This window comes from Nostoc sp., assembly GCF_036916735.1.
GTDB lineage: Bacteria > Cyanobacteriota > Cyanobacteriia > Cyanobacteriales > Nostocaceae > Nostoc.
In genome coordinates this window covers 115343-172847 of the sequence record NZ_JBALFV010000101.1, presented here as the reverse complement: position 1 = coordinate 172847, position 57505 = coordinate 115343, and the positions used below count along the sequence as shown (strand labels likewise).

The 57505-nt window shown below is 41.5% G+C and carries 53 protein-coding genes, 19 tRNA genes and 3 pseudogenes (1 of these 75 only partly in view); 56 read left to right on the top strand and 19 right to left on the bottom strand.

What is annotated here, in order from left to right; all coding sequences use genetic code 11:
- A protein-coding gene (locus tag V7L20_RS24360) for an MFS transporter (RefSeq protein ID WP_334746534.1) crosses the window boundary here: on the bottom strand, positions 1-640 show its beginning. 788 nt of this gene lie to the left of the window's left edge; only the first 640 of its 1428 coding nucleotides appear in the window; its start codon is at positions 638-640; the stop codon falls past the left edge of the window.
- Between the two features lie 438 nt (positions 641-1078).
- Between V7L20_RS24360 and V7L20_RS24355 the strand changes: the two genes are divergently transcribed.
- From V7L20_RS24355 to petJ, 5 genes are all read left to right on the top strand, one after another.
- A complete protein-coding gene (locus V7L20_RS24355) occupies positions 1079-1294 on the top strand; it encodes a hypothetical protein (protein ID WP_334746533.1) in 216 nt (71 codons plus the stop codon).
- 85 nt (positions 1295-1379) lie between these two features.
- Entirely contained in the window at positions 1380-1595 is a 216-nt protein-coding gene (locus tag V7L20_RS24350) for a hypothetical protein (protein ID WP_334746532.1), read from the top strand.
- A 132-nt stretch (positions 1596-1727) separates the two neighbouring features.
- On the top strand, positions 1728-2219 hold the full coding sequence (gene psbV / locus V7L20_RS24345; protein WP_334746531.1) for a photosystem II cytochrome c-550: 492 nt from the start codon (positions 1728-1730) through the stop codon (positions 2217-2219).
- A 376-nt stretch (positions 2220-2595) separates the two neighbouring features.
- Positions 2596-3015, top strand: coding sequence for a plastocyanin (gene petE / locus V7L20_RS24340; RefSeq protein WP_334746530.1), 420 nt, complete (start codon positions 2596-2598; stop codon positions 3013-3015).
- A 254-nt stretch (positions 3016-3269) separates the two neighbouring features.
- Positions 3270-3614 carry a cytochrome c6 PetJ gene (gene petJ, locus V7L20_RS24335; protein WP_334746529.1) on the top strand — a complete coding sequence of 115 codons (345 nt, stop codon included), beginning with the start codon at positions 3270-3272 and terminating at the stop codon, positions 3612-3614.
- Positions 3615-3818: 204 nt separating this feature from the next.
- Here the strand turns inward: petJ and V7L20_RS24330 are convergent, their stop codons facing one another.
- Positions 3819-5504 (bottom strand): hypothetical protein, encoded by a 1686-nt coding sequence (locus V7L20_RS24330; protein WP_334746528.1) that lies wholly within the window; start codon positions 5502-5504, stop codon positions 3819-3821.
- Between the two features lie 749 nt (positions 5505-6253).
- On the opposite strand from V7L20_RS24330, the gene V7L20_RS24325 reads away from it, so the two are divergent.
- Both V7L20_RS24325 and V7L20_RS24320 read left to right on the top strand, forming a co-directional pair.
- The gene (locus V7L20_RS24325) at positions 6254-6949 is read left to right on the top strand and encodes an esterase/lipase family protein (protein ID WP_334746527.1); all 696 of its coding nucleotides are present in this window, start codon (positions 6254-6256) and stop codon (positions 6947-6949) included.
- A 100-nt stretch (positions 6950-7049) separates the two neighbouring features.
- A complete protein-coding gene (locus V7L20_RS24320) occupies positions 7050-7709 on the top strand; it encodes a cytochrome b N-terminal domain-containing protein (protein ID WP_334746526.1) in 660 nt (219 codons plus the stop codon).
- Between the two features lie 114 nt (positions 7710-7823).
- On the opposite strand, the gene V7L20_RS24315 is transcribed toward V7L20_RS24320, so the two are convergent.
- On the bottom strand, positions 7824-9734 hold the full coding sequence (locus tag V7L20_RS24315; protein ID WP_334746525.1) for a cation:proton antiporter: 1911 nt from the start codon (positions 9732-9734) through the stop codon (positions 7824-7826).
- 323 nt (positions 9735-10057) lie between these two features.
- Here V7L20_RS24315 and V7L20_RS24310 point away from each other — a divergent pair.
- Positions 10058-10130: transfer RNA gene (locus V7L20_RS24310), tRNA-Glu, on the top strand.
- 89 nt (positions 10131-10219) lie between these two features.
- Here the strand turns inward: V7L20_RS24310 and V7L20_RS24305 are convergent.
- From V7L20_RS24305 to V7L20_RS24295, 3 genes are all read right to left on the bottom strand, one after another.
- Positions 10220-10825: an SRPBCC family protein gene (locus V7L20_RS24305; protein WP_334746524.1), complete on the bottom strand. Its 606-nt coding sequence runs from the start codon at positions 10823-10825 to the stop codon at positions 10220-10222.
- An 8-nt stretch (positions 10826-10833) separates the two neighbouring features.
- On the bottom strand, positions 10834-12855 hold the full coding sequence (locus tag V7L20_RS24300; protein WP_334746523.1) for a sensor histidine kinase: 2022 nt from the start codon (positions 12853-12855) through the stop codon (positions 10834-10836).
- A gap of 524 nt (positions 12856-13379) precedes the next feature.
- Entirely contained in the window at positions 13380-13715 is a 336-nt protein-coding gene (locus tag V7L20_RS24295; RefSeq protein WP_334746522.1) for a hypothetical protein, read from the bottom strand.
- Positions 13716-13798: 83 nt separating this feature from the next.
- On the opposite strand from V7L20_RS24295, the gene V7L20_RS24290 reads away from it, so the two are divergent.
- The 3 genes from V7L20_RS24290 (at position 13799) to V7L20_RS24280 (ending at position 15065) form a co-directional block, all read left to right on the top strand.
- Complete coding sequence (locus tag V7L20_RS24290) at positions 13799-14038, top strand: hypothetical protein (protein WP_442943621.1); 240 nt, start codon at positions 13799-13801, stop codon at positions 14036-14038.
- A 114-nt stretch (positions 14039-14152) separates the two neighbouring features.
- On the top strand, positions 14153-14659 hold the full coding sequence (locus V7L20_RS24285; protein WP_334746659.1) for an HNH endonuclease: 507 nt from the start codon (positions 14153-14155) through the stop codon (positions 14657-14659).
- A 16-nt stretch (positions 14660-14675) separates the two neighbouring features.
- Positions 14676-15065 carry an alr0857 family protein gene (locus tag V7L20_RS24280; RefSeq protein WP_334746520.1) on the top strand — a complete coding sequence of 130 codons (390 nt, stop codon included), beginning with the start codon at positions 14676-14678 and terminating at the stop codon, positions 15063-15065.
- 97 nt (positions 15066-15162) lie between these two features.
- Here the strand turns inward: V7L20_RS24280 and V7L20_RS24275 are convergent, their stop codons facing one another.
- Positions 15163-16002, bottom strand: a complete 840-nt coding sequence (locus V7L20_RS24275) for a polysaccharide deacetylase family protein (protein WP_334746519.1) — start codon at positions 16000-16002, stop codon at positions 15163-15165.
- A gap of 203 nt (positions 16003-16205) precedes the next feature.
- Between V7L20_RS24275 and V7L20_RS24270 the strand changes: the two genes are divergently transcribed.
- From V7L20_RS24270 to V7L20_RS24180, 19 genes and pseudogenes are all read left to right on the top strand, one after another.
- On the top strand, positions 16206-16400 hold the full coding sequence (locus tag V7L20_RS24270; RefSeq protein ID WP_334746518.1) for a hypothetical protein: 195 nt from the start codon (positions 16206-16208) through the stop codon (positions 16398-16400).
- 116 nt (positions 16401-16516) lie between these two features.
- Positions 16517-16590: pseudogene (locus V7L20_RS24265) on the top strand.
- A gap of 74 nt (positions 16591-16664) precedes the next feature.
- Positions 16665-16736 (top strand) — tRNA-Cys (locus V7L20_RS24260).
- A gap of 10 nt (positions 16737-16746) precedes the next feature.
- Positions 16747-16822, top strand: a tRNA-Met gene (locus V7L20_RS24255).
- A gap of 3 nt (positions 16823-16825) precedes the next feature.
- Positions 16826-16897, top strand: a tRNA-Trp gene (locus tag V7L20_RS24250).
- Between the two features lie 70 nt (positions 16898-16967).
- Positions 16968-17038 (top strand) — tRNA-Glu (locus V7L20_RS24245).
- 7 nt (positions 17039-17045) lie between these two features.
- Positions 17046-17168: transfer RNA gene (locus V7L20_RS24240), tRNA-Tyr, on the top strand.
- Between the two features lie 4 nt (positions 17169-17172).
- Positions 17173-17260 (top strand) — tRNA-Ser (locus V7L20_RS24235).
- A gap of 4 nt (positions 17261-17264) precedes the next feature.
- A tRNA-Arg gene (locus V7L20_RS24230) sits at positions 17265-17339 on the top strand.
- Positions 17340-17360: 21 nt separating this feature from the next.
- A tRNA-Phe gene (locus tag V7L20_RS24225) sits at positions 17361-17435 on the top strand.
- A gap of 6 nt (positions 17436-17441) precedes the next feature.
- Positions 17442-17513, top strand: a tRNA-Asn gene (locus tag V7L20_RS24220).
- Between the two features lie 152 nt (positions 17514-17665).
- Positions 17666-17738: transfer RNA gene (locus V7L20_RS24215), tRNA-Gln, on the top strand.
- A 3-nt stretch (positions 17739-17741) separates the two neighbouring features.
- Positions 17742-17814, top strand: a tRNA-Gln gene (locus tag V7L20_RS24210).
- A gap of 9 nt (positions 17815-17823) precedes the next feature.
- Positions 17824-17900: transfer RNA gene (locus V7L20_RS24205), tRNA-Leu, on the top strand.
- A 6-nt stretch (positions 17901-17906) separates the two neighbouring features.
- Positions 17907-17984 (top strand) — tRNA-Leu (locus V7L20_RS24200).
- A 175-nt stretch (positions 17985-18159) separates the two neighbouring features.
- Positions 18160-18232, top strand: a tRNA-Pro gene (locus tag V7L20_RS24195).
- 4 nt (positions 18233-18236) lie between these two features.
- Positions 18237-18309, top strand: a tRNA-Leu gene (locus tag V7L20_RS24190).
- A gap of 95 nt (positions 18310-18404) precedes the next feature.
- A tRNA-Thr gene (locus V7L20_RS24185) sits at positions 18405-18477 on the top strand.
- A gap of 272 nt (positions 18478-18749) precedes the next feature.
- A tRNA-Lys gene (locus V7L20_RS24180) sits at positions 18750-18820 on the top strand.
- Here V7L20_RS24180 and nagZ read toward each other — a convergent pair.
- The gene (gene nagZ / locus V7L20_RS24175) at positions 18821-19909 is read right to left on the bottom strand and encodes a beta-N-acetylhexosaminidase (protein ID WP_334746517.1); all 1089 of its coding nucleotides are present in this window, start codon (positions 19907-19909) and stop codon (positions 18821-18823) included. It abuts the tRNA gene before it with no gap.
- Between the two features lie 383 nt (positions 19910-20292).
- On the opposite strand from nagZ, the gene V7L20_RS24170 reads away from it, so the two are divergent.
- From V7L20_RS24170 to V7L20_RS24150, 5 genes are all read left to right on the top strand, one after another.
- Positions 20293-21249, top strand: coding sequence for a phytanoyl-CoA dioxygenase family protein (locus tag V7L20_RS24170; protein WP_334746516.1), 957 nt, complete (start codon positions 20293-20295; stop codon positions 21247-21249).
- A gap of 661 nt (positions 21250-21910) precedes the next feature.
- Positions 21911-23350, top strand: a complete 1440-nt coding sequence (pds, locus tag V7L20_RS24165; protein WP_334746515.1) for a 15-cis-phytoene desaturase — start codon at positions 21911-21913, stop codon at positions 23348-23350.
- Entirely contained in the window at positions 23334-24266 is a 933-nt protein-coding gene (crtB, locus tag V7L20_RS24160; protein WP_334746514.1) for a 15-cis-phytoene synthase CrtB, read from the top strand. Before pds ends, crtB begins: the two co-directional genes overlap by 17 nt.
- 127 nt (positions 24267-24393) lie before the next feature.
- Positions 24394-24485 (top strand) — tRNA-Ser (locus tag V7L20_RS24155).
- Positions 24486-24676: 191 nt separating this feature from the next.
- Positions 24677-25996, top strand: a complete 1320-nt coding sequence (locus tag V7L20_RS24150; protein ID WP_334746513.1) for an ABC transporter substrate-binding protein — start codon at positions 24677-24679, stop codon at positions 25994-25996.
- Positions 25997-26101: 105 nt separating this feature from the next.
- Here the strand turns inward: V7L20_RS24150 and V7L20_RS24145 are convergent, their stop codons facing one another.
- Positions 26102-26956 carry a hypothetical protein gene (locus V7L20_RS24145; protein WP_334746512.1) on the bottom strand — a complete coding sequence of 285 codons (855 nt, stop codon included), beginning with the start codon at positions 26954-26956 and terminating at the stop codon, positions 26102-26104.
- A 549-nt stretch (positions 26957-27505) separates the two neighbouring features.
- Between V7L20_RS24145 and V7L20_RS24140 the strand changes: the two genes are divergently transcribed.
- Both V7L20_RS24140 and V7L20_RS24135 read left to right on the top strand, forming a co-directional pair.
- Positions 27506-27823, top strand: a complete 318-nt coding sequence (locus V7L20_RS24140) for a hypothetical protein (protein ID WP_334746511.1) — start codon at positions 27506-27508, stop codon at positions 27821-27823.
- 255 nt (positions 27824-28078) lie between these two features.
- The gene (locus V7L20_RS24135; protein ID WP_334746510.1) at positions 28079-29806 is read left to right on the top strand and encodes a succinate dehydrogenase/fumarate reductase flavoprotein subunit; all 1728 of its coding nucleotides are present in this window, start codon (positions 28079-28081) and stop codon (positions 29804-29806) included.
- A gap of 217 nt (positions 29807-30023) precedes the next feature.
- Here V7L20_RS24135 and V7L20_RS24130 read toward each other — a convergent pair whose 3' ends face one another.
- Positions 30024-30605, bottom strand: a complete 582-nt coding sequence (locus tag V7L20_RS24130; protein ID WP_334746509.1) for a T4SS efffector SepA family protein — start codon at positions 30603-30605, stop codon at positions 30024-30026.
- Between the two features lie 127 nt (positions 30606-30732).
- Between V7L20_RS24130 and V7L20_RS24125 the strand changes: the two genes are divergently transcribed.
- From V7L20_RS24125 to V7L20_RS24100, 6 genes are all read left to right on the top strand, one after another.
- Positions 30733-30924: a DUF6888 family protein gene (locus V7L20_RS24125; RefSeq protein ID WP_334746508.1), complete on the top strand. Its 192-nt coding sequence runs from the start codon at positions 30733-30735 to the stop codon at positions 30922-30924.
- Entirely contained in the window at positions 30911-31120 is a 210-nt protein-coding gene (locus tag V7L20_RS24120) for a DUF6887 family protein (protein ID WP_334746507.1), read from the top strand. Before V7L20_RS24125 ends, V7L20_RS24120 begins: the two co-directional genes overlap by 14 nt.
- Positions 31121-31395: 275 nt before the next feature.
- A complete protein-coding gene (locus V7L20_RS24115) occupies positions 31396-32358 on the top strand; it encodes a protochlorophyllide reductase (RefSeq protein ID WP_334746506.1) in 963 nt (320 codons plus the stop codon).
- A gap of 61 nt (positions 32359-32419) precedes the next feature.
- Positions 32420-32611, top strand: coding sequence for a hypothetical protein (locus V7L20_RS24110; RefSeq protein WP_334746505.1), 192 nt, complete (start codon positions 32420-32422; stop codon positions 32609-32611).
- Between the two features lie 92 nt (positions 32612-32703).
- Positions 32704-33153, top strand: coding sequence for a DUF29 domain-containing protein (locus V7L20_RS24105; RefSeq protein WP_334746504.1), 450 nt, complete (start codon positions 32704-32706; stop codon positions 33151-33153).
- A 298-nt stretch (positions 33154-33451) separates the two neighbouring features.
- On the top strand, positions 33452-34072 hold the full coding sequence (locus V7L20_RS24100) for a TMEM165/GDT1 family protein (protein ID WP_334746503.1): 621 nt from the start codon (positions 33452-33454) through the stop codon (positions 34070-34072).
- 111 nt (positions 34073-34183) lie between these two features.
- Here V7L20_RS24100 and V7L20_RS24095 read toward each other — a convergent pair whose 3' ends face one another.
- Positions 34184-35077, bottom strand: a complete 894-nt coding sequence (locus V7L20_RS24095) for a tetratricopeptide repeat protein (protein ID WP_334746502.1) — start codon at positions 35075-35077, stop codon at positions 34184-34186.
- Between the two features lie 378 nt (positions 35078-35455).
- Here V7L20_RS24095 and V7L20_RS24090 point away from each other — a divergent pair, with 378 nt between their 5' ends.
- Positions 35456-36478 (top strand): hypothetical protein, encoded by a 1023-nt coding sequence (locus V7L20_RS24090; protein ID WP_334746501.1) that lies wholly within the window; start codon positions 35456-35458, stop codon positions 36476-36478.
- 113 nt (positions 36479-36591) lie between these two features.
- On the opposite strand, the gene V7L20_RS24085 is transcribed toward V7L20_RS24090, so the two are convergent.
- Positions 36592-37761 (bottom strand): homocysteine biosynthesis protein, encoded by a 1170-nt coding sequence (locus V7L20_RS24085; RefSeq protein ID WP_334746500.1) that lies wholly within the window; start codon positions 37759-37761, stop codon positions 36592-36594.
- Positions 37762-38173: 412 nt separating this feature from the next.
- Between V7L20_RS24085 and V7L20_RS24080 the strand changes: the two genes are divergently transcribed.
- Both V7L20_RS24080 and V7L20_RS24075 read left to right on the top strand, forming a co-directional pair.
- Positions 38174-39064 carry a DUF4231 domain-containing protein gene (locus tag V7L20_RS24080; protein WP_334746499.1) on the top strand — a complete coding sequence of 297 codons (891 nt, stop codon included), beginning with the start codon at positions 38174-38176 and terminating at the stop codon, positions 39062-39064.
- A 120-nt stretch (positions 39065-39184) separates the two neighbouring features.
- On the top strand, positions 39185-39517 hold the full coding sequence (locus tag V7L20_RS24075) for a hypothetical protein (RefSeq protein ID WP_334746498.1): 333 nt from the start codon (positions 39185-39187) through the stop codon (positions 39515-39517).
- 249 nt (positions 39518-39766) lie between these two features.
- On the opposite strand, the gene V7L20_RS24070 is transcribed toward V7L20_RS24075, so the two are convergent.
- From V7L20_RS24070 to V7L20_RS24060, 3 genes are all read right to left on the bottom strand, one after another.
- Positions 39767-40312 carry an RNA 2'-phosphotransferase gene (locus tag V7L20_RS24070; RefSeq protein ID WP_334746497.1) on the bottom strand — a complete coding sequence of 182 codons (546 nt, stop codon included), beginning with the start codon at positions 40310-40312 and terminating at the stop codon, positions 39767-39769.
- A gap of 164 nt (positions 40313-40476) precedes the next feature.
- Positions 40477-41751: a methionine adenosyltransferase gene (gene metK / locus V7L20_RS24065; RefSeq protein WP_334746496.1), complete on the bottom strand. Its 1275-nt coding sequence runs from the start codon at positions 41749-41751 to the stop codon at positions 40477-40479.
- Between the two features lie 398 nt (positions 41752-42149).
- Entirely contained in the window at positions 42150-43154 is a 1005-nt protein-coding gene (locus tag V7L20_RS24060; RefSeq protein WP_334746495.1) for a phosphoribulokinase, read from the bottom strand.
- 415 nt (positions 43155-43569) lie between these two features.
- Between V7L20_RS24060 and V7L20_RS32830 the strand changes: the two genes are divergently transcribed.
- The 4 genes and pseudogenes from V7L20_RS32830 to V7L20_RS24045 all read left to right on the top strand — a co-directional run.
- Entirely contained in the window at positions 43570-43698 is a 129-nt protein-coding gene (locus V7L20_RS32830) for a helix-turn-helix domain-containing protein (RefSeq protein WP_442943620.1), read from the top strand.
- 643 nt (positions 43699-44341) lie between these two features.
- The gene (gene petH / locus V7L20_RS24055; RefSeq protein WP_334746658.1) at positions 44342-45655 is read left to right on the top strand and encodes a ferredoxin--NADP reductase; all 1314 of its coding nucleotides are present in this window, start codon (positions 44342-44344) and stop codon (positions 45653-45655) included.
- A gap of 121 nt (positions 45656-45776) precedes the next feature.
- Positions 45777-47063, top strand: a complete 1287-nt coding sequence (locus tag V7L20_RS24050; RefSeq protein WP_334746494.1) for a homoserine dehydrogenase — start codon at positions 45777-45779, stop codon at positions 47061-47063.
- Positions 47064-47084: 21 nt separating this feature from the next.
- A pseudogene (locus V7L20_RS24045) lies at positions 47085-47229 on the top strand (Uma2 family endonuclease); the annotation flags it as partial.
- 191 nt (positions 47230-47420) lie between these two features.
- Here V7L20_RS24045 and V7L20_RS24040 read toward each other — a convergent pair.
- Positions 47421-48112, bottom strand: a protein-coding gene (locus tag V7L20_RS24040; RefSeq protein WP_334746493.1) for an IS1 family transposase whose coding sequence is annotated in 2 segments (ribosomal slippage) — positions 47421-47774 and positions 47777-48112 — 690 coding nt in all. Because the reading frame shifts where the segments join, the coding sequence is not laid out codon by codon here.
- Positions 48113-48368: 256 nt separating this feature from the next.
- On the opposite strand from V7L20_RS24040, the gene V7L20_RS24035 reads away from it, so the two are divergent.
- From V7L20_RS24035 to V7L20_RS24010, 6 genes and pseudogenes are all read left to right on the top strand, one after another.
- Positions 48369-48668, top strand: coding sequence for a hypothetical protein (locus tag V7L20_RS24035; protein ID WP_334746492.1), 300 nt, complete (start codon positions 48369-48371; stop codon positions 48666-48668).
- Positions 48669-48683: 15 nt separating this feature from the next.
- A pseudogene (locus V7L20_RS24030) lies at positions 48684-48932 on the top strand (DUF262 domain-containing protein); the annotation flags it as partial.
- A gap of 39 nt (positions 48933-48971) precedes the next feature.
- Positions 48972-49301, top strand: a complete 330-nt coding sequence (locus V7L20_RS24025; RefSeq protein WP_334746491.1) for a hypothetical protein — start codon at positions 48972-48974, stop codon at positions 49299-49301.
- Between the two features lie 194 nt (positions 49302-49495).
- Positions 49496-50617, top strand: coding sequence for an AAA family ATPase (locus tag V7L20_RS24020; protein ID WP_334746490.1), 1122 nt, complete (start codon positions 49496-49498; stop codon positions 50615-50617).
- A gap of 2 nt (positions 50618-50619) precedes the next feature.
- Positions 50620-51585, top strand: coding sequence for a hypothetical protein (locus tag V7L20_RS24015; protein ID WP_334746489.1), 966 nt, complete (start codon positions 50620-50622; stop codon positions 51583-51585).
- Between the two features lie 99 nt (positions 51586-51684).
- On the top strand, positions 51685-52410 hold the full coding sequence (locus V7L20_RS24010) for a Uma2 family endonuclease (protein WP_334746488.1): 726 nt from the start codon (positions 51685-51687) through the stop codon (positions 52408-52410).
- A gap of 17 nt (positions 52411-52427) precedes the next feature.
- Here the strand turns inward: V7L20_RS24010 and V7L20_RS24005 are convergent, their stop codons facing one another.
- From V7L20_RS24005 to V7L20_RS23995, 3 genes are all read right to left on the bottom strand, one after another.
- Positions 52428-53558 carry a CO2 hydration protein gene (locus V7L20_RS24005; protein WP_334746487.1) on the bottom strand — a complete coding sequence of 377 codons (1131 nt, stop codon included), beginning with the start codon at positions 53556-53558 and terminating at the stop codon, positions 52428-52430.
- A 140-nt stretch (positions 53559-53698) separates the two neighbouring features.
- Positions 53699-55201 carry an NADH-quinone oxidoreductase subunit M gene (locus tag V7L20_RS24000; protein WP_334746486.1) on the bottom strand — a complete coding sequence of 501 codons (1503 nt, stop codon included), beginning with the start codon at positions 55199-55201 and terminating at the stop codon, positions 53699-53701.
- Between the two features lie 100 nt (positions 55202-55301).
- Positions 55302-57158 carry an NAD(P)H-quinone oxidoreductase subunit F gene (locus V7L20_RS23995; protein ID WP_334746485.1) on the bottom strand — a complete coding sequence of 619 codons (1857 nt, stop codon included), beginning with the start codon at positions 57156-57158 and terminating at the stop codon, positions 55302-55304.
- Positions 57159-57505: the final 347 nt, after the last annotated feature.

Here is a 57505-nt window from a genome sequence, read left to right as displayed (position 1 = left end):
CCACCCCATAGCCTTGAATACTTCCACCATACCAATGTGATACAACTAGACCGGCTATTGGTACGCAAATCAAATTGGTGAGGCTAGCAGCACTATTGCGTATCCCAAAATACCTGCCTCGCAATTGTCGGGGAACTATCATTGCTACCCAACTTAGCCACGATGCCGCTCCTAATCCTCCCAAAAGACTGCTGAATAGAACAATCAAGAGTGTCAAGATCACTAACGGGTGAGTATTAATCACACCCAAGTTAACGCCAACAATACCGATTACTAAAACCAGCCATAGCAGCCGACCAATTCCATGTGTCCGAAGAGAATATTGAAAGCGGCTAGTGCTACGTTCAGACAAGTAAGCACCCAACGGCTGAATAAGATTGACCAGCATGGGGATAGAACACAGCATCCCAAATACCACTGGACTAGCACCCAATTCCACCAAAAAATTGCTAAGTAAAATCCCGCCAGTTCCAAGGGAGTAAACTGCTGCTAAGACAGAATCTGTAGTCGAGGCTTTTAAACTAGTGCGAATCGCATCCTTGGGAATTCGAGAGGTTGGAGAAAGTGCTGTCGATGGTGAGGCAATCTGGAAAACTTCCAGAGTCCGTGGCGCAGTTGTTTCAACCTGAACAAAATCCATAATATACGTTTATGAGTAAAACATCCTGACATAAATGCGGTTGTCGAGGAAATCAGTATGCTTTCATCAGCATTCTTGATAAGTTTTCGTTATTTTAGCTTGCAATTCTCAACTAAAATTTTAAAAAGTAAAATGTCACCTACTATTTCCGCTTTCTAGATAAGCAAATATACTTAAAGTATATCATTAATAACTTTGATAATCAGTTTGTCAATATTTTGTTGAGGCAACAACTATTAAGGACTTCTAAATAAAAAAATATCCCATTGCTTTTAAGCAGGGGAGCAGGGAGTTCCAAATTCAGAAGCTCAAGTTCCAATTTCTAGGCACAGAGTACGAGAAATAATCATGCACGACCCATCACTACAGCCGGGTTAGTGCATGATTAAGCAAAGCTTCAGTACTGTTTGAAATCAGCAGGCGGCACAAAAACGCCAGGTGGAATATCACAGAGAGTTCATCAGTTTTGAGAACTTTACGCGATTAGGTGAAGATGGACGAGTTTGGATTACTTTGAGAAACACGGCAGAAGATGAGGCAGGGGCATGGGGCATTGGTTATTCCCCTTGTCTCTCTCATCCCCCTCATTCCCATCATTTCCTCATTCCCCATCCCCAATATCTCATGCCCCATTCTCAATGCCCCATTCCCTAAACAGTATTTTGGGCAACAAATTGCACTCTGAACGTGATATTGGTATTACAGAGACTCAATCTCTATCTATCAGTTAAAAAGCATTATGGGTTTTGCAGACCTATCAATCGCAGAGATAGCAGCCGACTACAGCATTCCTGTAGAAAAAGTGTTTTCTCTGTGCAACCAACAGGAAATTGCTTACAAACACCAAAAGACTCATTTGGCGTTAGAAGATGCAAAGGCAATTATTTCCCAAATATCGTCTGAAATACGCCTAAAAGGTACTAGCGACTCAATGGGCGATCGTGAGGTCACCTGAAGGGTTATCTTGGGCTTTGGCTAATCACTGATAGCTAATGATAAAAAACAATGAGTCATTAACAATTAGCAGCTTGGAGATTGAGAATCGCTTTCTTAGCTGTGTCGAGCGTTAAAATTTTTAAGGGGAAACATGTTTAGAAGACTAATTGGCGTTGTTGTGGTTACTGTTTTACTCTCGTTTCAGTTGCTTGTCGGAAGCGCCACAGCAGTGGAACTCGACAAAGCTACCCGAACAGTGCCATTAAATACTCAAGGTGAGACTGCCGTACTCAGCCTTAAACAAGTCAAAGAAGGCAAACGCTTATTTAATTACGCTTGCGCCCAATGTCATGCTGGGGGAGTTACCAAGGTAAACCAGAACATTGGACTCACTCCAGAAGACCTGGCACTGGCAACACCAAACCGTAATAACATTGAGGGCTTAGTGGATTATTTGAAAAATCCCACTACTTACGACGGGGAAGAAGAGATTTCCGAAATACACCCCAGTATCAAAAGCGCAGATATTTTCACAGAAATGCGAAATCTGACAGATGAAGACTTGAAGGCGATCGCTGGTCATATTCTCTTACAACCTAAAATCGTCGGTACTAAGTGGGGAGGCGGCAAAATATATTACTAAATTCTGGAATTAGTACTGAATTATTTGGGCATAGGGCATAGGGTATAGGGTATAGGGCAAAATTTATTTCCTATTCCCTATTCCCCATTCCCTAGTTTTCACAGCCGCACAAAATCTACTTGGTTGATCCACAAAAATTTTTCAAAAGTCAAAATATTCCTAAAGAAAAAATAAAATCTATTATTTTACCATTTACCTTTATTCACAAGCTTTTTGGGCTATCGCAGTCTAGTATTGATTACTGATTGCACAGCTTTTTGCAATAAATTTCTCCCTATTGTTAAAAAAAAATTGTATCTATGACATATTGTCATACTTTGGTGTTGATTTTATTTAAAATGAGAAAGGAAAAAAAATTGTTTGTTAGGAGAGAGCCATGAAATCGATTTCGGCAAGCTGGCGACGTCTTAGTTTAGCTTTGTTGACAATCCTTTTAGTTGTTAGCAGCTTTGCTGTTTTTACTCCCAGTGCTTCGGCTGAAAACCACGAGGTGAAATTGGGCACTGATAAAGGAATGCTGGCATTTGAACCGAAAAAGTTGACAATTAAACCAGGTGATACAATTGAATGGATAAACAATAAAGTTCCTCCCCATAATGTTGTGTTTGATGCTGCCAAAAACCCCACTAAAAGCGCCGATTTAGCGAAATCTCTGTCTCAGAAAAAGCTGTTGATGAGTCCTGGTCAAAAGGAAACAACCACCTTCCCCGCAGACGCACCTGCTGGTGACTACACCTTCTACTGCGAACCCCATCGTGGTGCTGGCATGGTTGGTACAATCACTGTTCAGAGCTAGAAACATCCTGATTAACACAAGATGATTTTCTGGGCTTCCTTCTCTGAAATTAGCCCATAGCAACACAAAACACTCCTAGAGTGACGCACACAATTAATAAATGGCGGTAACGAGTCCTATCCTTCCCTAAGACGCTAAGTAACTTGTGGTAATAGAGGGGTACACTCGTTACCGCCAATTTTGATCAAACTTGACTTAATCAGGCATTAATCGCGTTTATACTCTTGCTGGAGGCTTGTTGCGAGGAAATTCTGTTGAGAATACTTTTATTAATCCTACTGTTGGCGATCGCTCTATTCAAATTGACATTCATTAGTCCAGCACTAGCTGCCGAAATATCCAATGGTGCTAAAATTTTTGAGGCTAACTGCGCTTCTTGCCATATAGGTGGTGGTAACATCCTTATTAGCCAGAAAACCTTGAAAAAGGAAGCATTGTTAAAGTACTTAGAAAATTATGATAGCGACTCAATTGAGGCAATTATCCACCAAGTACAAAATGGTAAAAATGCCATGCCTGCTTTTAAGAGCAAATTAAGTTCTGAAGAGATTCTGGATGTAGCTAGTTACGTTTTTCAGAATGCAGAACAAGGCTGGTAAAGTATTTATACCGTCTGTTTCTTATGGTGTAAGTGTCTTTGTATACTAACAATTCAAAGCAAGCTCCTCGCTTGCTCTTAGCGGGTTGGGCTAACGTTCTGTCTCAACCAATAAACGCTATATGACGAACTAGCGATCGCTAGTTCGTCAACTACTAAAAATGATATTTTAAGATGTTCTTAATCCAAAATAACCATCTGGTGATTATTTTTCTAGATTAAACTTTTCTCTTTTTTCCTTCACTTCGCGTAACTGTTCTACTAATTTTCCATCGGATTCAGCAGAGACTGTAGGCTGACTCTTATTGACTCTCGGCAGCACTAACGGTTCTGAAATAGTAGCCGCCGATGAAGGCCTAAGCTGGTTATTTCTGATTTGCAGTTCAGGGAATGGTTTAGAAGTAACTGCTGGTGAAGGCGTAGGTTGATTGCTATTGACTCCCGTTGCAGATAATGGTTTAAGAGTACCTGTTGGTAAGGACGCAGGCTGGTTATTTCTGATTCGCAGTTCAGATAATGGTTTGGGAGCAGCTATTGGTGAGAACTCAGGCTGATTGCCATTAACTCCTGGTACAGCTAATGGTTTAAGAGTACCTGTCGATGAGGAAGCAGGCTGGTTATTTCTGATTCGCAGTTCAGGAAATGGTTTGAGGGTAGGCTGATTGTTATTGATTCCCGGTGCAGATAATTGAGTAGTTCCAGTAGTGTTGCTAATGTTGTTTTGGAAACTCAAGTTGAATGGATAGGAACTGATCCGTTTATCTCCCTTAGGGGATTGCTTATTAAAGTATTCCCTTGCTTCTGATTTCAATTCCGGGGAAACTAACTTATCTTGAAACTTGATGTCTAAGACCTTACCATCAGGGTCTACCACTAATACACCCAAAACAGCACCTTCAAGATTCGGCTTCTTCGTGGGTAATGTTTGGCGGATGACTGGTTTTTGTTCAGCGTTGGGGTATTGTTGCTGGACTTCCTTTCTCAGGTTTGCGTAGGAGTCTAGCTGTGCGAGCGCCAGTTGAGTTCCTTTGGCAGATAAATCAGGTGCTTGTGACATGGTTCCCCTAATTAGGGTTAAACTATCCCCAGCTCTTGGAGCTTGTTTTAAAGAATTTATCAACGGGTTTTGAGCAATTCTAGACGCATCATTAACCGATTGCGCCATTTGTGGTATTGCTGCATTTCGCTGTGCTGTTGTAATGAGGCTAGTATCAGATAAGTTTGGAGATTGGGCATTTTGCAGAATCTCATCAGGTATTTGCTGCGACTGCAATTGTGGCAATCTATTTACAGCCAATGGTTTTTTCAGATTATTATCAGGTATTTTCTGCGATTGCAATTCTGGTAATCTATTTACAGCCAACGGCTTAGGTGCTTCGTATTTAGTGTCACTGACATTTACACTAGGAGCTGATCGAGAGAATTTAGGGATAGTAGTGAATTTAGAACTATCAAATTTAGAGGCGTCAAATCCCAAACTACTATTAGGAATCATCCGCAAAGACTGCCTTGTAGGCAAAGAGGAAACTCGATAGTTATTCGATGATGCGGGTAGCGGAGGCAGTATTAGCTGGCTGGATGGCGCTGGTGCCACTGGGGGCAATAGAGTTTGAGCGTTAAAGTTCGGAGCAGAAAGTGGCGCTATTGGAGGAAGTTGTTGTAAACCAATTTGGGGCGTGCTTTGCGGCAAACGGCTTTGATCCGCTTGGCTCAATTCCAAAAGTCCGACGGTTTTTGATGATGCTGTATCTTTGGGTTTGCTAGAATCCATAGGCATCAATGGCACAATCATGGCGATCGCACCGTGAATGCCAAGAGAAGCTATAGCTGCTATGCCAATTGGCTGGCTTAATAGTTCTGGTATACTTTTAAACAGGGAAACGTAAGACATAGCTGTTATCGTTCACTCTACTCAGTTGCAGTTGACTAGCGATTTTATCTTTTTGACTATCTTGCAAGATATTGCGAGATATGCATTCTACTAATAAAATAATAACTTCATATCCTGGCAATAAAAACGCTAAAATTGCCATTTATTCAATTTTTTAATTGATCAATAACGCTGTATCATGTGTTCTAATTTGAGCTAGCTTGCTAAAGAGATATTTGAAAAATTACTACTTTTGATTTCTTTTTTTATTGCTATGACGCACACAGTTAAAATTAATCTCTCGGATAATTTCTAAACTTTAAGTAAAAGCGTAAGTTTAAGCAGATAACAACATCTCTTGAAGTTGCCTCGTTTTTTCTACTGTTTCCCACTCAACTACACTTTTGTAACAGATGGCACACTTAACTTCTATAATACTAGTCCCTATGTGAAAATATTATCACATCAACAGTCCCTAAATCTGTTGCAAATTGTACAATTTTGTTGAGATTTTAGACCTAAACCTACCAGAGCTATTTGGATTTTTTTAAAGACGCCTTATGTGAATTAAAAAGTCTCAAGCAATATCAAAGGTTTCAGCTTTAGCTTCAATTGTAAACTCTAGCCTTATGAACGAGATTAAGTTGTTTCAGCCTTCAACTCACATAAGCCGTAAAAGGATTCAGTCATGCGATCACAATTCTAACTTTTGACTACTTCTTCGTCAAAAAAGTTCAAACCCTCATTAATCATTGCATCTAAACTTTAAAATGCCGTTACCGACAGTTATTGTACCTGGATATTTAGAAAGCGCTGGCGCTTACCGCCAACTAGAACAATCCCTACAACAGTTAGATTTTCCGACTATTACAGTACCACTGCGACGGCATGACTGGCTACCCACTATTGGAGGAAGACCTGTAACGCCAATTCTGCAACAACTTGATCTTACAATCAAGCACACATTAGAGCAACATAATGCCACTCAAATTAACTTGATTGGTCACTCAGCAGGAGGTTGGATATCCCGCATCTACATGGGAGAAAAGCCTTATTTAGGACGCGGTAATGTCAAACCATCTCTGTGGAAAGGGCATCCTCTGGTTGCTACTTTCACTACCTTGGGTACACCTCATATTAGTCAAGAACGCTGGACACGCACCAATCTAGATTTTGTCACCAATAACTACCCAGGAGCTTTTTACAAAAACGTTCGTTACATTTGTGTGGCTGGCAAAACTATCTTTGGCCAAAAACGGCGTGGTAGCTGGTTAGCTTACAGTAGTTATCAATTAACCTGTGGTAAAGGCAACACTTGGGGAGATGGAATCACACCCATTGAAGCTGCTCACCTGCAAGGGGCAGAAAATCTGGTGATTGAAGGTGTGAGGCATTCTCCAAGAAGTCCTGGGATTTGGTATGGTTCAGCAGAACCCTTAAAAGCTTGGGTACAATATTTGATTTAAAAAACTATATTTTATTTGGGTAATGCAACCAACATTTATTGAAATTTCTTAGCTAAAATAATAGTAATAAATACCTAGTTAAGAACAGGAGGGGTGAGCTATGGAAAGCACCCAGTTCGATAGGATTTTGCGACGAGTAGCGACGATAATATCAGTCGTAATTCTGACTTTGTGCTTAATTTATATCTCTACCGGAGTTTTGTTGTCTTTTTACTATGAACCGACAGCAGGCGGAGCTTATAACTCATTGAAGATAATTAATACACAACTGCCATACGGGTGGTTGTTTTGGAGAGCGCATGATATTGCTGGTAACGCGGTAATTGCGATCGCTTTGATTCAAATTGTAGTGATGTTTTTAGGTCGGCAATTTCGCAAGAGTTGGCTGGCTGCTTGGATTAGCGGGATTTTGTTAACCTTAAGTGCGATCGGGCTGAATTGGACAGCTATGATCCTAGATTGGACTCAGGAAGGATATTGGCGTTTTAACATTGAACTAGGAACCATCGAAGCCATTCCTTTTATTGGTGGACAACTCCGCGAGATTCTAACTGGCGGTGGAGCCATTAACACAGTTACTATCCAACACCTTTACACAATTCACAGTTATCTGATTTCGGTGGCGACGCTAATTTTTGCCATAGTGCATTTATCTGCTTTACTGTGGCAAGAATGGGAAATATATCAAAAAACGCCAAGACCAGAAATTGATAATTCGCAACAACCGCCAGAAAGCGAATTTATTCCTTCCCAAAGCTAATAAAGAGAGGAAAAGGGGCAGGAGGTAGGGAGTAGAAGTTCTAAAAAATTTTGATTTTGAATTTTGAATTTTGAATTTTGAATTTTGAATTGATTTCTCCCCTGCCCCTCTGCCTCATCCCCCAGGAGCCTCACTAGCGGACAATTGAACCAGAGATAGGTCTTCAACCTCTGGTAACTTTTCTAGAGAGAGGGGAGTGGATTGGGTAGCACCAGATAAACGTTTTAAAAGGCTGGGTCTAGGGTCATGCAACAGGTAAATAATGCGATCGCCAATTTCCCATTCTTGGTTAGCTGGTATTACCTGTAAGCGGTCTTCTCGTTCTAACAATAGCGGTATCAATACCCCAGTCCGAATTTTTTCTTGGATGCGATCGCATTGAGTAGAAAACTCCAACTCATCTAACGTTGTTGTCCCCAGCTTAACGCGCCCATCATTCAAATATTCATTCCAAGTTTTAATCGCTAAGTCTGGGATAAAAGCTTGATTAACTTTATTATTAGCCGAAGTATTCGCTTGCGGATCGCGGGGGAAAACAGCTAAGACACGCGGCGGCTTAAATTCCTCAGCTGCTCGTTGAGCCAAAACAAAATTCACCTCGCCATTACTAGTCATAGCCAGAAAAGTACCTATAGAGCCAAGTCCTGCCTCTTCCAAAACAGCAGCATCTAGCCCACTGCTAGCAATCACCCGCAGATTTTGCGCCTCGGCTTGCACAAGACATTCGGGGTCAGTATCAATCATGACCACGTTTTCTCCCCGTTCTTGAAAGAAGCGGGCAATCAAAAGACTTAACGGATTACAACCCACAATCACTGCCCCAGTTACGTCTTTAGAAGTGATTTGCAACCATTTAGCAACCCAGCCAGCTGTTAGCCCTTGGCAGACAACAGTCATGATAATTGTCAGGAAAACTAAAGCTTTGATCGAATCACCGCCGTTAATGCCACGCTGTGTCAGAGAAATCGCAAAAAAAGAAGCGACGGAGGCAGCAACAATTCCTCTCGGAGCAACCCAGCTTAAAAACAGTTTTTGTCGCCAGTTTAAGTCACTGTTCCAGGTACACAAGAGGATATTAATAGGACGAACGACAAACATTAATACCAAAACAGTGAATAAACTACCCCAACCCAAAGCAAACACACTGGCAATGGATAAATCAGCAGCTAATAAGATGAATAGTACCGAAACGCTGAGAATTGTCAGCTGACCCTTAAAGCTCCTTAACAGGCGTTCTTCTGGGACTGACGAATTAGCAAAAACTGCTCCTGCAACTACTGTTGTCATTACTCCCGATTCACTGCGGATCATTTGCGATAAGGTAAACAGGCTCCAAAGTATCGCCAATACCACTAAGTTTTTTAGCTCGAATGACAGAAAACTAGCGCGTTTGAAAATCAAACTCATCAGATAACCGCCAGCACCACCAATTGCTGCACCAACACCCAGGCGCATCAGCAAACCGACGATCGCATTAATAGGGTCAGCATCGCCATTTAAAATCGTATCCAGGACGACGAAGGCGAGGATAGCTCCTACAGGGTCTATTATTACCCCTTCTCCTTCCAAGAGTGTTGATACTTGCCGATCTACATTAATTTGTTTAAGCAAAGGGCCAACGACGGTTGGACCTGTCACCACAACGATGGAAGCATAGAGAAAAGCTATCTTCCAGGGGAATTCACCCAGCCAGTGAGCAGCCATACTCCCACCAACCAATGTGATCAGCGTTCCTAGAGTGACGAGCAATTGTAAGCTGACTGAAACTCTACCTAACTCGCGCAGATCCAAGTTCAGTCCGCCTTCAAACAAAATGATTGCCGTTGCTAGGGCAACAATAACTTCCAATCCAATGCCTAGTAAATGGGGATGCAACAGTCCGATGCCATCAGAGCCAAAGAAGATGCCCAACAGCAATAACAAAACGATGCTGGGTATCCTAAAGTATGCAGCCAGCACTTGAGCGCTAATGCCTGCAAGGACTGCGATCGCCATCTGTAGGGTAATTTCAAAAGATGCTTCCATTTTGTAGATTTTGAGCGATTTATTTCAAAATCTTTAATAAAAAACCGTAGATACTAACTTTACACGGTACAACATTATACCCTTTGTCCATTGCTGAATTTAGCTTTTCTATTTGAGCGTCTCTTTAAATCCCCAGTGGCGGATGCTGATAAAGCCTGCGCCTTGCCACAAAAGCATCTACAGAATTCTTTTGGTGTCTCCATATCTTTATATCCTCTTCAAGTTTTTGCCTCCACCCAGTTTAGCCGCCACAAACTTTTTTTGGCAAAAGCTGTTGACAAAGGCTATGAAATTGGTTACCTTATAAAAGGTCTGAGTCCAATGCCCCCATCGTCTAGAGGCCTAGGACACCTCCCTTTCACGGAGGTAACGGGGATTCGAATTCCCCTGGGGGTACTGAAAAACAATAAAAAGCAAAACTGTTTTTGAGTAAAAATCTACAAAATTAAACTATCATTCAGGAAAAAGCCTGAATGATACTTGAACTATATGTAATGTTTTGTGCTGGCTAACTCTTCTACACGTTGGTGAATAGCCAGGAGATTTAACCGCAAATCTTTACTAAGGCGGTTTTCAATGATTCCCACTGGCATAGTGAGTTTAGGCCAAACTTGAATTGTGTAAAAAAGATTTGTTCCTATACATTCACCAAGGGAATAAGGCTCTAAGCACCAGCTACCAGAAAAGCCTTTAAAATCTCCCTCCACCATACGGAAGTTAATTTCTTTGGGGAAGTATTCTTCCAAATCCAGAACTACCCGCGCACTAAAGTTTAAATTCAATAAGCGCTGGGAGCCTACTTGCTCGAGTCTAATTCCACCATTGGGATGCTCAATTAGACGACTCTTAGCAAGGTTGGGAAGAAAGTCAGGCAAAGCTTCATAATTTGTCAGAACCTTCCAGATTTGTTCCACTGGTTGGGGAATTTGGACTTTAGCAGTGATTTGTCGCTGTCGCTCTGCAATTTTTTCAATTTGAACTTCTACCTTAACTGCCACAACTGCATCAGCAGTTAAATCCCCTTCGAGGTTGATGTCATCACTAGCAGACTGGAGATCAAGGTTCTCTGTTGTGTTCTGTTTTTTAGTCACTTTCAGAATTATGGTTTGCTTTCGTCAGAAAATTGGGGCAGAGTCAAGGTGAAGCAAATTTCGCTGTGTTCAGAATCCAAAATTGGGAGACTTTCAACTGCGATCGCTCCATTCAAATGCTGCACTAAAGACTTGACTAAAGCAAGTCCCAAGCCAGTTCCTGGACTCCAGCGCCCTTTTCCGCGACGGAACTTGTCAAAGATGTAGGTCGCTTCCTCTTGAGAGATGCCACGTCCTGTATTCGTCACCTTTATGATAACTTGATCAATTTGGTGATCGACTTGGTGATAGGCTTCAAGGCAGACTATTGTATCATGCTGTGAGTATTTACAGGCATTTGTTAACAATTCTTGCAGGATACGGTCAAAACTCTCCAGTTCAGTTTGCAGTTTTAGCGATTCCTCTGGTAAATTTACAGAAATCTTTAATCCCTTCTCTGCGAGTTTTTTCTCGAAAGATGCTGCTATATTCTGAATTTTAGTATTTAAATCTATAGATTCTAATTGCGGAGCTTCGTGAGGCGACTCTAGTTTCTGGAGTGTTAATAAGTCATTAATCAAGTTAATTTCTTTTGTACATTCCTGCTCTAGGATATCCATATATCGAACCTGACGCTCTGGCGCAATTCCTGGCAAACGTAAGTTCCGAATTGACATCAGCATGTTTGTCAAAGGATAGCGCAAGCGATCGCTCATGTTGCTCATAAATTCATCTTTGAGTTCATTGAGTTTCCGCAGCTGCTCAACATATTGTCGGGTTCTTTCATGCAATTTTGCCTGGAGTTCCAGACTACTCTGTAGTTTCGCCGTTCGCTCATCTACCAAAGTTTGGACTTGGCGCAATGTCTGTGACTGAATTATGGCATTACTTACTTGAGCACAAACCAGTTCTACAAGATTTAATTCTGCTGCTTGCCAACAGCGAGTAACAGCTTGCTGTAGCACCAAGAATCCTAAGATTTTACCTTGACTCTCTAATGGCACTAATAAGACCGCAGGCAATTGCTCTATTGCAAATAATGGAGCAGCTGATGAAATGTCTTTTTGCTCTGTGTAATTATTGAAGATTACTGGTTTTGCAGAATCTATGAAGGCACGCTGGCATAAACCACACTCCGAAAGCAAGAAAGACTGATCTTCTAAGGTATCTGGTTTAGTAGTGCGATAAATTTGTGTTTCCTTAGCCCATTCACCAGCCACTCTAGCTTTCGCTTTAGGAATTTGTTTTTTAGCTTGAGTCCTAAATAATGGGTCTGTATATTTTAGTAGTATAAGCAAACCCCGATCTGCCTGTAGAGATTCGGCTGTAGAGGCGATAACTAACTGGAGCATTTGATTCAGCTCCAAGTTGCTACGACTCAGTAAAGTTAGTTGCTTGATCAAGCTTTGATACTGCTTGCTCTTTTGCAGATACTGTTGTTGATGAGCAATTAGCTGGGCTTGTGCTACGCGAGAAAAAGCGATCGCACAAGCCGACTCCACCTCTTTTAAGAGTTGTTTTTCTGATTCACTCCAATCATAGGGCTGGAATTTGATCAGACTAATCACACCGTTATTATTGCCACCAAATCGGGTGGGAATTGCCAAAACTGCTTTTATCGGTAGTGGCAAATATTGACACCCAATTACCAGACTGTTCTGAATGATGGAAATATCTTCAATAGTCAATGGTTCAGCAGCACATTGCAGCACTGGCGAGTGCATCAGCAACTGTTCCATCGAAAACATCTCTTCTGGGTGTGGTAATGCTAGATACTCATCAGCACACCAATTACTAGTAGTCGCTTCATCGGATACCTCACCCGTTACTGAAACCAAGCAGCAACAATCTACTTGAAAGACAACTCCTAGCAATTGGGCAATATCTTGCAGCATCAATGCTGTAGCTGAACTATTGGCAATGATTTGGTTAATCTTTTGTACCAACTTGTGGACAGGTTCTTCCTGATGCTGCATCAGCTTGACTTGATAAGGTTGTAGTCGATCTATGTCATCTACATAATGTGGCGGCGATGATAAAGGCTTTTTCATTCTTGGCACGCCCTCGGATAATAACTCCATTGTTTTTGCACCCAACCGATTGGCATATTCTTCACCGTTAGTTGTGTTGCTCTACCTTGATAATTCACAAATCTTGTATGAATACTTTCTCTCACCTGTTATAGCCCTTTTCTATGGGAGATGGCCAAGTTCTCGTTATATTAAGCAAATTGCTACATAGGTAGTGAGATACTTAGAATATTCTAAAATGACTCAGCCTGATTATTTTTGGCTGCTTTATCTTCTTTATATTGAGATAATTAACTAATTTTGACTTACAATATCCTGTCTGTAAGTATACATAAACCGTAATTTCTCTGGAATCTTAGGAAAATCCCCCTGCCATAACCGTAAAAACACTGGATCTATTTTAAAGATTTTGTAAAATTTTATTTTTATTTTTGTCTGAAAATTATTAAGAATAAGTTTTATTTATTAGATAAAATAAAGCTAAATTCTGAATGCAGCCCAATTATTTAGCAAAAATAACTGAGCTGCATTGCTTGAATATAAAACTATCCAGCCAAACTCTCGACACTCAGAGGAACCATATCGCCATTCCTGGTCAGCCCTAACAACATTGGTTCTTGGGGTTGAATTAGTTGACCTGTTAGTACACAGCGTTCTTCTTGGTGAGCTGTGGCAGCGATGCTAGCTCGAATGTCGGTTCGGGAAAATCGAGGCTTCCATTCACCTGATTTTTGCTGTACATAATTCCAAAGGATATCTCGGATTAAAGCTTGATATCCCTGATTGCCAGCTATTTCTTTGAGCTTATCTTTGAGTTCGCGCTCTAGGCGGATGCTGGTAACTTCCATATCGGTGGTTGGGGTGCGAGCGATGGTATGCATCACTATTTCTCCTTAAAGGTATAGACAAGATAGTAATACAAGTGTAGTATGTTTAAAGCGATATTCAATAGGTGAAATTTTCTGTGAAATCCATTTACCCCATCTTTACTTCAATTTTGTGCGCCATCAATTGCCGAACCGGTTGGGAATCGGCTGCTATGGAAGTGGAGTATTTATTTATGGGCGATGGTAGCCGAAATCATGGGCAAATCACAGAGGGTAATTATGATTTTAGACATCTCAGCATTAGTGCGCTGATTGCAAAACCAGAACTAGATGAAGGAACGGGGGGGTACAGACAAAGGAATACTGTACCGATATGAGACCAGAAAATTTTCCGGTCAATTTTAACCCCCGCTTCACCGAAAACTTGAAGCGGGGGTTTTTTTATAAGGAGTTAAGCTGTGACGATATCTTCAATGCGCGGCGCGAACGCAATGCAAGTGTTAGAGCAATCTGTGGTGGTGTTTTCTCAAAATTACTTGCCACTGTGTCGGATCAATATCAAGCGGGCGATTGTGCTGTTACTAACAGACAAAGCTCAACCTCTGGGTTTTAGCACAGATGGCGGATGGCAAGTTCACTCACCCAGTTTGGTAATTGATGTGCCAAAACACATTCGCTTAACAGTTGCTTCTAATGAGCGGATGTGGAAAGTTCCGCCAGTGAATCGGCGGGAAGTGTTGCGACGAGATCATCACACTTGCCAATACTGCGGTAGCGGCAAACATCTAACGCTAGATCATGTGATGCCGCGATCAAGAGGCGGTTCTCACACTTGGGATAACGTAGTCACAGCTTGTGAGAGATGTAACTCCCGAAAAGGCGATCGCACCCTGTTTGAAGCTGGTATGCAAGTGCGTACCAAGCCAAAAGCACCAATCCACCCGGCGATTTCTTTTGCTGAACAGTTTTGGATAGATATGCAAGGAAGCCTGGAATAACAGGAGAGCATAAGGAATGCTGAAATTAACTTATACTGAAAGCAGTTTTGATTTAGAATGTCTCACTCTGTCGCTAGAAGAATGGGTAGCACAGCGAGTGATTTTAGCCCTGCGAGTTGGGCAAAGTTTATGCATTGAACCCAGTACCGCTTCCTTTTTGCTTCCTGTTGATTTGCCAGGAGTAGAAGTGCTTAAGGCTGAGGTAAAAAGAGATGACAGAGAAATCATTGCCCTTTGTGCTTGCGATGCCGAATATATGGAAGTCACCCTGCGCGGTTCTTGGCTATTAGATAGTTCTAAGGATGCTGTAGGTGTGTTTTTCACCACTATGAGCGATCGCGCTGAGTTCTTTTTGCATAAACTCTGGCAAGAATCTCAAGCTTGTGCTTCTGTCATGAGCGAATAAACGAAATAGTAGGGTGAATCAATTTTGGATTTTGGATTATTCAATCTAAAATCCAAAATTTAAAATCTAAAATTCGGGGAGTAATATTTCTCCCCGTTTATTGCGCCATTTTTAACAATTCGGGAATTGTCACAAATCGGTAGCCTTGCTGTTTGAGTCCGCTGATGATTTGTGGCAAAGCTTGTACAGTTCTTTGGCGATCGCCACCACCGTCATGCATCAAAACAATAGAACCTGGTTTCGCGCCTTTCAGGACATTATTTACAAATGCTTGTGGTTTGGCGTGAGGATCGGTATCAGCTGAGGTTAACGACCACATAATAACAGCATCTTTTTGGCTTTTGGCGTAAGCGGCTAGTCCGTTGTTTAAAAAGCCTCCAGGAGGACGAAACAGTGCAGTTTTGACTCCTGTAGTTTTGTATATCAGATCGGCTGTGCGATCAATTTCACTCTTGGCTGTGGCTTCATCCATTCGTCGATACCAATGATGCCAAGTATGGTTGCCAATGGCGTATCCCTGGGCTACCTCACGCTTGGCTAGGTTGGGATTTGCTTGCAAGGCTTGTCCTACCCAAAAGAATGTTGCCTTAACATCATTTTGCTTCAGAATATCCAGCATTTCTAGGGTTGTCTTCGGCCAGGGCCCATCATCAATGCTTAGAGCAATAACCTTCTCGTTGTTCTTGGGATGCACCTGATAAACTGTTTTTCTCTGAAATTTAGCTGGGACTGTAAACGTAGGGTTTTCTACTTTGGCTGATGGCAGTAGTTGGGCATTAATGTGGCCTTTTGCTGGATAAGCTTGAACTTGTGCAGTATGGATTTTGCTTAAAGGCTTGTTCAACCCCAATTGTGGGGTGATACTACAAGCTGTAATCGTATAGGCGATCGCGACAAAACTAATTATCTGTTGTCGCTTGAGGTAGTTGTTTGTCACGTCAGGCTTTTCAGGCTTTTAAAGATTCACCCAATCATAAGCTGTAGTTTGACTTTTCAGAGGGTTTAGCAAGCTCAAATATAAGTGCAGAAGCTTTTCTAGACAATTTCAAAAAATTTTTCTAAAACCCCTTGACACCTTTTGTAGTATTTTGTAGTATAAATGTAGTAAGCGAAAGACAAAGCTTTTCAAGGGTCAAAGTCATGTTCTACATACAACTAAAGGACAGGCGTTGGAATAAACCAAAGTCCCCAGTCAACAAAGCTGTTCCTACTTGCAAACCATTGGAAGTAGAAGCAATCAACCAAAAAAGTTTAAAGTTTGCACTCAGCAAAACCACAGAATACATCCGTAATACACAGCAGGCTTGCTACCTAGAGTTTCGGTTGTTTTTCTAACAGTTTCTAACAGTTAAAAGTAAATTTTCTGAACCTTGAAAACTAAATAAGAAATGGGCAAGTTCACCAAAAATCTGTGCCTATAAGCCTAAATACTAGGCACAGATATCAAATATGGGAGTATAGCTCAAATGGCTAGAGCGATCCCAGCTCGTGCGATAGGTTACGAGTTCGATTCTCGTTGCTCCCGTGTAGCCTTGTGGACGACTAGATAAGTCGCTGTGCTTCTCAAGCAGGTGCAACTTCTGTCGAGGCTCCCAAATAGCTGAGTAGCCAAGTGGTCGAAGGCGTCGGTCTGCAAAACCGATATCGTGAGTTCAAATCTCACCTCAGCCTCTGGTGCGATCGCAGCGTAGCTTAACCAGCAAAGCCCCAGGTTCATACCCTGGTATATGCGGGTGCAAATCCCGCCGCTGCCACCAAATGCAGGGATGGTGTAACAGTAACACCTCGTGACTCCAAATCCGATGTTCTAGGTTCAAATCCTAGTCCCTGCGTCAGACAATTTTAGATTAAAAAATTTAATCCAAAATCTAAAATTTAAAATTTAAAATTCAGTCAATTATGCCCTCGTGGACGAATGGTTAAGTCAGTGCTCTTTCAAAGCACAGATGCGAGTTCAATTCTCGTCGAGGGAATGATTATGGGTCGGTGGGCGAGTCTGGCTGAAGGCGACAGTCTGTAAAACTGTTCTTTTTTGCATGCAGGTACCCTTCCTTTCGGGACGCTCCGCGAACGGGAAGCAAGCTACAAATCCTGCTCGACCCACTATGGAGAGATGGCTGAGTGGCTAAAAGCGTCCTCCTGCTAGGAGGAAACGGGTAGTTTACCCGTCGCAGGTTCAAATCCTGTTCTCTCCGCTTTGAGAGTGTGGTGTAACTGGATAACATCTCAGTCTACGAAACTGAAGATTTGAGGGTTCGATTCCCTCCGCTCTCGTTCCATGATCTCTTCTTTTATCCTCCGGTAGCTCAGTTGGTAGTTAGCGCCTGTTTGAAAAACAGGAGGTCGTCGGTTCAATTCCGACCTGGGGGGCTTCGTTGCCTCATAGCTCAATGGTAGAGCAAGCGGCTGTTAACCGCGCAGTTGTAGGTTCGAGTCCTACTGAGGCAGCCTATCTAATTCATAATTACTAATTCGTAATTCGTAATTAAATAGGGGTTGGTATCCATGTTTCTATAAACAGCTTGTATGTTAGTCGCGGTTTAAATGCCCGTCACAAAACACAATTACGAATTACGAATTACGAACTACGAATTATTTAATGCCGGGTGGACGAATTGGTAAGTCGCATCGCTCTGAACGATGAGGTTGCAGGTTCAAACCCTGCCCTGGCAATAAAGCCCTGTGGTGTAATTGGCAACATAGCGCCCTTTGAAGGCGAAGATTCCAGGTTCGAGTCCTGGTGGGGCTGTCAAACTTTGCTCTTGTAGCCCAAGTGGAAGAGGCTGCCGTCTCAAAAACGGTATGTTGTGGGTTCAATTCCCACCAAGAGTACCAAAACTTGCTCCTGTAGCCCAATTGGAAGAGGTGACAGACTTAAAATCTGTTTCGTTGTGGGTTCGACTCCCACCAGGAGTACCAATACAAATTCGTAATTCGTAATTAAGAAAGTCAGATTTCATCTGGGTTTCCTGGTTTGAATCTGTTGCCGAATTTTAGAGAATTGGTACAAGCTCTCGTGGCGGAATGGAAGACGCACGCTTACCGAAGATCTAGTTTTTTGTAGGTTCAAGTCTTGTCGGGAGTACCAAAATATCTGGGTGTGGCGCAGTTGAGAGCGCGGGAGTTTTGGGAACTCCAGGTCGCAGGTTCAATCCCTGCCACTCAGACTTTGCCCTTGTAGCCCAACGGAAGAGGCGCTTCGCTTAGAACGAAGAGGTTGCTGGTTCAAATCCAGTCAGGGGTATTAGTGATTATGCGGGGATGAAGCAAGAGTGGCTTTGAGGTCTCATAAGCCTCATATCAGCAGGTGCAATTCCTGCCCCCGTCACCAAAATTAGTGCTGGTGTAGCTCAATTGGCAGAGCAACTGATTTGTAATCAGTAGGTTGCAGGTTCAATTCCTGTTACCAGCTTGATGTGGGTGTGATGTAACGGTAGCATGAGACCTTTCCACCGTCTTCGTGTGAGTACCCTTCCCTTCGGGACGCTCCGCGAACGGGAAGCAAGCTACGATTCCTCCATCTTCCTTTTTTCCACCTGAAGCCGAAAAGTGAGGCGCTGTGCTGATAACACAGAAATAGGAGGGGCAGTACCTCCCAGGTGGATTTATATCTAGTGTTGGTGTAAGGCTTGCGATGTAAAAAATATCCGATCGCACTTACTCATTTCTTATTTAAATTAACTAGGGTGGTTGGCATAACGGCTGTGCAGCGAGCTTTTAACTTGCAGAAATAGGTTCGACCCCTATACCACCCATTATGAATAGGAACTAGCGATCGCTAGTTGAGCATGTTGCAATAATATGTCTTTATCCAGAGCATTTACGGGATATTGCGGTGTTACTGCCAGTAGTTTATCGATTCTTTCTTTGGCTGCTTCCACTACTGATTCGTCTAAGTCACCCTTGCTGAGGGAATCAACGAAATCTTCAGCAATTTGATAAGTTCTTTCAATAGATGATGAATTAATATTACGCGAAACAATAAATACGTCACATCCTGCATGAAATGAGCGTGCTACAGTACCAGCTTTAATAAACATATCTGAGATCGCTTTCATATCTAAGTCGTCAGATACAATCACTCCTTCAAAGCCAAGTTCCTCTCTAAGTATAGTTTTGAGGATAGCCTGGGAAAGCGTTGCTGGCACATCAGCATCTATCTTAGGAAATAAAATATGAGCAGTCATGATTAAAGGAATCTGTACTTCGACTAAAGCTTTGAAAGGTATAAATTCTCGAAGTCGCAGGTCTTCTATAGTTAGATTCAGTATTGGTAGCTCAATGTGAGAGTCTTCGCTAGTGTCTCCATGTCCGGGGAAGTGTTTGGCGCATCCCAAAATTCCTGACTCTTTAAGTCCAAGGTAGTACTCACGAGCATCTTTTGCAGCAATTTCGGGAGTGTTACCAAAAGCACGAGATCCAATCACGGGATTGTGAGGATAGGAAAAAACATCTGCTACAGGTGCCCAAGATAAATTTATTCCCAGTGATTTAAGTTCTACTGCTGTGGCTTTTGCTACTTCGCGAGCGTGCGATCGCAGCAATAACGCATGAGGAAACCGCGTAATCGGCAGTGGTGTACGAATTACACGACCTCCTTCATGATCCAAAGTCATAAACATGGAATCACGTTCAGTATATTCTCGTATCTGGTTGTTCAAATCTTTGAAGCTTTCTAGCCAAATCCGATATGAGGTGGCATCCAAAAAGTTCTTGGCGAAAAAGATTACCCCAATCGGTCTCAGTTCATTGAGAGCACGTTTATCATCATCGCTTAATGTCGTGCCAGAAATACCTAGAATTAGGTGATGTCCAAAGCACCTTAGCTCCTGCGATATTGGCATAATCCTTTACCTATACTTGTGTAGCAAACAACTGGGATATTCAACCGATGAAGACATAAACCCTGATTCTACACCCTTATGGAGAGTGGGAACTTTTAAGAAGCAGAAGGCAAAGAATTTTTTGTTTGTTTTCCTACTTGTTGAACAATACTCTATATTTAATATCCTTCAACCTCTTAGTAACTCTTTAAAAAAGACTGACTTATAAAAAGAAACAGTAAATATTATCTCCGCAAATATTATTCATTATTTCATAATTTAGAGCCAAATTACATGATATTACTTACGTAAGTATAAATTAGTTTTACCGCAAAAATCCTTTTGCGATATTTTTTTGGGGTCACTCTGTGAACGCATCCTACTATATAAATCTCAGGAGACTTATGTCTAAAAGTTTATTCAACAACTTTCTAGATAGAACTTTTTCCAAATTTTATAATATTTTTTATGAAAATTATAAAGGATTGACTAAAAATCCGAGATGGCTTTTAATGCGTAAAATTGCCCGATTTAAAATTGGGCGAGCTATAATTATATTTCTTTTTTCCCCCTCAAATCAATTATATTCATCAGTTATCAATGAGAGCAATAGTTGTTTTCCAAATGTAAGTGTAGACGACGTTGTGAACATCCTTAAAACTGAAGGATTATATTTGGGAATTAATTTACCCCAAGATATTGTTAAAGAAATAGTCGAATTTGCTCATTCAACAGTTTGTTATGGCAATCGAAAAACAAATATGGGTTTCTTTTATCATCAAAAAGAACAAGCTAAAATCAAGTCAGGAAAAAATTTTATTATCGGTAGTTATTTTAATACGTCTTTGCTTTGCCCTGCAATAAAAAAACTTCAAAATGATCCAAAGTTATTGGCAATAGCTGCTAGATATTTAGAGGCTCAAGCAGTACATCAAGGAAATATGATGTGGTGGAGTTTTTCAGGAGAAACAACGTATCATGAAAAAAGCCAAGCTGCTCAATTGTTTCATTACGATATAGACGATTATCAATTTCTAAAGTTTTTCTTTTATTTGACTGATGTAGATGATAAAAGCGGGCCTCATATCTGTGTTCGTGGTAGTCACAATAAGAAGAAGCTGTCACATCTTTGGCTACGTAAACGAGAGACAGATGAAGAAATCATCGATTATTATGGTTCTGAATCTTTAGTAAAGATTTGTGGCAAAGCTGGTTTTGGATTTGTGGAAGATCCGCTTTGTTTTCATAAAGGAATTACCCCTACTCACAAAGACCGTTTAATATTACAAATAGAATTTGCCCGAACTGACTATGGAATGCAGCACGACTTCCGAGCATCTTCTCTACTGAAATGTATTTAAATAACTTATGTGGTAATGAGTTTACTCTTTAGTTTCTACAATAATTTTTACCTTGATATCACAGCAAAAATACTTACTAAGATATATCTTTAGGACTTACGCAAAAAACCTCTCAAACTCTTATTCCTCCGTGTCCTCTGCGTCGCGCAGCGTCTCCCCTTGGGAGACGCTGCGCGAACAAGTCGGGAAACCCGCAAGGGCGCACTGGCTTCTCTGTGGTTCGATTTTCCGTTGCTTGTGCGTAAGTCCTGATCTTTAGTCTTTAATTTTACACAAGTTGGGTATTTGCCGAGCAAAAGTATCCTGGAAATCAACTTGTAGTCTTTCACCACTGTCTGAGATATTTTAGCAGAGCAGATACACAGATTACCAAAGAAATCAACTAGTTTAAGACCATGTTTTAGATTACTTATTTTAATTCAAAAGAATTACTTTTGTTTTACCAAATTTACTGTATGTAAATCTAGATTAAATACTTGCTAAAACCTATTACCAACAATGGTATTGGCAATTTTGTTGGACAGGTACGTGTAGGTAAAATTCCCTTTTACAAAAGTTTTTTGGGGAAGCAATCGGACAATAACTGCCAAATGTTACGGATTGCAACGTATAATGAGAATCGACAAAACCATTAAGAAATATTGAAGGGCATTAGGGTTAAATGCGAGTAGCGATCGCGGGTGCTGGTCTAGCAGGACTTTCCTGCGCGAAATATCTCACGGACGCAGGTCACACTCCCATTGTCTTGGAAAGCCGGGACGTATTGGGTGGTCTTGTTGCGGCGTGGAAAGACTCTGACGGCGACTGGTACGAAACCGGGTTACACGCCTTCTTTGGAGCATATCCGAATATGCTCCAATTGCTCAAGGAGTTAGGCATTGAAGATAGACTCCAGTGGAAAAATCATACGTTGATTTTCAATCAACCAGACAAGCCTGGGACACTCTCACGTTTTGATGTTCCAGATATTCCATCTCCTTTTAATGTAATTGCGTCGATTCTTCGCAACAAAGACATGTTGACTTGGGAGCAGAAGATTCGATTTGCAGTTGGCCTACTTCCAGCAGTGGTTCGGGGTCAGAAGTATGTTGAAGAGATGGACAAGTACAGCTTCTTAGAGTGGTTAAAGAGGCAAGGTGTTGACGAGCGGGTAACTAGTGACGTTTTTATCGCCGCATGTAAAGCACTCACCTTTATCAATCCTGATGAAGTTTCGGCAACAATTCTGTTAACTGCACTGAATCGCTTTCTGCAAGAACGATATGGCTCCAAGATTGCATTTTTAGATGGTTCTCCCACAGAACGTCTATGCAGCCCGATCGTAGATTACATCACAGAACGCGGTGGAGAAGTGCGGTTGAATTCCCCCTTGAAAGAGATTTTGCTCAACGCCGATGGCACCGTTAAAGGATACTTGATTCGAGGCTTAAATGGGGCAGAAGATGAAGTTATCACAGCAGATTCCTATGTATCTGCCATGTCGGTTGATCCTCTGAAGGTGATGTTGCCTAAACCTTGGAAGCTTATGGAGTTTTTCAAGAAGCTAGAAGGTTTGGAAGGAGTACCAGTGATTAACCTGCATTTGTGGTTTGACCGGAAACTTACAGAAATTGATCACTTGCTTTTTTCGCGATCGCCCCTCCTAAGCGTTTATGCTGATATGAGCAATACCTGCCGTGAATACGCCAACCCCAATCGCTCAATGCTGGAATTAGTTCTAGCTCCGGCAAAAGATTGGATTGCCAAATCTGATGAGGAGATTGTGGCTGCAACGATTGCTGAGTTGGAAAAACTTTTCCCCGACGACTTTGGGGGAGACAATCCAGCAACATTGCTAAAATCTCATGTGGTGAAAACGCCGCGTTCAGTTTACAAAGCGACCCCTGGTCGTCAACAGTACCGTCCCGCACAAGTTACGCCCATTGCCAACTTCTATCTAGCCGGAAGTTATACTATGCAACGCTACTTAGGCAGTATGGAAGGTGCCGTACTTTCTGGTAAGCTGACAGCGCAGGCCATTTCTGAGGCTCTCCCGGTAGCAAATTCCTCAAACCTGCAAACGCTCACCCGACCGCCCGCAACGAATGCTGCAACTGCCTGATTCCCCCCCGCGCATGAAAACGCTGGTCTCTGTAGACGAGTCATACAAACTTTGTCGGCATCTCACAGCAAAGTATGCCAAGACTTTTTACCTGGGTACTTTGCTCATGAGTGCGGTAAAACGTCAATCTATTTGGTCAATTTACGCTTGGTGTCGCCGTACAGATGAATTGGTAGATGGGCCCGCATCTGCTATTACCACGCCAGAAACCCTAGACCTATGGGAACAGCAGCTGGAATCGATTTTTGCGGGACAGCCATTAGAAAATTACGATGTCGCTTTAGTTGATACCCTCCAGCGCTTTCCGATGGACATTCAGCCCTTTCGGGATATGATTGCCGGTCAGCGCATGGACTTATATCGCAGTCGTTATGAAACCTTTGAGGATTTATACCTTTACTGTTACCGCGTTGCTGGCACTGTTGGCTTAATGTCAACAGCAGTTATGGGTGTAGATAGCACTATATATACCGCTCCGTGGTGCCAGAACAAACAACCTTATGTTCCCACAGAAGAAGCGATCGCTTTGGGAATTGCCAATCAACTTACCAACATCCTGCGGGATGTGGGAGAAGATGCCAAACGGGGACGGATCTACATTCCCCTTGAGGACTTGGCAAAATTCAACTATACCGAGCAAGATTTCTTCAAAGGTGTGGTAGATGATCGTTGGCGGGCACTCATGCGCTTTCAAATTGATCGGGCCCGCCAATTCTATAACACATCCGATCGGGGAATTACTTATTTAGCATCCGATGCGCGTTGGCCCGTGTGGGCAGCATCAATGCTGTACGGTCAGATTTTGGAAGTTATTGAACACAATGATTATAATGTGTTCAATCAACGGGCTTACGTTCCTCAGTGGAAAAAGTTACGCACTTTGCCCCTGGCTTGGATGCGATCGCAAGTCCTTTAAAAAATTAGTCATTTGTCCCTAGTCCTTAGTCCTTAGTGTTCTATAAATAACTAATGAGTAATGACTAATGACCAATGACTATTGACTATTAAAAGTAAGTCTGTTAATATTATTATTCGTGAGTCATGGAGAGGTGGCTGAGTGGTCGAAAGCGGCAGATTGCTAATCTGTTGTACGGCAGGCAACTCCGTACCGAGGGTTCGAATCCCTCCCTCTCCGTTTTCCACCCTCTGATACACAGAATATACTCTGTGTAATGCAATAATATTAATCTATTGGTAAATATTTCTACTCCCAAAGATGGATGATATGATTTATCCTTTGGAGTCCTGATAAGATCCAGCTAACTTACATATATAGTTTGCATCTTACTTTTAGGCTCCTAAATATCTGAGGAGTAAAAATTACTGATGAGAAAAATTAGTGCCGTCTTAACCTTCAGTATAGCTACCCTAGCAATTGGGTTTTTAGTTGGGGCTTGTGGTGATCATAGTACCCCCAATGGCACAGCTAACACCGGAAGTACTGCTACCCCAGCAGCAAACTCAACTACTACAAGCAGTGATAAAGGGTTAAAAATCGGTTCCTTGCTACCGACAACAGGCGACTTGGCATCTGTCGGACAGCAGATGCTAGGTTCCGTCCCTTTACTTGTCGATACAGTCAATGCTTGCGGTGGGGTGAATGGTGAACCAGTTACCTTGGTGCAAGTAGACGACCAAACCGACCCCAGAGCGGGTGCTGCTGGGATGACCAAACTAGCAACTTTAGATAAAGTGGCAGGTGTAGTTGGTTCCTTTGCCAGTAGCGTTTCTAGTGCAGCAGTCTCCATTGCCACGCCGAATAAAGTCATGCTGGTTTCCCCTGGTAGTACCAGTCCTGTCTTTACTGAAAAGGCCCAAAAAGGCGACTATAAAGGCTTTTGGGCGCGAACTGCTCCCCCCGATACCTACCAAGCACTAGCTTTAGCCCAACTTGCCAGAAAAAAAGGTTTTAAGCGAGTTTCTACAGTTGTGATTAATAACGACTATGGCGTTGGTTTTGAAAAAGCATTTGTCCAAACTTTTGAAAAATTGGGTGGAACCATCGTTAATAAAGATAAGCCTGTCCGCTACGATCCAAAAGCCCAGACATTTGATACAGAAGCGGCTGCTGCTTTTGCTGGTAAACCAGATGCAGTCTTGGCAGTACTGTACGCGGAAACTGGTAGTCTGTTCTTGAAAGCTGCTTATCAGCAAGGTGTAACTAAGGGAGTGCAAATTTTACTGACGGATGGAGTAAAGTCACCTACTTTTCCCGAACAAGTTGGCAAAGATGGTGATAAATATATTTTAACTGGAGCGATCGGTACAGTACCCGGTTCCGATGGTAAAGCACTAGAAGCTTTCAACAAGCTGTGGAAGGATAAAAAGGGTGGTGCGCCAGGAGAATACGCTCCTCAAGCTTGGGATGCTTCTGCTTTATTGACATTGGCCGCACAAGCTGCTAAAGAAAATACAGGTGTTGGTATAGCTAGCAAAATCCGTGAAGTTGCTGATGGGCCTGGCACGGAAGTTACCGATGTCTGCGAGGGATTGAAGTTACTTAAAGATGGTAAAAAGATTAACTATCAAGGAGCCAGTGGAAACGTAGATGTTGATGCTAACGGCGATGTCGTTGGTGTTTACGATGTTTGGACAGTAGGAGACGATGGCAAAATCAAAGTAATTGATAAAGTTACCCCGAAGTAAAAAGTTAGGAGTGGAGAGTTAGGAGTTAGGAGTTATGAATTAAGAGTTGGGAGTGAAGAGTTATCAGTGAAACATTACTAACTCTTAACTCCTAACTTTTTACTTTTAAAAGCCAGTAAAGTTGTAACCAACTCCTAACAACAAGCCAACATCAGTTTCATCGAAAAATCCGGCATTCACAGCAGCCGTTGCTGTGAATTGAGGAGTTAGAGGCACATCAATGCCACCAGTTACCAAAAAAGCAAATTGCGAATCATCACCAGTTTTGTAAGCTGCACCTACTCCAACGTAAGGTGCGATCGCTAACGGTTCGCTAAAAGCATCTGCTGATTTGAAGGTAAAATCATAGGTGACAGGGAGTAAAATTGTGGTGTTATCCCCAAATACGGCTGAGGGTCGCACCGATATAGCATTTGTCAGTCCAATTTTGCTGACCACTGCGAAGTTCCCATCGCCCAAAGATGTGTCACCACCACTCAAACCAATGTTAGCAGCGACGCCAATATAGCTGCTGCCGCCACGAGTAGTTCTACCTAAATCAATATCCGATTGCGCTACTTTAGGAGCGGATGGTTGAGAAGTCGTTTCAGAAGTCGTTTGAGAAGTAGGTTGCACAAACTTAGAGGTAAGCGTTGCAGATGAGGTTGCCACTGTGCCTGGAATGGGTGTAGGCGTTACACTGGCGTTTTCCTGTATCGCAGCGTTTGGGGACTGCTGTACCTTAGCTAAATTTGTTGCTGTAAATTTTTCAGTTGTTTCTGTAGAGAGATTTTGGCTTACAGTGTCTAGTTCTGTACTAAACTCGTTGGCAGACGCTACGGTTGCGGAAGAGTCAGTTAATGCTTGACTGCTCACCTTGTCAACTGTCTGGCCACTTGCAGATAAGCCGCTACTCAGGACTGTAAGAGCAGCTATACTTGGCAACCAAAAAACACCTTTACGAAAAAAAATAGTATTCACGTTCACTCCTAAAACAATATTGCCACGAAAAATAAAGGGTTTTGTTGATTAAAGTCAATCAATTTGGGCAATACTCAAAATTTAACATCAAAAAATTGGTTTTTCCATTCTGACTTTACTGGATTTATCTAGTTAATATTTACTATCAAAAAAAATATAAATACTATTTTTTAAATATCTGGAATTTGGCAGATGACAAAAATTATTTTTGCTTTATACATAGAGTCTATTTTTTAAGAACACCATTAGGATTGCGAAAACTGTTAACAAAAAACTTAGCTTATATCAACACCTAACTCTTTTAGTTTTTGTGCTAACTCCGTAGTACAAGAAAAAAGGAGATATTCCAAGTAGCAACTACAAAATAAGGGCTTCCCGTAGCCTATAGTTGGTGTATTTCCGTCATGCTGTACTAGAAATTGCGTTTTGTAACAAAAAAAGTTAATTGTAAAGTTATATTACGAAGCTTGCAAAAATATTTAGAAATTGTCTACAAGGCAAACATAGTTCTAACGTAGAACCTATTAGGAGAGACTTGAGGCAAATGTGATGAGCGGAAATAATATTCAAAAGTATCGGTTTGTCTGTACCCTGACTTTTGGTGACATCTACGGTCAAATAATTGTTTGGTTGATTACAATTACCCTAAGTTTGGCATCAGCCTTGGCGCTTATGGGTGCCAAGCGGCCTGTGTACGCTTTAGCAACAGCTGGCCTTGTCGTTCTGCTATCGCTACCTTTCTTGTTGTTTGCGTTTGTCACTACCTTGTTAAATCATATTGAAGTCGCTCCTGTAGGACCTGGAACCAAAATGGAACCCATACCAGGTAATGTGTCTCAGCAGCAACCTGTACAAGCGAGTAGCTGAAGAGTTAGGAGAGACGCGATTAATCGCGTCTGTACAGGAGTTAAGAGTAGAGACGCGATTAATCGCGTCTGTACAGGAGTTAGGAGTTACAAGTGAACACCTAACTCTTCATTTTTAACTTTTCACTCGTAATTTTAAAATTTGTAATAGCATCCCTGTCTATAGGCAGGGATTTTTTTGTAAAAATGTAACGTACTACCTGATTAATCACCTCTCTACAATAGAACAGCAGTGGTATGCAATTAGGGGCTAATTATGCTGGAACACGATGTGATTATTGTCGGGGGTGGATTGGCAGGATGTCGCGCTGCTGTAGAAATTGCCCGTACTGACCCTAATTTAAATATTGCTGTGGTTGCCAAAACTCACCCAATTCGTTCCCACTCGGTGGCGGCTCAAGGTGGTATGGCTGCATCGCTGAAAAATGTTGATTCAGAAGATAGTTGGGAAGCACATGCTTTTGATACTGTCAAGGGTTCTGATTACTTGGCTGATCAAGATGCTGTAGCAATTCTCGCCCAAGAAGCGCCAGATGTGGTAATTGATTTGGAACATCTCGGCGTTTTGTTCTCTCGCTTACCGGATGGGCGCATTGCCCAACGGGCTTTTGGCGGACATTCCCACAACCGCACTTGCTACGCAGCTGATAAGACCGGTCATGCGATTTTGCACGAATTGGTGAATAACCTGCGGCGTTATGGGGTGCAAGTTTATGAAGAATGGTATGTGATGCGTCTCATTTTGTCAGAAAATGAGGCCAAGGGTGTGGTGATGTTCCATCTTTTGGATGGACGTATAGAGGTAGTGCGAGCCAAGGCGGTGATGTTTGCCACAGGAGGGTATGGTCGCGTTTATAACACTACCTCTAATGATTACGCTTCTTCTGGGGATGGTTTGGCAATGACTGCGATCGCAGGTTTACCTCTAGAAGATATGGAATTTGTCCAGTTTCATCCCACTGGTTTATATCCGGTAGGTGTGTTGATTTCGGAAGCAGTGCGGGGTGAAGGGGCGTATCTAATTAATAGTGAAGGCGATCGCTTCATGGCTAATTATGCACCCAGTCGCATGGAACTGGCTCCTCGTGATATTACCTCACGAGCGATCGCTTACGAAATTCGCGCCGGTCGTGGTATTCATCTCAATAGTAGTCCTGGTGGCCCCTTTGTTTATCTGGATTTACGCCATCTGGGCAAAGAAAAAATTATGAGTCGCGTCCCCTTCTGCTGGGAAGAAGCACACCGTTTGGTAGGTGTTGACGCGGTAACTCAACCTATGCCAGTCCGCCCGACAATTCACTATTGTATGGGTGGTATCCCAGTTAATACCGATGGGCAAGTCCGCAGTAGTGGTGATGGTTTAGTTGATGCCTTTTTTGCTGCTGGCGAAACATCTTGTGTTTCTGTACATGGGGCGAATCGTTTAGGGAGTAATTCTCTGCTGGAATGTGTCGTTTATGGCAAGAGAACTGGGGCTGCGATCGCGCAATTTGTCCAAAAACGTAAGTTGCCTTCTGTAGATGAGCAACGCTACCTAAAAGAAGCCCAGCAACAAATCCAAGCTTTGCTAGAACAACCAGGAAAGTATCGCATTAATCAAGTCCGCCAAGCCTTCCAAGATTGTATGACAGAGTATTGCGGTGTTTTCCGCACTGAGGCCTTAATGAGTGAAGGACTACATAAACTAAAAGAAATTCAACAGCAATATCCACAAATTTATTTAGACGACAAAGGAAGTTGCTGGAATACGGAACTTGTGGAAGCTTTGGAATTGCGAAGTTTGATGGTAGTGGGACAGACTATTTTGGCATCAGCCCTAAATCGCCAAGAGAGTCGTGGCGCTCATTTCCGCGAAGATTATTCCGAGCGAGATGATGCTAACTTTCTCAAACACACAATGGCTTACTATTCACCAGCCGGAATTGACATTCAATATCGCCCTGTGGCGATTACCATGTTTGAGCCAAAAGAGCGGAAGTATTAACTGGAGTTTTGGGGGTAGGGTGATATAAAAATTTTCCTATTTCCCCACTTTCTATATAAATTTTTTATTTTATATATAAAATATAACTGCTTTTAAAGTCACTATCAGACTTTACTTTACCAAAAAATGTTTTAAAGCCATAAATATAAAATAGATGTTATAAAAACCTCACTGCATATCTTTGCACCGAGGTTTTTATAATCTTAAGTCTTACAGCCTATTTTTGAGTCCAAAAGAGTTTACCCTTTTCACCAGGATGTGCTGCTCCCTCTTTATTACGCCACTCGAAGTATATTTCAATTGGTAATTTTAGGTTTTTCATCAAGTGCAAAGTGTTACGCCATGCAAGATTTGCATCTACTCCCTGCACTGAAATGTTTGCCTTTGGTAGATAATGAAAACCATCTTCATTTTTTTCATCTTGAACGACATGGAAGCGGGTAAGTTGAATCAAATCCTCTATGGACATCCCTTGTTGAATAGCAATTTCGTGCGCTTTATCCACAATTCCATTCCAATTTGGCTTATCAATTTTCTGATCATTAATTAACGCCCGTAGCACTTTGGTGTGGCGCAGGTTGCTAGGAGTATCGGGGTCGAGAATTTTACAATCCTTTGTTTCAGAATAATTTCCAGTTTTAGAATAATCTTCTATTTTATAGTCTTGCTGAGATTTTTGACGTGCCTCATGTTCATTCAATAGCTTCTCAATAACAGTAAGAAGTGTGTCCTCTAAAGGGATAGCAATGGCTTGAAGCCGTTTGTAAATAGGATCGGGTATTGTAACGACTGGCATCATATTTTATATATTAAAAATTTGATTATATATAATATAGCATAAATATTTTTTACAACAATATTTATTTATATTTACAGTAAGTCTTTTACGGTATGGTGGAATTCGCTATGATAATGAATAACAGTGTATGCCTAATGTAGAACAGGCTCTTACCTGCCTCAGAGTATGCCAGATGCTCTCAAATGGATATCAGCCTATCCATGTATTTCGGTACAATCAGAATACCAAGACAGTATTTATCCTTGCTGGTGTAACTGAGAGCCTGGAAATTCTGATTTTCCAAGATGGTCAATGGAAGTTTAACGATGACGAAGCCTGACTTTAGCAGAATGAGCCGTCAAGAGCTAAGAGCCTACGTTTTGGCTCATCGAGAGGATGATGATGCCATTGAGGCTTTAATTAAACGGGGAAATCCTCATAGTCTAAAATATCCATTTCCTCAAACTGAAGAGGATTTCAGCGAAATGGAAGAGATACTTAAGAGAAAACTGGGTAGCAGGCCAGAAGCTGTCTAAAATGTCTTGGTTATAGTAAGAGAGTTAATTAGTAATAGCAATATTGGTCATCTATCCAGCTTTGTCACAACTTGTCTGGGACAAAGCATTACTAGTTGATTGCACCCTAATACTGCGTTGCAGGGAATAACTGATTCTCGTATCAGTCGTATATTTGATATTATTAGCGACTACGGAATTTGCCGTTAGACGATTAAAAATTGTGGACAGATGTAGTAACTCACTGATGTAAAATCCTGAAGATAGGAAAAGGTGATTAACAGAGTTTCAATACAATGGCACAGGATAGGAAGTCAACAGTTGTAATCACAGGTGCCTCTTCAGGGGTTGGTTTGTACGCTGCCAAGGCTCTTGCTGAAAGGGGCTGGTACGTAGTGATGGCTTGTCGGAATATAGCGAAGGCACAACAAGCAGCACAATCTGTGGGAATCCCCCACCAAGGTAGCTACACTATCATGCATATCGACCTTGGCTCAATGGATAGCGTTCGACAATTTGTGAAGAACTTCCGGGCAAGCGGGAACTCTCTAGACGCTTTGGTGTGCAACGCCGCAATTTATATGCCTTTGTTAAAAGAGCCACTGCGAAGCCCAGAAGGCTACGAGTTAAGTGTTGCTACAAATCACTTGGGACATTTCCTTTTGTGCAACCTAATGCTAGAGGATCTTAAGAAGTCATCTTCACAACCAAGGCTCGTGATTTTAGGAACTGTCACCCATAATCCAGACGAACTGGGTGGGAAGATTCCACCGCGTCCCGACTTGGGCGATTTGCAAGGCTTTGCAGAAGGATTTAAAGAGCCAATCTCGATGATTGACGGCAAGAAATTTGAACCCGTCAAAGCTTACAAAGACAGCAAGGTTTGCAACGTGCTGACTATGCGGGAACTGCATCGGCGCTATCACGAGTCAACCGATATCGCCTTCAGTTCTCTCTATCCGGGATGTGTTGCAGAAACGCCGCTATTTAGAAACCACTATCCTTTATTTCAGAAAATCTTCCCTTTATTCCAGAAGTACATCACTGGAGGATATGTGTCTCAGGAGTTGGCGGGAGAAAGGGTTGCTGAGGTAGTTGCCGATCCTGAGTACAATCAATCTGGTGCTTATTGGAGTTGGGGAAATCGTCAGAAGAAAGATGGTAAGTCTTTTGTTCAAAAAGTCTCTCCTCAAGCCCGCGATGATGAAAAAGGCGATCGCATGTGGGAACTAAGCGCCAAGTTAGTTGGACTGGCATAACCGAACAGAATGCAATAATTTGATTTTTACTTGATAATGACCTCTAAAGGTGAGGAAAGTGATGGCAAAGGTAAAACGCAGTGGTGGACAAGGTTTTGGGAAACCACTTAAACCACCTGGTATTGATGGTTCGTTTGAGTTTGAAGAACTTATTAACGGCAAACGAATCTTGGTAGCCAACGTAATTACAGATCCAGTCAAAGGGATTGGAGGTATGTTTAGACTGACAAAATTAATACCTCCCAATTCTTAAAGTTCGTAGGGTACGTTACACTCTGTTAGCGCACCGATGTTAATTGTAAAGATATGCGAGAAATTATCTAACCATTTTCGATAGAAACTGCTATGTCTTCCCTAAAGGCGCATTCCCAAACGCTATATGACACGGATTACCTGCAATGGATACAAACGACTGTGGAAAAATTGCAAAGTCATGACTACACGAACGTGGACTGGGAAAACCTCATCGAAGAAATTGCTGACATGGGAAGGAGTGAGCGTCGAAGCCTCAAGAGTAATCTGATTGTAATTCTAGTGCATTTGCTCAAATGGCAATTTCAGCCTGAAAAGAGAAGCGGTAGCTGGGAAGGAAGCATCATTGAACATCGTAGACGTGTCAAAGAAGCTTTAGATGATTCACCTAGTCTCAAATCCTATATTGAGAGCGTTTTTGCAGAGTGTTATGCACAAGCGGTTAAACAAGCAAAAGCTGAAACTGGTTTGTTAGTAGAATCCTTTCCTCTAGTGTGTCCATATCAATTACTAGAAGTCACAAATGATCAGTTCCTACCTTAGTAAGCAATGAATCAGCCTGTCTCTTTAAAGTTATACCTCTATATGCCTTACTCTTGACTTATATTTATAACAAATGTATAATTTACCTTCATAGAAGGGGAGTAGCTGCTGGCAAAAAATATAAAAGCCAGTATATCTGAATCAACATACTGGCGATGAGCCTGGTTCAGATGGCAAGTAATCAATATTTGAAAGCGAGACCTTCACTAAGTTCACACCGAAAAGTGTAAACTTGGTGAGGTCTTTTGGTTCTCATCAAGCTTCACATCGGTAAACGATTCTTCAGGAGCTTGAGAGAGTGTTAACAGCTTTTACCGCAGCTTTATTATTAATAACAGTTTCAGAGCTAGGCGATAAAACATTTTTTATTGCTGTAATTTTAGCAATGCACCACTCGCGGCGGCTGGTATTTACAGGTGTGACAGCTGCTTTAGCCGCGATGACAATCCTTTCGGTGCTATTTGGACAAGCGGTATCTTTATTGCCAAAAGTTTATATTCATTACGCCGAAATAGCTTTGTTTATCGCCTTTGGAATCAAGCTGTTATATGACGCTAGTAAGATGCCTCTTGCTGCTTGTGATACAGAAGTTGTAGAAGAGGCGGAAGCTGCGGTGAAAAAGGCAGATTTGCAGTTACCAAAGCAAAAGACTTCCTTAGCAATTATTATAGAAGCCTTTATATTAACATTTATGGCAGAGTGGGGCGATCGCACCCAAATTGCCACCATTGCCCTAGCCGCAGGTAATAATCCCATTGGAGTGACAATAGGGGCAATTTTAGGACATACCATTTGTGCTGCGATCGCAGTTATCGGCGGCAAAATACTTGCCGGACGAATTTCTGAGCGTCAACTCACCCTGATTGGCGGATGCCTGTTTTTAATTTTTGGTGTTGTTGCTGCCATTGAGGGAGTGTGAAGGAATGAAGCAAGGGAGAAATCAATTCAAAATTCAAAATTTAAAATAAAAGAACTTCTGCCTCCTGTCTTCAGCAAGAACTGCCTCCTCTGTGCCAATTCCCAATCCCCATTACTTCGGAGGATTTTTCAATGAAGGCGTGGGAGATGCAACAGGATTAGAGATGGGGGAAACCGTAGCTGCGTTCTTAATTTCATCTTTGTACTGAGGAGGTGCTAAAGCTGCGGCGCTATCAAACAAAAGTTTTGCATCTGCGTCTTTGCCCTGTTGTTTTAAGAGCATCGCTTTGGCCACAACGGGGCGAAAATCTTTGGGATCTTTCTTAATTGCTTGGTCATATACAGAGCTAGCTTGAGCATAGCGTTTCTGGGAAGCGTGAACAGAACCTAAAAGCACCTGCACAGCTACTGTATCTACACTTCCAGGCTGAATTGTATTTGCTTGAGCTGCCTTAGAAAGGGTTTCTTGCAGCAAACCAATAGCTGCTTCCGGGCGTTGCTGACTGATTAACAAAGCTACCATTCCTTGCAAAGCTTTCAAATCGCCTGGTTTCGTCTCCAAAATCGAGCGATAAGCTTGAGCAGCTCCTTCGCGATCGCCGATTTGTTGTTTGGCTTGAGCTAATAGCACTGAATATTCTGACTGTTCGGGATTCAGCTTGGCTAACTTTTCTAAAGGTTCAATGACAACTTGGATATCAGCTGGTTTAACCTCACTTTTTTCTTTTTGACTCAGTAATTGTAGCCGCGCCTGCAATAAGCCCTTAAGTGCAGTTTGATTTTCTGGTTCCCTTTGCAAAACCAGTTCATAACCCCGTACTTCGTCTTCCAGTTTTGATTTTTGGTCAGCAGAGGTCAAAGTGCCTCTGGTACTAGCGGTATTCTGGTTTGAGGGTGGCGTATTATTAAATGCTCCAATTATGGGAATCACCGAAACACCCACAAAAGCAAGAATTGCCACTGCCAAGACGACTTGAACTATCCAACGATTGCGCGGTTGAGACACAGTTTTGTCTTTCTCCTAAATTTTAATGACATTATCATTTACACAAATCGTAAAGTTAAAAATTTCCAAAACTTTGCGGAATACCGCCAATTGCCTGTGAATTTTATAACAATTAACTATTTACACTGCTAAAGTAAGTGATGACTTTAGGAGGAGCCGTCAGAATTGTAGCTATGATATGCTTCCCAAACTAGTGTAAAGGCGCTAAATTACACGTTTAGTGTTTATACACTCAATTTAGCGCCTTTAGTATTGTATAGAGTACCCTAGTGTGACTTTGTGAAAAGCAAATATACTTTCATCAGTCGCACAAATGCTCTTTCCAGCTGCCTTTGTAAAATCCCACAATGGGATGTGTCTGTGCCGCAAGGAGTTTTTATGAATTCCGACCTGATGCCGTTGCCTGAATCCTCCAATTCTTCTGCCTCTAACCAGGGCCCAACTAACATAGGACCAGCTGCTAATGTTCACATAGCAGCCAAGTCCTCTAAACCTGAAGATCCGCCTGTTAACTCCATTGAGACTGACTCAAATGGGAACTTAGTCAATCGACAGCAACCGATTCCACCTCCTAGTGAGCCGATGCAATATCGAGCGATCGGGTTAGTTAGGGGTCGCTATCATGCTAGTAGCGAACAGTTTACTCAAGGTACGCTACTGACTACAGATGGTGTAGAACTCAATGCCGTCCTCCTAGGCCGGATTATGAGCTTAGTCAAGAATCATTTAGACTTAGAAAAAGAACATTTGTGGGTAGTATATCCACGTACAAGACAAGAGAATGATACCTTGCACATCCAAATCGTTGGAGTTTGGGAGCCAGAAAATCTGGCAAAAAACTCAACAGATGAAGACGATTCAGACTTGGAGTTGCAAGAGTTAAAGACACCCGATGATGGCTTATCCGAAAACTCTCAACTAAGTACAATTTCCGTAATTCCCTCATCAGAAGTTGCAGATGGTGGTTTTTCTGTTCGTGGTGAGGTAGTATACCAATCTTTTGACGCTAAGAGCTTAGTAGTCAAAATTAGGCAGGCTGCACGCAAACCAACTGAGAAACCCAAGTATTTTAAGTTGAAATTGAGGGGTGTGCTGACCACCAAAGCAGTAGGAAAGTTCTGGGACTTCCAAGCCAAGCGAGAAGCTGACGTTTTGATAGTAGAAAAAGCTGAGGCGATCGCTGACTTGCCCAAAAAACGCAAACCACCATTCAAAGGTGGGCCTCGTGCTGGCGGTGGCGGTGGTGGTGGGAGAAAACCATTCCCCCCTAGACGTAGTGGCGAAACCCCACGTCCTATCAAGAAAACAGGCGCAGGCGGCGACTCCTCTATAGTGTCAAAACCTATACCTAAAACGCCTACTCCTAAGCCCATTAAGCGACCGAAACCGACTCAAGAGTAGGGAATTGGGAATTGGGGATTGGGATTAGGGATTAGGTACTGGGAATTTAGATTAAATATTAGGGTTCAACTAATTTTTTCCATTCCCCATTCTCCATTCCCCAATTTCCATGATCAAAAATCTGTCCGCCGATCTTGGGGTAGAAAAGATCGCTCCATTGGAATTGAGGAAACTGGTTCTGTTAAGGTAAATGTACCTGCTTCTATCCACTTTTTCAACTCTAGGGCGACTTGCCTAGAAAAAAACAAACTCGCTAAGGGGGCAGAGCGTACAGCTTTGCCCTCAATGGTGATCCGCCCGGATTTGAGTTGGGCGTAACTCACCAAACCAAAAGTAGGACGAACGCGCCGAGGAATGGAAAAATCCACTATTGGGGCTACCAAGTCTTGATCTTGGACGGCACAGTGTTTAATTACTTGTTCATTTAATACAGGCAGTGGTACACCAACACCTAACATCAATGAAGGGCCATAACTTTTGAAGTAACATCCCCGCACCCAGTGAGCATCCATTTGCTTGGCATCACCAATTAAAGCTAAAGTGGCAGAAGGTCCAATCGGTGTACGATTAGCTAAACGCTTTTGTAAAGGAAAGTGCTGAGTGCCTTCCCAAGCGACATAACCAATACCACCGCCTAAAAAAATTCGAGTACCTATACCAACGAGCTGTAAATCGGGATCGTTGAGTAAGGGAGAAATAGCACCAGGGTTAGAGTAAACAGCATTCCCCAGACGCGGTTGTAAAGGACCGAGATAGGTAAATAGGGGGCGATCGCCACCATTTACACCAACAATAAAATTTTGATAAAGATTGCGCGGATTGAATAAATAAAACTGATTAATCGTTTCACTGGTAATTGTAGTTTCAAAAGTTGCTCTTGGATAACAATCTGTTACCTGTCCTTGCGCTTTTACATATATAGATTTACCAGCGATCAAATCTTCGATTATATGACCGCCGCCGCGTTCTCGGACTTCTTCTCCCTCCGTCGTCTCCACAGCAGAACTCACACCCAAATATAAATCTACTGCCCCAAAACCAGAATATGCTGGTACACCATCTAACCAGCACCGACGAATTTTTATCGGTGGATCAGTGTGTCCGAGATTGATAATCGCACCACTTGATTCCATCGGCTCAAATGTGCCAGTGGTAATTACATCAACTTCTTTAGCAGCTTTAGTAACACCGATTTCTACAACTCGTGCTTTTAATTCTTCAGTTGTCAACACTACCGCACGTTGGCGGCTGATTTTCTCATTAATTTCTGCAATTGTTCGCATTTTATCAGTGCTAGCGTTTCCTGCTGTCTTCCTTTTTGAAGGATATCTTGATAAATCAAAGACTTTTGCATAATTTCCTCTGGATTTCTTCTGGAAATTATTGTCGCCAATCTCTACGCGACTGCTCAACATCCCAGATCGGATTAAAATTCACAAAAAAATAATTCAAGTATTGCAAAGTTCAAATCATATATTTTTTGGGAACTGCACGATTACTATGTAAAAAATATTTTTTATATCTACGTAAAATCACTATAGTAAAAGTCTTGCATTATCAATCAAATGTATGTATGGTTAGGATTGACTAGTCTCTGGCAAACTTGTCCTAACTTCCACTCCTTGAAAGCAATTTTACTTGTTGCGATTCATTATATTCCTACACTCCACCCAATAACGAATTGAGTAAAATGCAATGACTACTTCTGAATTAGCTAATCTTGAGCAAAGAAACCAAAGTAAGATTTCCAATAGGATTGAAAATTTTTCTTTTCCATCAAATGAGAAAAAGTTGTTTAACTTGAAGGTAATTGAATATTTATTACTTGCGGCTTTTGTATCTTCTGGACTACTTATTATTTTTCTTTCAGATGATAAAACAGTTGTAATCTCTGGAGCAGTATCTCTAACTTTTGTGTTTTTTTTATTGCTGATCAATAGACAAGTATTTCAGAATTATAAGCAGGTCACTTATCAGTCTGAACTCACCAAAAAAGCTGAACTCTATAGTTATCTATTAACCAATCCTAATTCCTGGGATAAAGAGACACTGACTCTGACAAGAGGGAAGGCTTTACAATACAGCCAAGACTTGATAGACGATTATAAAAAAATTAGAAGTGTATCAAGGAACCTTTACTATAGTTTGCAAATTGCGACAGTAATTTTATCAGGAGTCACACCAATTTTAGTTCTAGTAGACAAATTAGAAGCAGGACAAACTTGGCTTAAGTGGCTCCCTGTAATTTGCCCAGCTATTGCTTCTATAGTTGCTAGTATAGTTACCTCTTTTCCTTTCCAGAAGAATTCACTTGCCGCTAACACAGCCGTTGAATTGTTAGAAGCTGAACAAGAGAAATTTATCTTAGGAGTTACTCTGCCTTATCGTTGTTATGATGTGTCTGAGGAAACCCAACAGCAACAAAAGGCAAGTCAAGCATTAGAATACTTTATTGTTCAAGTGAACAACATTCATCTCAACCAATTGCAACAAACAAGTGAGACGCAATCAGAGAAGACAGAATCAGCTTCATCTAATGAGTCAAACAAAGCAGGAGCAGAGGTAACGAACCAGAAGGACACCTGATTAACTAATTGTGGTTACAAATCAGTCAAGTATTGTTCGTGGTTATTGTTTCAAATAGGATGTCTTCAGATTGACTTGAAAGGTTAAGATTCCCGACTTCTAAAAAAGTCGGGGATCTTATTGTTATTTCACTCCAGCATTGCTTGTCCTAATCGCTTGCGAATCTGCAACACTTCACCCAACTCGTGTCATGGAGGAACCGATAGGCATTTTGGTGTGCTTTCCGTGTTAATGGTAGCTGATTTGACTAAAGGTAGAGGACGCTTTAATGTTACCCAAGGGATGCTCAACACTGCCATTGGTGTTGGTGCGGGTTTAAGCAATGTGTTAGCTAGGTTTGTGGTTAAAAGTGCTAGTCACAATGTTAGTTTTTTGATTTTAGCAGCGATTGACTCCCATAGCATTAGTAAGTTTGTTGATACAAGTTGGGTTACTGTTTTGGTCTACCGCTAACTGTCCTAACTTTCATCCTGGCTTATTATTGGATTTAGTCATTGGTTAGAAAGTAGGAGGTAGGAGTTATTAATATTATAATTTAAACTTTTTATAGCATTTCCTAATAATAACGAGGTATAGCTTAACCTTACCTCGATAAAACTGTACTTTATCTCCCCTCTTCTTAGTAAGGAGAGAGGTTGGGGGTGAGGTTTTGATGTGTACTTCATGCACCTGGGAACCGCTATATCAACAACCTATTAAGATTCAAATCCTTTGTAGATACTTAAGTGGCACATCACCCACTAACCAAACACCATTATTGGAACAATAGAAAATGTAACCCGCTTCATGCATTGCCGCAGCATATACAATAAAAATCACTGGTTTTCCATGTCTTGCACCTACAGCTTGTGCTGTAGAAATATCCCTAGATAAATGGACATGGTGTCGGGACATTTGGCAAAGTCCTGTTTGCATAATTGACTCTACAGATTTGTGTCCCGTGCCGTGATAAAGCACATCTGGGGGGACAACAGGTTCCAATTGTAAATCAACTTTTACACTATGTCCTTGGTTAGCACGAATAAGAGTATCTGTAGAGTCAAAAGAAAAGCGTTGTTTATCGTTGGATTCAACTACCACCTGTAATTCCTGACGGGTAATCGGAAACTCGTTTTTAGCACAAGCGGTAAGTAATTCATCAACAATAACCCAACCACCAGGAGCAAGTTTAATTCCAATTGCATCGGGTGTGTGTCGTAGATATTTGCTGAGATATTTGCTGATTTTGACTAGACGAGAATCATTCATGTGATTGTGGTCGGCAGTTTATATTACAATTTCATACTTATATATTACATAAAATTTTCTTTTTTGATATTCAGGTGGCTAGCAAAAAAAGAGGGCATAGCTAACTTGTCAAGTTGCCAATACCCTCACGTAGATAAACTAACTTTTTGCAGTAGCGTATAAATCTAAGTTAGTGCCTGAGCAACTGCTGCCGAAAGTGACTTGTTTGCTGCTTGCTTCAACAATTCGGCTTTATCGGTCTGTTCCCAAGGTAAGTCTAAATCAGCCCGCCCAAAATGACCGTAAGCCGCGACGTCCTGATAAAAACGTCCGCCTCGTTCACTTGGTAAGTTACGTAAGTTGAAGGTATGGATAATCCCTGCCGGACGCAGTTCAAAGTGCTTGTTGATTAATTCCAGTAAGGTTTCTTCATCCACTTTACCAGTGCCAAAAGTATCCACCAGAATGCTTGTTGGTCGCGCTACGCCAATAGCATAAGATAACTGGATTTCAACTTTTTCTGCCAACCCAGCGGCGACAATATTTTTCGCCACATAACGAGCAGCATAGGCAGCAGAGCGGTCTACCTTCGTGGGGTCTTTGCCAGAAAAAGCGCCGCCACCATGTCGTGAATAACCACCGTAGGTGTCAACAATTATTTTCCGTCCTGTCAGACCAGAGTCTCCCTGAGGGCCACCAACGACAAATTTGCCAGTGGGGTTGACTAAAAAACGTGTTTCCTGATTAGGCTTAATTTCAATGTCGCCAAAAACAGGTTCGACCACTGCTGACCAGAGGTCTTGTTTAATTTTGGCTTGTACAGCTGCCTCATCCGTGATTTCCCCAATATTAGCTGTATGTTGGGTGGAAATTAGAATAGTATCAATACCTACTGGGCGTCCATCTTCATAGATCACAGTTACTTGGGTTTTACCGTCAGGACGCAGGTATGACAATTCACCTGTTTTGCGGACTGCTGCCAATCGGCGAGCAATGCGGTGGGCGAGACTGATGGGTAAGGGCATCAGTTCTGGTGTTTCGTTACTGGCAAAACCGAACATTATACCTTGATCGCCTGCACCAATTTTGTCGAATAGCTCATCACTATCTTGCTGGCGGGTTTCTTGAGCTGTGTTAACGCCTTGGGCAATATCGGGTGATTGTTCGTCTAAAGCCAGCAAAACGCTGGTGCTGTTAGCAGAAAAGCCATTATCGGCATTGGTATAACCAATTTCGGCAATTTTCTGACGGGCGAGATTGACAAAATTCACATTGGCTTTGGTGGTTATTTCGCCAGTGATTAGCACCAAACCGGTATTAACTACTACTTCAGCAGCGACACGGCTGCTGGGATCTTGTGTCAGTAGGGCATCCAGAATGGTATCAGAAATCTGATCGCAGATTTTATCTGGATGACCTTCGGTGACTGATTCCGAGGTAAATAGATATCGACGAGACAAAGAAAATTCCTCCTGACTTGAGCTTTTTGGCTAAAGTAAATATTTAACGTGAGTTGGATGAACCTCTCCCTAACTTGAATTAAAGTTCAAGCCTGCCTCTCTCTGACTTGGAGAGACATGGTTTTGTGTAGTAAAACCTCTTAGAGATGTTTTGATTCGGCTTGTTAGGCGAACACCATATAAACCGTTGAACTCACATTAATTTATGAAATCATAACAACATTTATACTTCAGTAGTTAGTATCTTCTGAATATTCATAAAAACTACTAGCTATAAGGTAAGTATCTATAGAAAAGATAAATCGACGCTAATCATTTTGTAGGTATAATGTATCTAATAACACAAAAAAGGGACGCTTGGAAGCGCCCCAAAAGATATCATACAAACACTGTTGCTTTTAAACCTGAACCGCTAACTTTGCTTCCGTAGCTGTTAAGCGCTCATAGGCAGCACGCATTTTCAAACCGGTAAGCACTTGGAAGAAACCAGTACCATTATTGGAACCTGGGTACTCGCGGTGCTGGAGTAACAAGTGAGTCAATTCACCTTGATATTTAGTGGATGTATTGCTGAGATGGGTTTCGATATAAATCACTTCTTCCAAGTTGTCAAATTGACCATCGACCTCTAGTACTGAGACATAGCGGTCGTAGTAAACATCTGAACCGTAGTACAGTTGCATACCAGGGTAGGAACAGGTCAGCTTGCGTCCACAAGGAGTCCAATTGATTGTTGATCCTTCATCAAATAGGTAGGTTGGATCAAAGCCTTCCTTACCTTCGCGTTGGAGCATACGTACTCGCAAGACTCTGCGCTCCGTGTCGTTTTTGATCAAGTTTGTGGGTAATACTTGGAGAACCACATCGGCAAATTCTCTTTGTGGTTCGATAAATTTATCAAAGTCAGGTTTGCGGGAATTGATTTGCGCTAAGACATCTTCGTAGCGATGACCACGTTCAGCCATATCTCGTTGGATTTTCCAGGCAATTTTGACTTCATCGCTAATGTCAAAATAAACACTAAAATCGATTAGCGATCGCACCCGTTCATCATATAAAGGATGCAGCCCTTCAACAACTATGATGTGATTCGGCTCTATCCGCTCCGGCGGATCAATCAAGCCAGTTTCATGATTATAAATCGGCTTATCAATCGCTTGACCACTTTTGAGCGCTTTAATTTGCTCATACATTAGGTCAAAATTGTTCGCCCTGGGGTCTAGTGCCGTTATCCCAGTTTGTTTGCGTTGTATACGATCCAAGGAGTGATAGTCATCCAAGCAGATGACTGTCATTAAATCTTCACCAAACAAATCTATCAAACGGCGCAAAAACGTAGATTTACCGCACCCAGAGTCTCCGGCTACTCCAATCAGTACCACGCGTTCCGGCTTACTTGTCATAAATCTCCTCTAAAATACTAAAATTGTGTCAATAATTTTTCACACAGCAGATTCTGAAGCCAGGAGTTTACCGCTTTGGTTTATCCTGCGTTCTTGCTACCTAGCACATCTATAAGACACCAAGCAAGTAGGCAACAAAAGTAATTAAGTTGCTACTCGTCGGACTAGCCTGAATTTTGGTGCCGGTAAGTATTTAATCCTAGTGGTATATTTGATTTTAACAGAAGGGGGTATCCCATACAAGATTGCTCTCAAGAAGAATTAGGGTGGTTAATAATCATTTTTTTCTTGATTTAGTTGTTAATTTAAAAATGGGGATCAGCACCGTCCGTCAGTGTTGCGCCTTTATCAGTCCGCTACTTGTGACTAGGAACAAGACTATAAGGTATAATTTATTATTACTGCGAATTTTTTGATGTTCCTAAATTGTAATTCTTGCTCGACAATACTTAATATATTCAAAGAAAAAATCTATCCAACGAATGAGCAAAGAACTTGCATTAGTCAAATTTTTGGCTGTAAATTTATAGATATGCTTATATAGAAGCGTTGACGTTATGGTCAAGTACTGATAAGGTTTGACAGATTTTTCACATGTGAAACTGATTACAGTTTAACATGGTTCTCTATATCGTTATGTTTATAGCTTAAGTTGTCCTAGTCATGTCATTATTCATAGACAGGTCATGCATATAGCTAACAATATTTTGAGATGTAGATTTAAATAAGTAAAACCAATCGGAAGAAAACCTTCCTTAGTTGGCATCTTTGGTTCACACTTTTAAAGTAGGCAAGCGCAATCGCAATTTTTGTAAAGTCAGCCGAGCAGTAGCTTCCACTAATCGAAGCAACCTTCATACAATACCTGACCCTTTAAGTTGCTCATTGGGTAATAAGGTAATAACTATCTTCCTGATGGGGTGGTAGTTAACGAAAAAAAGATTAAATTGACTCATTATTAACATTCTCCATAAGACTTATCCTTTACCTTAGAAGGTGAACAGGTGTGTTTTTTGCTATGCCTGCATGTCTTTGGTGAGTGTACTTAGCTAGGCATTAATTTAATGATGCCGTTTTTCCTTCATGGCTAGTTTTGTGAAACGAAAATCCGGTAAACTAAAGCTGGCATGAGATGGGAATAGTTTTTTTGAAAGACGGTTAAGTAAATTATCGGAGTGGTAGAACGAATGTACAATCAAGGTGCTGTTGAGGGTGCTGCCAACACAGAATTAGGTAGCCGCATCTTCCTTTATGAAGTGGTGGGTTTGCGTCAGAGCGAAGAAACTGATCAAACTAACTACCCAATTCGGAAAAGTGGCAGTGTGTTCATCAGAGTGCCTTACAACCGCATGAATCAAGAAATGCGACGTATCACTCGTCTAGGCGGCACAATTGTTAGCATCCAGCTTGTAACTGCGCTACAGCCAGTTAATGGTAAAGCCTCACTTGGGAATGCTACAAGCGTTGTCAGCGAGTTAGCGACATCTGGGGAAACTGCTAACACTGAAGGGAATGGTAAAGCCACATCTATAAATGCTCAGAGTGCTGAAGAACAGAACAAGGACAAGAAAGGCAAAACCATGACTCAAGCGAAAGCCAAAAAAGATCACGGTGACGTTCCTGTTAACACTTACCGCCCCAATGCTCCGTTTATTGGCAAGGTAATATCTAACGAACCGCTAGTCAAAGAAGACGGTATTGGTATTGTTCAACATCTTAAGTTTGACCTATCTGGTAGTGATTTAAAGTATATAGAAGGTCAAAGTATTGGGATTATTCCGCCAGGATTGGACAAAAACGGCAAGCCGGAAAAACTTAGACTATATTCTATCGCCTCAACTCGTCATGGCGATGATGTGGATGACAAGACAGTATCACTGTGTGTCCGCCAGTTAGAGTACAAGCACCCAGAAACTGGCGAAACAGTCTACGGTGTTTGCTCTACCCATCTGTGTTTCCTCAAGCCAGGGGAAGATGTGAAAATTACCGGGCCTGTGGGTAAAGAAATGTTATTACCCAATGACCCTGATGCTAATGTAATCATGATGGCAACCGGAACAGGTATTGCGCCGATGCGGGCTTATCTGTGGCGTCAGTTTAAAGATGCAGAAAGAGCAGCTAACCCAGAATACGAATTTAAAGGATTCTCTTGGTTAATATTTGGCGTACCAACAACTCCAAACCTCTTATATAAGGAAGAACTGGAAGAAATTCAACAAAAATATCCTGATAACTTCCGCCTCACTGCTGCTATCAGCCGCGAACAGAAAAATCCCCAAGGTGGTAGAATGTACATTCAAGACCGCGTAGCTGAACACGCAGATGAATTGTGGCAATTGATTAAAAATGAAAAAACTCACACATACATTTGCGGTTTGCGCGGTATGGAAGAAGGTATCGATGCAGCCTTAACTGCTGCTGCTGCTAAAGAAGACGTAACCTGGAGTGATTACCAAAAGCAACTCAAGAAAGCTGGTCGCTGGCACGTAGAAACATACTAAATTAGTCATTAGTCATTGGTCATTAGTCGTCAGCAAAGGACAAATGACAAAGGAAGCAGGATAATCAGTAGGTAGGGCAAACGCTCTACCTACAATTGTTATTGGTAAAATTGGGTGCAAAATGGGTGTGAAACTAGGAATACTGGGATTAGGCACCGTGGGAACGGGAACAGTGCAGTTGTTGCAAGATAGCGCTGGACGTCACCCATTGTTGCAAGAGATAGAAATCTATCGGGTGGGAGTACGATCGCTCGACAAACCTCGTGCAGTAGAATTGTCTACAGAAGTATTAACCACAGATTTAGAATCAATTGTCAACGATCCGGCGGTAGATATAGTTGTCGAGGTGATGGGCGGACTAGAGCCGGCGCGATCGCTAATTCTCAAAGCTTTGAGTAATGGTAAGCATGTAGTCACCGCCAATAAAGCTGCGATCGCCCGCTTTGGGGTGGAAATTTTCACAACAGCCAATCAAGCTGGCGTATACGTCATGCTAGAAGCTGCTGTGGGTGGCGGTATTCCAGTGATTCAGCCCCTAAAGCAGTCGTTAAGTGTTAACCGTATTAATACTATAACTGGTATCGTTAACGGTACAACTAACTACATCCTCACCCGGATGCAAACAGAAGGCAGCAACTTCAACGATGTTTTGGCTGATGCCCAGCGCTTGGGTTATGCTGAGGCTGACCCTACAGCTGATGTTGATGGCTTAGACGCAGCAGATAAAATTGCCATTTTGGCATCATTAGGCTTTGGTGGACGCATCAATTTACAAGATGTTTATACCGAGGGCATTCGGCAAGTTAGTAAAACAGATATTGCCTACGCCGAAAAATTGGGATTTGTGATTAAATTATTAGCGATCGCTAAACGTGATATTCCCTCATCTCACCTTTCCGTCAGAGTTCATCCTACATTAGTGCCCCAAGCCCACCCTCTGGCTAGCATCAACGGCGTTTACAATGCCATTCTTGTGGAAGGAGAACCCATTGGGCAAGTAATGTTTTTTGGCCCCGGTGCTGGTGCTGGTGCAACCGCTAGTGCTGTGACATCAGATATTTTGAATTTAGTTGCTATCCTCAAAACCAATACAGTAGTTGCAAATCCTTTAATAGCTTGTGGACATCAGGAATATTGCCAAATTGCGCTGATGGCAGAATTGATAACTCGGTTTTACGCCCGTTTCCTCACCAATGACCAACCTGGAGTTATCGGGAAATTGGGTACTTGCTTTGGTAATTATGGCGTTAGCTTAGAGTCAATTGTCCAAACTGGCTTTCAAGAGGAACTAGCAGAGATTGTGGTTGTCACCCATGATGTACCAGAAGGTAGTTTTCGGCAAGCTTTAGCAGAAATTCGGGATTTATCAGCGATCAAAAGCATTCCTAGCTTACTGCGTGTACTTTGAGATTAATGTTTTAGCGATCGGCGTTGGTGGGATTTGCAGGGTAATTTGTTGTTGACTGGTGAGGAAAGAGCCGAACAGGAATCCCAACGGGCTGAACAGGAAAGACAAAGAGCCGATCCGTCTAATTGCCCAATTGAGGGCGCTTGGTGTTGAAACGGAAGTATAGGTTTTTAGCTTTAAGGTGTGATTGCTGTGACGTTACCGGAGGTGATCGCGCCAATTTTGGATGTGCCTGGGGAAGGTAAACAACTAATAGACTAGATCGTAGAGGCGCAAAATTTCACGTCTTTATTATTTAGCCAGATAGTAACGCGATGTGCGACTTTTTTATTCGGCGTTGCATAAATGCGTGATGAATCACTCAAATACAGGTATTTTGCTATACTTAAAATAATGAAGTAATAATCTAATTGAGTATTTAAGCATATCCACTGATTTTGAATAGCACAGTGTTTTTCGATGTAGTCGTGCTAAGTAATGACTAACGCGAGTGTTTTCACCTTCTACCCGAGTCATATATGTTTTGCTCACGATCTGGTCTCCTGGCTCAATAAAACTAGGGTAAACTTTCCACCCATCTGTCACATAGAAATAACATTGCCAATAGAAAACAATATCCCAAAGGGGTTTAAATGTTTCTCCACTATGATCACCCAGTACCCAAGCCAAAATACCTTCACGAAAGTGATTTACTGCTGTCGACAACCAAATTTTGCTTTTCTTGAACCGACAAAAGTTTCCAGTTCATCTAACTCTCCAACTTCTGGTATCTCGTTGATTGACGGTGCATCTGGAAGTTTTTCACCAATAAGTTTTAACCAATAAATTACGGTTGTATGATGAACTCCCTTGGAACGCTCCATCGCTCGAAATCCCATGCCATTCACGTATGATTTTAAACAGTCTTGTTTGATTTGATCTGAGTATCCTTTTGGTGGACTATAGGCATTGATAAATTGACGACCACATTTTACACAAATGTTATTTTGCTTACCTCTTCGTTTACCGTTTTTCCTAATCTCAGTAGAATCAGAGTATGGACAATACATAGTATAACACCTCAATTCATCCCTTTATTATGCAACGCCTTTTATTCTTGTGGGATGGACATCTTGTCCGTCCTTTCTGGGCAGGCAAGATGCCTACCCCACAATGGAATCAAAGTTTAACAAAATTAAGTTGCACACAGCGTGATAGTAGGATTGAAATACGCCAGTTAAAAAGCCCAATTTGCTGATGTAGTAACACCAAGTGTCACTAAGAGCTGAGTTAACAAATAAGTGTTAAAACTAAGGAGTAAGCGCCGTGATCAATTTGGATGACTACAATCCAGAATTAGCTTTAGATGAAGAAAATAATGATGAAGAACAATATGAAAAAGTTACTTTTCAATATGATCCTGATAAAATTAATATTACGACAAGACAACCAACTATTGAGCAATTATTAAGACGAATTGATGAAGCGGCACTTGATTTAGCACCTGATTTCCAACGTCAGGCAAATATATGGAATCTAGATGCTAAAAGTAAACTAATTGAGTCTCTTCTGATTCGGATTCCATTACCAGCTTTTTATATAGATGCTACTAATGATGATAAATGAGTAGTTGTCGATGGTTTACAACGTCTATCTGCTTTAAAGCACTTTGTTAGTGATAAAAGTAAAGATAGACTTAAGCTAAGTGGACTAGAATACCTCACAAATCTTAATGGCAAAAATTATGATGAACTAGAACTCAGATATCAACGACGAATCTTAGAAACTCAACCTACAGTCTATTTAATTGAAAAAGGGACTCCTACAGAAGTTAAATATAATATCTTCAAAAGGATTAATACTGGAGGTGTAGGTCTTTCAAATCAAGAACTGCGTCATGCTTTAAACCCAGGTAAAGCCAATAAATTCTTGCAAGGACTTGCAAACTGTTCAGAATTTATACAAGTAATTCCACTCAGTGAATCTAAAAAAAAGCGTATGGATGACCGAGAGTTTATACTTGGTTATCTTGCGTTTATGCTCACTTCGTATAAAGATTATAAAGAAAATTCTAGGGATGTATTTTTGAGTGAAGCTTTATCTAAAATAAATGATTTAAGTGATGCTGAATTAATAAATATAAAAGAAAATTTTAAAAAAGCAATGCTGGCAGCTTATGATATTTTTGAAAAAAATGCTTTTCGGAAAATTTCTAACAAAAATAATAGGAAGTTTCCACTAAATAAATCTCTATTTTAAACTTGGTCAATACATCTTAGTCAACTAAATGATAAAGAAATACAAATTTTAAAGAAATATAAATATAAACTAACTGAGACTTTTATTCAATATGTAGATGACGATAAAGAATTTCTTGCATCTATATCCCAAGCTGCTAAAAAAGCTGAGTATAGATTTGAGATTATTGGTAAAATAATTCAGGAAGTGCTTTCATGATTCGTTATCTTCGTATAATTAACTTCAAAAAATTTGAAGACCAGTTGCTTGAATTTAGACCTTTAACACTAATATCTGGACTTAACAGCACTGGGAAATCCTCTGTGCTTCAATCACTACTACTACTACTACTACGGCAATCTTATCAACAGGATTTATTGCCAAAAACTGGCTTGGCACTAAATGGGGAATTAGTAAATATTGGTACAGCACAAGATGCCCTTTATGAGAGTGCAAAAGATAACCATATAAGTTTTGAGATTATCTGGGAAAAGTATGAAGGTACATGTGATTTTAATTACAACCCAGATGAGAAAGAAGAAGATGTTTTAAATGTAATTTCAGAACCAAATGAATCTGAAATTCGTCAATCATATATTTTTAGCAAATATTTTCACTACCTTCGAGCAGAACGAATCGGCCCACGTTCATTTAATGAAATGTCTGATTATCAAGTTAGAAGACTTAGACAAATTGGTACTCAAGGAGAATATACAGCCCATTTTCTTTATATTTATGGAGATGAAGCAATACCCATACCAAATCTAAGCTATCCACAAGCAAAATCAATGAATCTGATAGATCAAGTGGAAGCATGGATGAGAGAGGTTAGTCCTGGTATACGTATTGAAATAGAAGCTAACTCAGCGATGGGTTTGGTGAGTATCAAATATTTTTATGGAGATAGTAATCGTTACCGTGCAACCAACGTTGGTTTTGGAATTACCTACACTTTATCAATTATTGTAGCTATACTTTCATCTCCTCCTGGTACACTAATCCTAGTTGAAAACCCGGAGGCTCATCTTCATCCGAGAGGACAAGCCAAAATGGGAGAATTGTTAGCACTAGCAGCTAGCTGTGATATCCAGGTTGTGATAGAAACTCATAGCGATCATGTTTTAAATGGGATTCGTCTTGCTGTTCATGGTGGTATTATTTCCCCGCATTATGTCCAGTTGCATTACTTTGAGCAACAAGAAAAACAAGGACAAGCTTTGACAAAAGTAGTTTCACCACGCATTGATCGGAATGGCAGAATTGATCGATGGCCTGATGGATTCTTTGATGAGTGGGAAAAAAGCTTGGATGTTTTGTTAGAACCTGCGGGAGACTAGATGTGGAGATTGACTTAGTATTAAATGAACTTTCTCTAAAAAATCTTGCTTCTAATAAGGAAACAGCGCGACAGTGGATGTCTAACTTCATTAACACTGTAAAAGCAGTTAAAGCTCAGGGTGTGAAAGTATATCTTCGCACTAAAGATAACTTTCATGCAACTATACTTGCTCCTGACTATCCTTTACGTCGTTGGCTTAATGATAAAGAAGTAGATCAAGTTGAACAAGGTTTTATTAGAAATCTAGCAACAGGAAGTCCTTTCTCAACTAATATTACAAATTTAGATATTCAAGATATTGAAAATAACGCTGGCTTGTCTGAATTTTGGCATCAGGGAGAACTAGCAATTGGACTTGGTGTAGCTCATTTGCTTGACACAATAGCAATTAGCTTTATATCTAAGGAATGCTGGAACTTTAGCCGCCTAGAACTCGAAGCAAGGCGACTTAATGAAAATGAAGAAGTAATCAATGATATTTTAGAAATTCTCCATGTTAGTCGTAGCAATGATGTACAGGAACATACTGAGTGGATACAAAACCGCATTCGGACTGGAGTTATCGATGGTGACGATCTTTGGGAACGAAAACGAGAATTATTTCCTAACCTTGAATTCTGTGATGCTATCAGTAAACAGTTAAGAAATATCCGTGTTGGACAATTGGAATTACAACCTGTTGTCAAAACACTATTGGAGCTTGAAAAATGCTCTAATAAATGGAAAAAAGGGTATTTTAATCTTGATGATTATCCTATTGACGAGTCTGGAGAGAGTGAAGGAACTTTGAATAAATATGGCAGAGAAAGAACTTTTCTTTGTACTGATGGCAAAGAACGTCTATTTGATCGCCATATAAAATTGAGATTCTGCAACTGGCAAATTCATTTCTTTGCAGTAAAACCAGGACAAGTCATTATTGGCTATGTTGGTCGCCATCTTCCTACAGTGAAGTATAGAACTTAATAGAAATATTGCGTAGGCGAAGCCCGTCGTAGACATCGCCCCATCTCTCCTTCCATTGCTAAACTAATAAACAACCCTTACTCCTGCAAAGGTAATCTTATGACCTCTGCAACCAATCCAACCACCGACGAACTCACTCCTTTCCCTGACCATACGCAGCTACCAGAGTCTGATGGTACTTTCGTGAAAAACTTTCAGGAACATCCCCAAAGCATTCTCATCACAGACTCGATTAAACCGATATTGCAAAAACGTCATCCTGATAGACAATACTGTATTGGTCAAGATAGCGCTATCTACTGGCGCATGACTGACCCCCCAGAAAAAGGAGCAGAAGCACCAGACTGGTTTTATGTACCGAATGTACCACCCTTGCTTGATGGGCAAACACGGAGGTCTTATGTACTGTGGCGAGAATTTATTGCCCCATTGATTGTATTGGAATTTGTTTCTGGAGATGATAGTGAGGAGCGAGACAAAACTCCGTGGAAGGGTAAATTTTGGATTTATGAGCAGGTGATTCGTCCTCCCTTTTACGGCATTTATGAAGTGAATAAAGCCAGTGTGGAAGTTTATGAATTAATTGGTGGACAATATCAGTTATTAACAGCAAATGAACGTGGACATTATCCTATACATCCTTTAGAGGTTGAGTTAGGTCTATGGCAGGGACAATATCACAACATGGAATTACCTTGGCTACGCTGGTGGGATTTGCAAGGTAATTTGTTGTTGACGGGCGAAGAAAGAGCCGAACAAGAACATCAAAGAGCAGAACGCCTAGCTGCTCAATTGCGCTCTCTAGGCATCGAAACAAATGCATAATTTTTACCAAAAGTCAACTATTGATTTACATCTAGCAACCGGGAAGTTTCTAAACGACTCATCCACTTTCCGAAATAAACTCGATTCGCTTTTTCCTCAGATGGATCTTTAGTATCTATAGGATAGGGCGCCAGTCCTAAAATCGCTGCTGTGGTCACGCAAAACATCGATTTTTGGAAAGTCATACAAATTTGCACTCGCAAATCATCTTCACCCCGGAGGCTGCGACGATAAATTTCATGCAAGTACTCTGGAAGATAATGACGCATATCTTGCATCAACAAGGTGGGAGGAATACCTGCGCCGCCGATGGGCAAAGGATCGGCATATAATGCGCCATACTGGAATCGACTTTGATCTGGGGATATTTGATAAGCTTGGGCGTTGTATGAAACTGTGCCGTGGAAAGGTGTTCCTCTAAAGAAAACTGCTTCTACATAAGGTATTGCTGTGTCTGCTAAGAAAGTCAAACCAACGTCTTTAGGAATGATTTCATAGAGTTTTTCCCGAACTTTGACGGTGTAGGTAATTGGCTTGGATGCATTTTCCACTAACCCTGCTTTAATATGGTCTACAATTTGGGGAATTGATTTGATTTCGCCTTTGTCGTAGCGGTCTGATAAGCTAAGGAAAATATCAGCCATGACTCGCCAAAATTGACCTAAACCAGTGTAGTAAGCAGAAACGCGTAATTGCTCAGTTAAAAAGTCTGGAAACAGTTGGTTGATGCCTAAAATTAAAGGATTATTTTTAAATTTAGCTGTGATGACAGCTTGCGCTCTTTCTTGAAATTCTTTTGTATCTAAATATGTATCTAAACCGCCGCCACCGTGCCACATCATGCCTTTCATGCAATACTCGGCATATTCAAAATTAATGCGATCATGCCACCAGTGACGAAGTAATTTCTGAAAAGATACTTCTCCATTAAAGTATTTAAAAAATGGGAAAAATACTAAAAACTGATGTTCGGCAATATAATTCAGGTTTATTGAATAGGCATCTATAACTACGCCATAGCTTTTAAGAATACCAACTACTTCCACCACATTTTCTGGACTATCGGAAAGTAATGCCTGTCCTGTTTGCAGGCGTTCAATAAACTCAGGCAAAGGTTCGTTTGTCAATTTCTTTCTAATAGTTACCATTGCGATTTCTCCATTAAGTATTGGGCATTGGGCATTGGGAGTGCTGAGTTAGGAGTAGAGACGCGATTAATCGCGTCTCTACAGGAGTTAAGAGTTTGGAATTGTCTCCTTTGCCCCTTTGTCCCTCATCTCGCCATTCCCTACTCCCCATTCCCCATTCTCTTATGCAAGGACATTGCTACTACGTTTTGGCTATTCACCATTGCTGTAATTGTTGGTTCAGTCCAGCGTGCTAACCAACCAGGTTGAATGCCAAAAATCACAATCACCACAGCTAAAATAGCAGCTGGGCCGCGATCGCTCCAATACACTCGTGGTAAGTTGGTAACTTGGGCAGACAAGCGTCCAAAAAAGGCGCGGTTGAGGAGTATTAGGAAGTAAACCGCAGTTAAGCCTGTACCAATCATGCATAACAAGGTTTGCACTGGAAAAACTGGAAAACTCCCCCGATAAACTACAAATTCGGAAATAAACCCGACCATTCCCGGTATCCCAGCGCTGGCCATGACTCCCACAACTATCAAGCTACCAATTACAGGCATACCCCGTTCTGGGTTCAGCAGTCCTTGGAGGATTTCTAAATCGCGGCTTCCAGCTTTTTTATACACAACTCCTACTAGCAAAAACAGCATGGCAGAAATCAAGCCGTGGCTAATCATCTGCATAACAGCACCCAACACGCTTAATGGCGTGCCCGCTGCTGCGGCTAAAAGTACGTAGCCCATGTGTCCAATGGAACTGTATGCCACCATTTTTTTCATATCAGTTTGAGCGATCGCGCAGGATGCACCATACAGTACACTTACTACTGCCCAGGTCGCTAACCAAGGAGCCACATAAGCCCAAGCTTCTGGTAACAAGTTCATGCCAAACCGCAGTAAACCATAAGTTCCCAACTTCAACAACACTCCAGCCAACAGCACAGAAATTGGTGTAGAAGCTTCAACGTGAGCATCTGGCAACCAAGTATGGAAGGGAACTAAGGGAATTTTAATCCCGAAACCTATCAAAATTCCCCCTAGCAGTAAAAGCTGTGTCGTTAGAGGTAGAGTCGTAGGGTTCAAGGTTGCTAGTGCAAAGCTTGAGGAACCACTTAACCAAACCATGCCGAGGAAACTTGCCAAAATTAAGATTCCTGAAACGGCGGTATAAATGAGAAATTTTGTTGCAGCATAACCCCGCTTGGCCCCACCCCAAATAGCTATCAACAGATATAGCGGAATCAGTTCTAATTCATAAAATAAGAAAAATAGCAGTAAATCCTGTGCCAGAAAAGCTCCAGTCACCCCAGCGCTTAATAATAGTATCAAAGAGTAATAAAATTTAGGACGCTGAAGGAATTCATCGCTGCTGTATATGGCAATGCAAGTTAACAATGCATTCAAAATCAGCAGTGGCAAAGATAAACCATCTATTCCCAGGTTATAGTTTAAACCTAAGACATCTATCCAAGGGAGAGACTCGGCAAACTGTTGAGTGATTTCCCCTGGATGGAACTGAATTGCTATTACAATTGTCCATAAAAAAGCGATACTGGCAAAGACTAAAGCCATCCCACGGGCGAATTTACCATTGATGCCAGAGGGCGAGAAACCAATTAAAGCTGCGCCGATTAACGGCACTAGAATTAAAACACTAAGCATAGACGGAATTCAGGTAAAGGGAGCAGGGGGAGCAGGGGAAAAGAATAACTCCTAACTCCTGTACAGACAAGGGTTAATCGCGTCTCTACTCCTAACTCAGTTAAAAAGGTAATTTATCTAGTAAGCCCGATGACCAGCTGATGAATAAACCCAGGACACTAACGACCGCTAAGATGGTCAACATATAGCCCTGAGATTGACCAGAAATGCTGTACTTTAAAGTTTGTCCGCCGAGAATCGTCACAAAGCCAACCAAGTTTACTAGACCATCGACTAAATAGCGATCGCTCCAAGCAGAGATTTTAGATAGGAGTGCTACTGCACCCACTACCGTTAGCCGATAAACTCGGTCAATATAAAAATCATAACCTAACAAGTCCTGCACAAATCTCCATGCCAAGATTCTGGATCTTGACCAAGCTTTGTGTAGATGAACTGTAGACCCTACAACTATCCCCACGACGGTTGAAGTAAATAACCCTAATGCCACAAACCAATTAATACTTTCCCAATTTGGTAGCAAGTACCATTGCTGTAGCATCAAAGGCACCAGCAGAGTCAAGACTGTGAGAATCACCATTGGTAAGGCCATCTGCCAACCAACTTCTGGGGTGCGACGGGTTTTCTGTTGCGGTTTACCCCAAAATACTAATCTGAATACTCTGGTTAAGTTCAATGCTGTTAAGCCATTGACTAATAATAAAACCCCAATTACCCAAGGGCTAATATTCACAAAACCGTCAGCCCATGCTAACATTGCCCAAAAGCTTCCTAATGGTAGTAGTGTTACCATTCCGGCTGCACCGACAACAAAGGCAGTGGTGGTAGCTGGCATTCTTGACCACAAACCGCCCATTTCTGTTAAGTCTTGGCTTTGGGTAGTCAAGATTACTGAACCGGAACTCATGAATAATAATGCTTTAGCGATCGCATGAGTTAACAGCAACATCAAGGCCACTCCCCCTTGCTGCAACCCCACCGCCAAAAACACTAAGCCCATGTATGCACTGGTGGAATGAGACAGCGATCGCTTAATGTCAATTTGAGCTATGGATACTAATGTGGCCCCAATTGCCGTTACCGTTCCCATTACGACTAATACATTCAAGGCAACTGGCGACAGGGCTAACAATGGTTGCAGTTTATACAGTAAATAAGCACCACCAGCTACTACCAGTGAGTTTCTCATTACCGAGGCGGGGTTAGGTCCTTCCATTGCTTCATCCAACCAAAGATGCAGGGGAAATTGGGCGCATTTACCAGCAGGCCCAGCAATTAATGCCAACCCCAGCAATGTGGATGTCACTGGGCTTAAATTCGCTGTTTGCGCCCACTCATATAAATCCGAAAAGTTCAAACTCCCAGCTAAAGTGGAAAGCGTTACCACTCCCATCAGCAGTAACAAGTCTCCTACCCGTTTGGTTAAAAACGCATCCCGCGCCGCCGTTACCACTAGAGGTTGAGCATACCAGAATCCCACAAGCAAGTAAGTCGAAAGCGTCAGCACTTCCAAAAGCGCATAGCTGAAAAACAAAGAATCACTGATTGCTAAAGCACTCAGGGCTGCTTCAAAAAATCCCAGCAGCGCAAAAAAACGTGCCAACGACCAGTCTTTTTCCATGTAACCCAGGGCGTAAACTTGTGCAAGTAAGCTTAACCCTGTAATTAAAACTGTTGCCCCAATACTGACTGCCGAAAGTTCCAAGGCAAAAGATAAGTCTAAATCAGCAGCTTTGAACCACGTCACTAGTAACTTTTCTGGTTCTCTATCCCAGATAATTTTAAATACAAACAGACTATGGGTAAAAGCCAAAACCGTCGTTAACAAATTTATGTATGCCGCAGGTCTTGGCCCGGTTCGCCTAATTATTCCTATTCCCCACGGCAACGTCAAAATTGCGCCTAATAAGCTATATAAAGGCACAAACCAACTTGTTAAAAATATAAATTGATGCATTTAAATTCACCTTGACGACTCAGCCTTAATTTTAAAAAAGCTTTTATACTATTATTTAGTTTATAAAATTAATTTAGTAGAAACATCAATATTTTTTACTCTTGTTAAAACTAAATTATCATAAGTATTTTTACTTTACTTTATTCTATTAAACTTCCATAAAATATAACTTTACATAGGTTAAAGCATTTACTTGCTTTAACCTTACCTTTGTTTTGACATTCTTATTTCTACTTGGAACAAAGTAATTTATACGATATATTTGAAAAAATTATATATTTTTCACTTAGTCCTTGTAAATATAGCAACAATTGGCAGAACCTAGATACAGCACAAGATACAGCATC

Bases quoted from the DNA above. Each gene is read 5' to 3' on its own strand.
- petH (WP_334746658.1), top strand. From the start codon at position 44,342: ATGTACAATCAAGGTGCTGTTGAGGGTGCTGCCAACACAGAATTAGGT.
- V7L20_RS24270 (WP_334746518.1), top strand. From the start codon at position 16,206: ATGTTCTACATACAACTAAAGGACAGGCGTTGGAATAAACCAAAGTCC.
- V7L20_RS24280 (WP_334746520.1), top strand. From the start codon at position 14,676: ATGCTGAAATTAACTTATACTGAAAGCAGTTTTGATTTAGAATGTCTC.
- V7L20_RS24110 (WP_334746505.1), top strand. From the start codon at position 32,420: ATGGCAAAGGTAAAACGCAGTGGTGGACAAGGTTTTGGGAAACCACTT.
- V7L20_RS24090 (WP_334746501.1), top strand. From the start codon at position 35,456: ATGAATTCCGACCTGATGCCGTTGCCTGAATCCTCCAATTCTTCTGCC.
- V7L20_RS24300 (WP_334746523.1), bottom strand. From the start codon at position 12,855: ATGAAAAAGCCTTTATCATCGCCGCCACATTATGTAGATGACATAGAT.
- V7L20_RS24005 (WP_334746487.1), bottom strand. From the start codon at position 53,558: ATGGTAACTATTAGAAAGAAATTGACAAACGAACCTTTGCCTGAGTTT.
- psbV (WP_334746531.1), top strand. From the start codon at position 1,728: ATGTTTAGAAGACTAATTGGCGTTGTTGTGGTTACTGTTTTACTCTCG.
- pds (WP_334746515.1), top strand. From the start codon at position 21,911: ATGCGAGTAGCGATCGCGGGTGCTGGTCTAGCAGGACTTTCCTGCGCG.
- V7L20_RS24125 (WP_334746508.1), top strand. From the start codon at position 30,733: ATGCCTAATGTAGAACAGGCTCTTACCTGCCTCAGAGTATGCCAGATG.
- V7L20_RS24000 (WP_334746486.1), bottom strand. From the start codon at position 55,201: ATGCTTAGTGTTTTAATTCTAGTGCCGTTAATCGGCGCAGCTTTAATT.
- V7L20_RS24050 (WP_334746494.1), top strand. From the start codon at position 45,777: ATGGGTGTGAAACTAGGAATACTGGGATTAGGCACCGTGGGAACGGGA.
- V7L20_RS24330 (WP_334746528.1), bottom strand. From the start codon at position 5,504: ATGTCTTACGTTTCCCTGTTTAAAAGTATACCAGAACTATTAAGCCAG.
- V7L20_RS24350 (WP_334746532.1), top strand. From the start codon at position 1,380: ATGGGTTTTGCAGACCTATCAATCGCAGAGATAGCAGCCGACTACAGC.
- V7L20_RS24105 (WP_334746504.1), top strand. From the start codon at position 32,704: ATGTCTTCCCTAAAGGCGCATTCCCAAACGCTATATGACACGGATTAC.
- V7L20_RS24085 (WP_334746500.1), bottom strand. From the start codon at position 37,761: ATGCGAACAATTGCAGAAATTAATGAGAAAATCAGCCGCCAACGTGCG.
- V7L20_RS24120 (WP_334746507.1), top strand. From the start codon at position 30,911: ATGACGAAGCCTGACTTTAGCAGAATGAGCCGTCAAGAGCTAAGAGCC.
- V7L20_RS24010 (WP_334746488.1), top strand. From the start codon at position 51,685: ATGACCTCTGCAACCAATCCAACCACCGACGAACTCACTCCTTTCCCT.
- V7L20_RS24295 (WP_334746522.1), bottom strand. From the start codon at position 13,715: ATGCATACCATCGCTCGCACCCCAACCACCGATATGGAAGTTACCAGC.
- V7L20_RS24070 (WP_334746497.1), bottom strand. From the start codon at position 40,312: ATGAATGATTCTCGTCTAGTCAAAATCAGCAAATATCTCAGCAAATAT.
- V7L20_RS24080 (WP_334746499.1), top strand. From the start codon at position 38,174: ATGACTACTTCTGAATTAGCTAATCTTGAGCAAAGAAACCAAAGTAAG.
- V7L20_RS32830 (WP_442943620.1), top strand. From the start codon at position 43,570: ATGTTCCTAAATTGTAATTCTTGCTCGACAATACTTAATATATTCAAA.
- V7L20_RS23995 (WP_334746485.1), bottom strand. From the start codon at position 57,158: ATGCATCAATTTATATTTTTAACAAGTTGGTTTGTGCCTTTATATAGC.
- V7L20_RS24325 (WP_334746527.1), top strand. From the start codon at position 6,254: ATGCCGTTACCGACAGTTATTGTACCTGGATATTTAGAAAGCGCTGGC.
- nagZ (WP_334746517.1), bottom strand. From the start codon at position 19,909: ATGCCAATATCGCAGGAGCTAAGGTGCTTTGGACATCACCTAATTCTA.
- V7L20_RS24020 (WP_334746490.1), top strand. From the start codon at position 49,496: ATGATTCGTTATCTTCGTATAATTAACTTCAAAAAATTTGAAGACCAG.
- V7L20_RS24115 (WP_334746506.1), top strand. From the start codon at position 31,396: ATGGCACAGGATAGGAAGTCAACAGTTGTAATCACAGGTGCCTCTTCA.
- crtB (WP_334746514.1), top strand. From the start codon at position 23,334: ATGCTGCAACTGCCTGATTCCCCCCCGCGCATGAAAACGCTGGTCTCT.
- V7L20_RS24130 (WP_334746509.1), bottom strand. From the start codon at position 30,605: ATGATGCCAGTCGTTACAATACCCGATCCTATTTACAAACGGCTTCAA.
- petE (WP_334746530.1), top strand. From the start codon at position 2,596: ATGAAATCGATTTCGGCAAGCTGGCGACGTCTTAGTTTAGCTTTGTTG.
- V7L20_RS24320 (WP_334746526.1), top strand. From the start codon at position 7,050: ATGGAAAGCACCCAGTTCGATAGGATTTTGCGACGAGTAGCGACGATA.
- V7L20_RS24315 (WP_334746525.1), bottom strand. From the start codon at position 9,734: ATGGAAGCATCTTTTGAAATTACCCTACAGATGGCGATCGCAGTCCTT.
- V7L20_RS24285 (WP_334746659.1), top strand. From the start codon at position 14,153: ATGCAAGTGTTAGAGCAATCTGTGGTGGTGTTTTCTCAAAATTACTTG.
- V7L20_RS24060 (WP_334746495.1), bottom strand. From the start codon at position 43,154: ATGACAAGTAAGCCGGAACGCGTGGTACTGATTGGAGTAGCCGGAGAC.
- V7L20_RS24135 (WP_334746510.1), top strand. From the start codon at position 28,079: ATGCTGGAACACGATGTGATTATTGTCGGGGGTGGATTGGCAGGATGT.
- V7L20_RS24170 (WP_334746516.1), top strand. From the start codon at position 20,293: ATGTCTAAAAGTTTATTCAACAACTTTCTAGATAGAACTTTTTCCAAA.
- V7L20_RS24140 (WP_334746511.1), top strand. From the start codon at position 27,506: ATGAGCGGAAATAATATTCAAAAGTATCGGTTTGTCTGTACCCTGACT.
- V7L20_RS24150 (WP_334746513.1), top strand. From the start codon at position 24,677: ATGAGAAAAATTAGTGCCGTCTTAACCTTCAGTATAGCTACCCTAGCA.